This is a genomic window from Microlunatus ginsengisoli, from assembly GCF_039537205.1.
In the GTDB taxonomy this organism is placed as follows: Bacteria; Actinomycetota; Actinomycetes; order Propionibacteriales; family Propionibacteriaceae; genus Microlunatus; species Microlunatus ginsengisoli.
In genome coordinates, this window is record NZ_BAABAB010000007.1 from 124147 (window position 1) to 181817 (window position 57671).

Below are 57671 nucleotides of genomic sequence, written 5' to 3' on the forward strand. Positions count from 1 at the left end.
CGCTCGGCGCCGCCGTCGTGGAGCAGAACAGCTATGGGCCGCCGCTGGGCACCGCCAAGATCGCCATCAGCAGTCCGGTCGAGCCGGTCGGCACCAATCCGCTCAGCGTCTCCGGCGTTCAGCTCGACCCCGCCGGTACGGACCGTCCGGTCTACCGGATCGACGTCGCGGCCAGCACCTGGGCGCTGCCCGTCTCGAACCCGAAGCGGATCGCCACCGTGCTGGCCCCGATCACGGTCACCGGGACGACCGACGCCGGTGGCGTGATCCCGCTCGGCTACCTCGTCCCGCAGGGCCTGCCGAACCGGGCCACCAGCTCGGGGACCATCACCCTGGCGCCGGTGAGCTTCTACTGGCAGAACCCCGCGCCCGGCTCCGGACCGCAGATCAGGGACTTCCTGATCGGCAACGGTCGCGCGTCCGGGATCGTCCAGCTCAGCCGGTTGACGCCGGTCGCCGGTGGTGCCCAGGTCAGCGGGGTCACCATCTGCCCGATCAGTGGCTCGGACGCGTGCGACGGTACCGCGACCCCGTACGCGAACGGCCTCGACCAGTCGCCGCTGACGGTGAAGATCTACTCACCCACCAGCTCCGCGCCGCTGCCGCTGTCCGACCCGGCGTACCAGAAGCTGTACTACCGCGACGCCGACGGCGACCTGATCACCGGCCTGATCCCCGAGGACGGCTCGGGCTACACCCGGGTAAGCCCGTACCGCGGCGCGTACCCCAACGACGGTTCCGACGCGGCCCCGAGGAAAGCCGGAACCCCGGTCGGTGGCCGGTACGGCTACCTGTCGACCACCGAGACCGGTGTCCAGAAGATCCACGGCTTCGTGGGTGGCTACGCCGGGGGCAACGGCGGCGACATCGACGTCGACGGAAAGGTCCTGCTGACCCAGGTCACCGCGGCTCCCAGTACGAAGCTCTCGGTCACGAACGGCTTCTACCTCACCGGCTGCACCGGCGACTACACCAACACGAACGTCTGCCGGCTGGCCGACCCCGTCGGCACGAGCACGACGTCGAACCCGGCCACGTACCTGACCACGGACCCGGTGACCCACGATCTCCGGATCGGACTGCAGTTCAGCTACACCGCCCAGACCGCCACCAACAGCCTCCCGCTGGAACAGAAGCAGGGTCAGGACGAGCACACCGTCGCCGCAGCTCCGCTCTCGGTCAACAACGGCGAGGTGACGTTCGCCGACGCCGCCACCAACTTCCAGCCCGCCGACAACATCGACACCTTCGTCGTCACCCACGGTCAACAGATCCCGGTCAGCAACATCAACGTGGGCGAGGCCAACTGAACCCATCGAATCCACTGCCGGCCGCGGGCCACCGCACCCGCTCGCCCCGGCGGCATCCCTCACTTAGGCTGTATGGCGAAAGATCGATGCGATCGGACGCAGTGGGCCCGAGTGAGAGGTGGGGGTGGCTGACCTCGCGACGTTCCGGGCACGCGTTCGCACCGCCAGACGCTCGGCCGGCCGAACGCAGCAGCAGCTCGCTCGCGACATCGGTCTGCATCCGCACGTCCTGAGCCACAAGCTGAACGGGTCGCCGGGCTCGATCCTCAACAGCCGCGACGCGGTGGCGATCGTCGCCACCTTGGCGGAGTGGGGCGGGATCGCCAGCCGTCGGGAGGCGGAGGACCTGCTGCGGCTCGCCAGCGTGCCGCCGCAGATCGTCGCGCGAGCTGCGCAGCAGCCACCGCTGAGTGACCTCGAGCCCGGACCGCCCGCCGCCCCGCCGCCGCAGATTGCACCGCCGACTCCGCTGTGGTGGACCGACGACAGCGTGCCCGCACTGCGTCCGGCGCCGCTGCCCGAACCGATCACCTCGCTGGTCGGCCGGTCCGAGGACGTCGAGACCGTTCTCGGCCTGCTCCGGCACTCGCGCCTGGTCACCCTGCTCGGTGCCGGCGGCACCGGCAAGACCAGGCTTGCGCTCCGAGTCGGCCAGCTGTCCACGGGCGACTTTGCCGACGGTGTCGCCTTCGCGGATCTGTCCCCGCTGACCAATCCGGAGCTGATCGCCGACGCCGTGCTCCGCTCGCTCGGGCTCGCCCCGGACGCCGGCGGTGCTACCGAGGCCCAGCTGATCCGCGCCCTCCGGCCGGCCACGATGCTGGTGGTGCTCGACAACCTGGAGCACCTGGCCGCCGGCGCTGACCTGTTGAGCCGGCTGCTGGCGGCGGCCCCCGGAGTGACCCTGCTCGTGACCAGCCGTGTCGTGCTCCGGTTGTACGGCGAGCAGCAGTACCGGGTACGTCCCCTGCCGCTGCCGGAGGACTCGGTGATCGCCACCCCGATGTCGATCCGGTCCAGCGACGCGGTGGTCCTGTTCTGCCAGCGGGCGCGCGCCGTCCGGCCCGAGTTCGACCCGGCCGGTGCCGAGCTGACCGCGGTCGCGGAGATCTGCCGGGTGCTCGGCGGGCTGCCGCTGGCCATCGAGCTCGCCGCCGCCCAGATCCGCACCTTCTCCCCCTCCGCCGTACTGGAGCGCCTGACCGGCCAGCTCGGCTGGCTCGGGCCCGGCCCACGAGACCGCCCGCGCCGACAGCAGAGCCTGGCGGCGGCGCTGGCCTGGAGCGAGACCCTGCTGGACGCCGAGCAGCGACGGCTGTTCGCCCATCTCGGCGTGTTCGCCGGCTCGTTCGACGCGGCCGCCGCGGCGGCGGTGACCGGTCAGCCCGCCGAGCAGGTGCTCCAGCTGCTGGTCCAGCTCGAGGACCAGAGCCTGCTCGAGCCGGTCGACCGGGCGGCGGTCACCGGATCTCCGCGATTCCGGCTGCTCGAGCCCGTCCGCGAGTACGCGCTGGGCCGGCTCGGTGAGCTGGTCGAGGTGGACGGTATCCGCCGAGCACATTTCCGGTACTTCGCTCGTGCCGCCCAGCTGATGGGCCCGCCGCGGCCGGGCGCCGACTCCGACCCCGACCTGTACCGGCTGTACCTGGATCAGGCCAACATCAGGGCGGCACTGGACTGGGCGGTGGAGCGTGCCGCGGACGATCCCGACTGCCTAGTGGACGCGCTCCGGCTGGTCACCGCCTCCGGGCGGATGTGGAGCCGGCGCTCGCTGCTGGCCGAGGGAATGGCATACCTGCAGCGCCTGCTCGCGATCGAGGCCGACACTCGCGTGGCGCCTCCGGAGCTGCGAATGGTGGCTCTGCTGCAGGCCGCGTCATTCGGCTGTATGCGGAACGACCTGGACCAGACCCGCCAGCTGGCCGGCGCTGCGCTGGCGATGGCCGGTGAGCTGGACGACCCGCGGGTGGCGAGCAAGGCGCACCGGCTGCTGGGCGAGGCGGCGCTCGCGGCGGGCAGCGTCGACGAGGCGATGGCCCATTTCGAGCGGCAGCTCGAGCTCGGCCGCCGCGCCGAGGATCCGGCGCTGACCGGCGACGGGCTCAACATGATGGGCCAGGGCTATGCCCGGATGGGTCGCTTGGCCGAGGCACGCACGACCCTGCTGACGGCGCTGCCCGTGATGGAGTCCACGGGCGATCTCGACCTCGTGGGTGCGGTGATCGGCAGTCTGGCCGATGTCGCGTTCCGGACCGGCGACACCGACGAGGCGGCCGACTGCTGGGTCGCCATGCTGGAGATCCATCGCGAAGTCCGTACCTACCGCGGGATGGCGTACGGCCTCGAGGGGTGCGCCTCGGTCGAGGCCCGACGGGGCCGTGCCCGGAAGGCCCTGGAGTTCGCCTCGGCCGCCCAGCGGATCCGCGACGCCGGTGGCTGGACGCTGCCCGAGCCCGAACGGCAGGTGCTGCTCGCGGCGCTGGCCGAGCCGGTCGGGCGGCTGGACGAGACCGACCGACGACAGGCGATCGCCGACGGCCGGCACCGTGGCCTCGATGCGATCATCGACGAGGCGCTCGCCATCGCCCGTCCCAAGACCGTGCTGCAGGAACTGGGCTAGCGCCGGCCGGCCGTCAGTAGCCGGCGGGCCGCGCGGGGACGTACAGCCAGGTGTGGAAGAACGAACCCAGGTTCTGCCCCGACACTCGCTCGGCCAGCGCGACGAACTGGCTGGTCCGGACGCCGCCGTAGCGGTGGCGACTCGCCCAGGTGGTCAGGATCCGCGCGAAGGCACGGTCGCCGACCTTCTGCCGTAGCGCCTCCAGGGTGAGCCCGCCGCGGGTGTAGACCGGGTCGGAGAACAGGTCGGCCGGATCGGTCAGCGCCGCCGGCGCCGGCTTCCACAGGTCGGAGGAGGCCGGGTTGTCGGCCATCGTCTGGGTGAACTGCGCGGCCGTGCTCGGGCCGCCGTGGGCCGCGGTCCACAGCGACTCGGCATAGGTGGCGAAGCCCTCGTTCAGCCAGATGTCGCCCCAGTCCTTCGGCGTCAGCGAGTCGCCGAACCACTGGTGGGCCAGCTCGTGCACCATCAGCAGGTCGCTCGGCGCCTCGTCGAAGACCGGCCGGTTCTGGGTCTCCAGCGAGTAGCCGACCCCGGTGTCCTTCACCACCAGGCCGACGCTGGTCTGCGGGTAGGGACCGAACCGGCGCTCCTCGAACCGGATGATCCCCGGCAGCGCGGCCCGCTGCGTCGCCAGCGTGCCCAGCTTCGGGTCGACGAAGGTCCAGATCGGCAGCTTCTTGCCGGTGATCGAGCGCATCGTGGAGTGGTACACGTCGTACTGCGCGATCGAGATCATCGCCAGGTACGTCGCCATCGGCCGCCGCTGCTGCCAGTGCCAGGTGGTCGTCTTCCCGTGTCGCTTGCGCGCGGTCAGGTCGCCGCTACCGGCGACCTCGAGGTCCTTGGGCACGTTCACCGCGACGTCGAAGGTGGCCTTGTCCCGCGGTGTGTTGTTGTTCGGGAACCAGGTCATCGCGCCCACCGGCTCGCTCAGCACCGTCGCGCCGTCGCTGGTGGGGATCCAGCCGTCCAGCGCGCCGTCCGGATCGACGTGGGTGGTCGGCTTGCCCCGGTAATCGACCGTGGTGGTGAACGACCCGCGCAGGGCTCGCTTCGGCGTGATCTTCAACTTGTGCCCGCTGCGCGACCAGTTCGCGTTGTGCCCGTTCACCTTCACCCGGGTGACGGTCAGTCCTTCCAGGTCGAGGGTGTAGGAGGTCAGCGGCTTGGTCGCCCGGGCCCGGATCGTGGTCGACGCGGTGATCGTCTTGGTGCTGCGGTGATAGCTGAGCCGGATGCCGTAGTGGGCCACGTCGTAGCCGCCGTTGCCGATGTCGGGGAACAGCGAGTCGCCGGCCGTCGGCGCACCCGGCCCGGGCCGGGCGGTTGCCGCCTCGGCCGGCAGCACCGGACCCAGCAGTCCCAGACTCAGCAGCGCACCCGCAAGCGGGAGCCCCAGTACCCGGCGTGCCGGCATCCGACATCCCCACACCCGACGTATCGATCGTCCGGTCACGACCCACCTCCCGATTCGCCCCCGGGACGATAACCTGCCACCCATTTGTGACGCACGCCACCCCTGACGCGCGCGCGAAGCGTGCCGATAGGTTGTCAATCGTGACGGCAATCAACGAAGGCACTGCCGCCGGCGCGGCGAGCGATACCCCCGTCGTGATCGAGAGCGACGCGAACCTCGGCGCCCCGATCGGACGGATCCCGGTAGCCAACGTGTCGCCGGTGATCGAAGGCGGCGCCTGTGCCGCGAAGGCGGTCCCCGGCGAGCGGATCCCGGTCCGCGCAACGGTGTTCCGGGAGGGCCACGACGCGGTGAACGCGTCCATCGTGACGACCGACCCGGACGGCAACGAGAAGCTGTTCCCGATGGAACCCAGCACGCCGGTCGGCTTCGACTGGTGGGCGGGCGAGTTCACCTGCGACCACGAGGGACCGTGGACGTTCCGGGTCGAGGGCTGGTCGGATCCGTGGGAGACCTGGGTGCACACCGCCGAGATCAAGATCCCGGCCGGCATCGACACCCATCTCGTGGTCGCCGAGGGGCAGACCATCCTGGACGGCTCGGCCGCCCGGGCCGACGAGGCAGGCGATGCCGACGCGGCCCACGCCCTGCGCTACGCGTCCGGGCTGCTGGCCGGTGGCCAGAACCAGCTGGAGGATCGGCTGCACCAGGTGCTCGCCGACGAGATCCGCGACCTGATGACGCGCTACGGCCCGCGCGAGCTGATCTCCCCCAGCGCCGACTACCCGATCTTCGTGGACCGCCCGGCCGCCCTGTACGCGTCCTGGTACGAGTTCTTCCCGCGCTCGGAGGGCGCGCGCTACGACGAGGAGAACGGCCGCTGGATCTCCGGCACCTTCGACTCCTCCCACGACCGGCTCGAGGCGGCGGCGGCGATGGGCTTCGACGTCGTCTACCTGCCGCCGATCCACCCGATCGGCACCGCCTTCCGGAAGGGGCCGAACAACACGCTCGACCCGGGCCCGGGCGACCCGGGCTCGCCGTGGGCGATCGGCAACGTCGAGGGCGGGCACGACGCCATCCATCCCGAGCTGGGCGACATCGAGGCGTTCGACCGGTTCGTGGCGCGGGCGCACGAGCTCGGGCTGGAGATCGCGCTCGACTTCGCCCTGCAGGCATCTCCGGACCATCCGTGGGTGACCGAGCACCCGGAGTGGTTCTCCCAGCGCGCGGACGGCTCGATCGCGTACGCGGAGAACCCGCCCAAGAAGTATCAGGACATCTATCCGATCAACTTCGACCGCGACCGGGACGGCATCTACGCCGAGAGCCTGCGGATCCTGCGCTACTGGATGAGCCACGGCGTCCGCATCTTCCGGGTGGACAACCCGCACACGAAGCCGGTGAACTTCTGGGCCTGGCTGCTGGCCGAGGTGCGCAAGACCGATCCGGACGTGCTGTTCCTGGCCGAGGCGTTCACCAAGCCGGCGATGATGCACATGCTGGGCAAGGTCGGATACCACCAGAGCTACACCTACTTCACCTGGCGCAACGAGAAGTGGGAGATCGAGCAGTACATGGAGGAGCTGACCCACCAGACGGACAGCTTCTTCCGGCCGAACTTCTGGGTCAACACCCCCGACATCTTGCCCAGCTTCCTGCAGTGGGGCGGCCCGACGGCATTCACCATCCGGGCCGTACTGGCCGCGACCCTGTCGCCGCTGTGGGGGGTGTACACCGGCTACGAGTTGTTCGAGAACGCCGTGCTGTCCCCGGGCCGGGAGGAATACCTGGACTCGGAGAAGTACCAGTACCGGCCGCGGGACTGGGACGGCGCCTACCGCTCCGGTGCGAACCTGGGCATGCTGATCGGCCGGCTGAACCAGATCCGGCGCGAGCATCCGGCGCTGCAGCAGTTGCGTGACCTCACCTTCCACCACGCTCCGCACTCGAACGCGATCGTCTACTCCAAGCGGGCCCCGGATCCCGACGGCGGTCTCGACGACGTGGTGATCACCATCGCCAGCCTGGATCCGCACGGCGTGGTGGAGACCGAGGTCTTCCTGGACATGGGTGCGCTCGGGCTGAGCCCGCGCGACGTCTACCTGGTCCACGACGAGCTGACCGGGCAGACCTGGCGCTGGGGTCAGCACGCCTTCGTCCGGCTCACCCCCGAGGACCCGTGCCATGTGTTGACCCTGGTCCGCTACGGCGCGCCGAACCCCAGTCGCCGGGGCCGCTGACGTGGCAGACGACCAGAACGGTCAGCTGCTGAACGCGATCAGCCGTGCGCGCTGGTTCGCCGGCAAGGGCCGGCGCGCGGAGCTGACCGGGCACACCCGGCTCGGCTGGCTGACCGACCTCGACCAGTGGCCGGCGGTGCGGCTGGAGATCATCGAGATCAGCTACCCGCCGGACGAGGACCCCGAACCTGCGGAAGGGCAGGAGCCGGGCATGCGCGCTGAGCCTGTCGACGCACCGGGCAGCGCCCTTCGACAAGCTCAGGGCACATCCGGGGCGATTCCCTACGAGCTCTACCAGGTGCCGGTGTCCTATCACCGAGCCCCGGTGCCGGAGCTCGCCCACGCCGAGCTGGCGCGGCTCGACGACGCCGACCTCGGATCCGTGGTCGGCTACGACGCGACCCAGGACCCGGCCGCTTGCCGCATCCTGCTCACCGCCCTGCTGGACGCCCGGCGGGTCCGCGAGCCCGACAGCGAGGTCCGGTTCACCCCGACCGACACCGAGGGGCTGAGCGCCGACGACGACCCCCAGCCGTTCCGCGGCCAGCAGTCGAACACCTCGATCATGTTCGGCGAGACCGCCATGCTGAAGGTGTTCCGCCGGCTCGAGCTCGGCCGCAACCTGGACATCGAGACCCACGAGGCGCTGAACAAGGCCGGCGTTGCCGACGTCGCCCGGCTCTACGGCTGGATCGATGCCGGTTGGCGGCATCACGGGCACGACGTGCGGGCCGATCTGGGCATGCTGGTGGAGAAGCTGATCGGGGCCGAGGACGGTTGGGGCCTGGCCCTGGACGTCTTGGCGCAGGGTCGCTCCTTCGCCGAGGAGTCCGCCCGGCTCGGCCGGGCGTTGGCCGAGATCCATGCGGCGCTGCGTGACGCGTTCCCGGTCGCCACGACGTCGGGCGAGCGGACCGCGCAGACGATGACGGAACGGTTCGAGGTCGCCAGGGCGATCGCGCCGGCGCTGGACGCGTATGCCGACGGCGTGCTGGCCACCTTCGGGCGGCTCGGCGCCGGCACGCTGGACGTCCAGCGGGTGCACGGTGACTTCCACCTGGGTCAGACCCTGCGCACGCCCGCCGGCTGGAAGATCATCGACTTCGAGGGCGAGCCGGCCAAGACCTTGGCCGAACGGCTCGAACCCGACAGTGTCTGGCGCGACATCGCCGGCATGCTGCGCTCGTTCGACTATGCGGGCGCCAGCGTGCCGGGACCTGGTTCGGCGGCCTGGGTGGCAGACTGCCGGACGGCCTTCCTCGACGCGTACGCCGGCGGCGGCCTCGACGCGGACGACGCGGCGGTCCTGCGGGCGTACGAGACGGACAAGGCGGTCTACGAGGTCGTGTACGAGGTGCGCAATCGACCCGACTGGGTCCACATTCCCGTGGGCGCGGTCGCCGCTCTCTCCGAGCAGACCCCGTCCGGAACACAGGCTGTCCGATCCGACCCCACCGGTGACAAGGAGTAGATGATCATGGCATTCGATCCGAGCGGTGGGCTGACCGGCTGGGACCTGCAGGGCTTCCACGAGGGGCACGACACCGAGGTGTGGAAGCGGCTCGGGGCGATGGAGATCAGCGTCGAGGACTCCGACCGGGGCACGCTGTTCGGCACTCGGTTCGCGGTCTGGGCCCCCAACGCGAAGGCCGTCCGGGTGGTCGGTGACTTCAACTGGTGGAACGGCGAGGGGCACTACATGCACCTGGTGCCGGGATCGGGCGTCTGGTCGCTGTTCGTCGAGGGGGTCAGCACCGGCAACCTGTACAAGTTCGAGGTGGAGGGCGCCGACGGCGTCTGGCGCACCAAGGCCGACCCGATGGCCCGGTTCGCCGAGGCCGCGCCGCACACCGCCTCGATCGTGTACGAGAGCCAGTACACCTGGAGCGACGAGCAGTGGATGTGGTACCGCGGCCAGAAGAAGCAGTACGAGGAGCCGGTCAGCATCTACGAGGTGCACATCGGTTCCTGGCGCAAGGGCCTGACCTACCTCGAGCTGGCCGATCAGCTGGTGGAGTACGTGTCCTGGCAGGGCTACACCCACGTGGAGTTCATGCCGGTCGCGCAGCACCCGTTCGAGGGCTCCTGGGGCTACCACGTCACCGGCTACTTCGCGCCGATGAGCAAGTTCGGCTCCCCCGACGAGTTCCGCTATCTCGTGGACAAGCTGCATCAGGCCGGCATCGGCGTGATCGTCGACTGGGTGCCGGGCCACTTCGCCACCGACCCGTGGGCCCTGGAGCGGTTCGACGGGACCGCGCTGTACGAGCACGACGACCCGCGGAAGGGCTGGCACCCCGACTGGGGCTCCTACATCTTCAACTTCGGTCGCAACGAGGTGAAGAGCTTCCTGATCAGCAACGCGTACTACTGGCTGCACGACTTCCACATCGACGGCCTCCGGGTCGACGGCGTGGCCTCGATGCTCTACCTGGACTACTCCCGCGAGGCCGGGCAGTGGATCCCCAACCAGTTCGGCGGCAACGAGAACCTCGAGGCGGTCGAGCTACTGCAGCAGACCAACGCCCACAGCTACCGGCGCGAGCCGGGGATCATGATGATCGCCGAGGAGTCCACCTCCTGGCCCGGCGTCACCCGGGGCACCGAGTACGGCGGGCTCGGCTTCGGCTTCAAGTGGAACATGGGCTGGATGAACGACTCGCTGCGCTACATGGGCCGCGAACCGATCTACCGCCAGTTCCACCACCACGAGATGACGTTCGCCATGGCGTACGCATATTCGGAGAACTTCATCCTGCCGATCAGCCACGACGAGGTGGTGCACGGCAAGGGCTCGATGTTCGAGCGGGCTCCGCAGGATGAGTGGCGCAAGTTCGCCACCCTGCGCGCGTTCTATGCGTTCATGTGGTGCTTCCCCGGCAAGAAGCTGCTGTTCATGGGCACCGAGTTCGCCCAGCGGCGCGAGTTCAGCGAGGCCCGCAGCATCGACTGGGACCAGAGTGCCCACTGGGGCCACCAAGGCGTCCAGCGGCTGATCAAGGACATGAACGAGATCTACAAGAACAACCCCGCGTTCTTCAAGCTGGACACCGATCCGGCCGGGTTCTCCTGGATCGACGCCGACGACAACGGCAGCAACGTGTTCTCCTTCGTCCGCTACGACGGTCAGGGCCAGATGGTCGCGTGCGTGATCAACTTCTCCTCCGAGCCGCGCAACGACTATCGGATCGGGCTGCCCACCGACGGCGTCTGGCGGGAGATCTTGAACACCGACGCGCCGGTCTATCACGGCACCGGGCAGATCGGGAATCTCGGCCAGGTGGTCGCCTCCACCGTGCCGTCGCACGGCTACCCGGCGTCGGCGCACGTGACCGTACCGCCGCTCGGCGCGGTCTGGCTGGAGCTCCAGGTGGAACCGGATTCCGATCAGCCGGAGCCGGAGAAGGTGGCCGCCGGCAGCAAGGCCCGGGCCCGGGTCAGCTCGCCGGCCCGCAAGGGCGGCGACGACGCCGCGTCCAGCGAGGTCCCCGGCGAGGCCGCGGCGAAGCCGGGTGGCCACACCTGGACGTCGGCGGACGCCTCGACCGGCGCGGCCGGCCCGGCCTCGGCGATGAGTCCGACCGCCGCGCCCGCCGATGCCGGCAAGGGCCCCGCAGCGGGCAAGACCCCCGCGGCCGGCAAGATTCCTGCAGGGCGCAAGACCCCAGCGGCCGGGAAGGCCACCGGGGCTGCGGACTCGCCGGAGTCACCGGAGTCTCCGGACTCACCGGACTCGGCCGACTCCCCCAACTGAGTCCGGCGGGATCGGCCGGCCGCGCAGATCGGTGGCCGGCATCCCGGCGATGTCGATCAGTTCGGCCACGCCACGGGCCCGGTGACCTTCGAGCAACGGCTGATCGGTCAGGTGCGCGTCGATCAACTCGGCGATGAGCTCGGGCGAGCTGTAGTTCAGTGCATGCGCGCCGGGCACGGTGACGGCGGTGACGTGCGCGATGTCGGCGAGCACGAACGCCCGGGACACCCGCACGAGCGGATCCCGCAGCCCGCCGATCACCAGGGTCGGCGCGGTCAGGTAGTGCAGCCGCTCCAACGTCGGGAACTCGGTCATCGCCTTGAACAGCGACAGACTCTGCAGCACACCGAAGCGCAGGTAGTCGCGTCCGGCGATCGGCAGCATCGACGGCGGCTCTCGCAGGCCGTCGAGCGCCATCTGGCGGAACGCCCGGGCCATCGGCTGGTTGTTCGGACCGCCGGCCGGAGAGACGAGCACCGCCCGGTCGATCCGGTCGGGAAAGGTCGAGGCGAACTCGAGGATGATCGGGCACCCCAGCGAGTTGCCGACCAGCACCGGCCGTTCGACGCCGATGGTGTCGCAGTAGGCGATCAGGGCGCGGGCCAGCCCCGGCAGGTCAAGGCCCCGCCGGGGTCGCATGCTGCGGCCCATGCCGGGAAGGTCCGGGACATAGGTCCGGTAGCGCGGTGCGAGCACCGCGGCCGTCGGCTCCAGGTAGGTCCCGGAGATGCCGAAGCCGTGCACGTGCACGATCGTCGGCGCCTCCGGGCCGGCCTCCACACAGAACCGGTGATACATCGGCAGCCGGTCGACGACCAGCCACTCCGGCTGGAGCGGCGGCACCGGCATCCGGCCCGGTATCCGGTAGACGCCCGCACTCCCCTCCCCACCGACGAGCCCGCCGGCGCTCCGCGCGGCGGGTCGGTCGGTGGTCGAGGGATCGAACTCCGTCGTCACGTCCGCCCCCCGGCCGCCGCTAGCCGGCCGCGAGGATCTTGGCCTTCTGGGCCTCGAACTCCTGCTCGGTCAGCACCCCGGCGGCCTTGAGCTGGCCCAGCTGCTCCAGCTGGTCGAGCATGCTGGATGCCGGCGCGGACGCCGCCGGGGCCGCCGGGGCCGCCGGAGCCGGCGGTGGCGGCGGTGCCGCGTAGACGGGCTGCTCGTAGACCGGCTGCTGCTGGGGTGGCGGCGCCTGCTGATAGGCCTGTTCCTGCTCCTTGGCCGCCCAACGGTTCGCCTGCCGGCGTGACACCCGGTTCGACACCGCGGTCGCGGTGCCCGCCACAACGGCCGTCCGGGCCATTCCACCGATGAGTCCCATGACTGTTTCCTCCGTGCTCTTCGACGTAACTGGGGTATGCGAACGCGCCGGCTAGGCGCCAACCGTCTCGCCGGCCTCGGCCTCCGCCTCCGCCTCGAGCGCTTCGAGCGCGGCGATGACGTTCGCGGCGGGGATCCGGCCGCTGGAGATGACCTCGGCACCCGCCCGGCGCATCGCCGACACGAACGGTCCGGCCCAGGTGTTCTCCCAGACCAGCACCGCGACAGCGGTGCCGGGCTCGATCAGGTCCGCGGCATCCTGCATGTCGTCGTCGCCCAACAGGCCCGACTCGATCCCGCTGAAGACAGCGAGGTCGAGCACCCCGTCGCCGTCGAAGTCGGCGACCGTCGCGGCCGTCAGCGTTCCGTCCAGCTCCTTGCGGACGACCCGCAGATCCAGCACCCGGACGATCCCCCGATCGACCAGGTCGATGATCGCGGCCAGGCCCTCGCCCTTCAGCTGGCCGTCCGGGAACTCGACGGCCAGGTAGTCGATGGGTCCGACATCCAACTCGCTCATCTCTCGCCTTCCACTGTCGCCGTGCCGCACCGTGCGACAGGGCATGGTTCATGGTCTCGGCTCCGATGCTTACACCACGCACGGCCGGCGTGATCACCCGGGATGGGTGACCGGTGCTCCGCCGACGCCGCTCACCCGGTCGGGGTGAAGCCGGGCCGCGGGCCGTTCTGCGACCGTTGGGCGGTCGCGAGACACCAGTGGACCCGGACGAACGGCAGCAGCCTGCATGGTCAGTTATGAGATCCGCATCGGCGGAACGGTGCCACCCGGGCTGGTCGAGGGGCTGGCGGAAAAGGTGTCGGCCATCCAGCCGGCGGGCACGACCCTGGAGGTCGTCGTGCCCGACGACGCCGCCCTGTGGGGACTGATCGACGCGCTCCGCGACGCGGGCGCCGACCTGCTCGAGATCCGGCGGCACAACGAGGATCCGCCGGAAAGCTGAGCCTGGTCCGTTCTCGCGTGTCATGATGCTGCCGAGTCACGCGAGTTCAGCGGGAGCCCGTGCGATCCTGCTGTCGGCTCGACGATACGTGTCAGATGCGGTGAGCGACAGCGTCAGCAGGTGCCTATTCGATGTTCGACCCGGTGGACGAGAGCAAGCTGCACCCACCCCCCGCCCGCCCGGCCTGGATCCCGCGCGTCCGGCTCGTCGACGCGATGACGAGTGCGGCCCAGCTGCCGGTGACGCTGATCGCGGCACCGGCGGGCTACGGCAAGAGCACCGTCGCCACCCAGTGGTTCGACTCAGGGGCGGCCCCGCGGCTGCGCGGCTGGCTCCGGCTGGACGCCGGCGACAACGACCCGACCCGGCTGTGGACCCATCTGGTCGCCGTGATCGACCGGCTCGGCGGCGACGTGGACCCGATCGCGGCGGAATACGTCGCGATGAGCGGGCCGGCGATGATCGGCCGGGTCGTGCCACGCTTCGCCGATGCCCTGGCGACACTGGCCGAGCCGCTGGCGCTGGTCCTCGACGACGTCCACCTGCTGCGGTCGGCCGAATGCACCGCTCAGCTGGACGCGTTGATCGACCGGTTACCGCCCAACACCCATCTGATCTTGGTCTCCCGGTCCGACCCGAGCCTGCGACTGGGCCGGCTGCGGGTCGCGGGCAGGCTCGCCGAGATCCGCAGCCGCACCCTCTCCTTCACTGCGGCCGAGACCCATCAGGTGCTTGCCAGCGAAGGGCTCGAACTGTCGGCCGACGCGATCGAGGAGCTCCGCGTGCGGACCGAGGGCTGGCCGGCGGCGGTTTATCTCGCCGCGCTGTCCCTGCGCGGTCGGGACGATCCGGAGAACTTCATCGCCGAGCTCAGCGGCAGCAACCGGTTCATCGCCGACTACCTGAGCGAGGAGGTGCTGGCCCGTCAGGAGCCCGACCTGCGCGACTTCATCGTGGACATGTCATTGTTCGAGCAGTTCAGCGCACCGCTCGGCGATGTCGCCACCGGTCGAGGTGGATCGGCGGGACTGATCCGCCGGCTGGAACGGACCAACCTGTTCCTGACCCCGTTGGACGCAGCCGGGGTCTGGTTCCGGTTCCACCACCTGTTCGGCTCCTTCGCCCGCGGCGCGCTCGAGGCCGAGCGCCCCGAACGCGTCCGTGACCTCCACCTGCGGGGGGCCGACTGGTTCGGCACGCACGGCTATGTGGACGAGGCGGTCCGGCACGCGATGGCCGGGGGTGCCGACGCCGCGGCAGCGGCGCTGGTGCAGCGCAGCTGGACCAGGTATTTCGACGTGGGCCGGGCGGCGACCGTCCGGGGGTGGATCCAGGCCCTCGACGCGTCGTCGGCCGCCGGTGAGGCGCCGCTGACGGTGACGGCCGCCTGGGTGGCCGCGCTGGCGGGCCAGCGGGCCGAGCTCGAGCGGCGGCTCGCCGTTCTCGAGAACCTGCCGGACGACGGGCCGCTGCCGGACGGTACGGCCTCGATCCGCGCCGCGCTCGCGATGCTTCGTGGCATGTTCGGGTTCGACGGGCCCGATCGGATGATCGCCGAGAGCGCGGTGGCGGTGGACCTGCAGCCGGACCCGGGGAGCGCGTGGTTCGCGATCGCCCGGGCGGCGCGCGGTCACGCCGAGTACGTGTCGGGTCGTCCGGATCAAGCGCGGACCTGGTTCGCCGAGGCGGCCGGCGCGCCGGGCGCGGCCAACTCGGTCCGGATCCTCGCCCTCGGCCTGACGGCCCTGTGCGAGCTGGAGCTCGACGATCCCGGGTCCGCCCGGGCTACCGCGACGGAGACGATGCGGCTGGTCACCGAGCACGCGATGGAGGCGATGCCGTCGAGCCTGTGGGCGTATACGGTCGTCGGTGCCGTCCGGTTGAGCGACGGCGATGTCGGCGGCGCGCTGCACATTCTGGACGAGGGACTGCAGATCCGGCGGCGGCTTCCCGGCCTCACCCCGTGGCCGCTGATCTACCACCTGATCGTGATGGTGAAGGCGGCCGCGCGGGCGCGCCAGGAGACCCGGGCCACCGATTTGCTGACCGAGCTCGAGGGTCTCGCCACCTGGCCGGACGCGACCATGCGGGCCACCCTGGCACGGATCGCCTCGGCGCGAGCCGAGGTCGAGGTCGGGCGCCGGGTCGAGCCCCGGCTCGAGCGCGCGGCCGGTGCCGAGCTGGGCGAACCGCTGACTCCCCGGGAGGCGCAGGTGCTGCGCCGGCTCCGTGGGTCGCAGAGCCTGCGCGAGATCGCCGGCGACCTCTACGTGTCGCTGAACACGGTGAAGACGATCACCTCGTCGGTCTATCGCAAGCTCGGCGCCCACTCCCGGGCCGAGGCCGTGTCGATCGGGCGCGTGCGCCGGTTGCTCTGAGTCATTTCACCCGGGTGATAACCCGCCACGGGGGGTGAAACATCACCCGCCCGAGCGGATGAATGCGAGGCGGACACAACGGGTGCTGAGGGAGTGTGGGATGACCGACCTGCTGGACACCGACCTGCGGAACATCGACGGACCTGAGATCGCCGGTTGGCCGGCTGTCCCACCGCGGCTGGTCGCGCGGCTGGACGAGTCGGTCGCGGCATCGCGGCTGACGGTGATCGGCGCTCCCGCCGGGACCGGCAAGGCCGCGCTCGTGTCGTGCTGGCTCGCCGGATCGGGCGCGGAGCCGATCGCGTGGATCGACGTAGCGTCGGTGGGTGGCCCGGCGGGGGTGCCGGATGCCCTTCGCCGCTCCCCCGCCGCCGACGTCCCGCTCGGCGGCGGGATGCGGGTGGTGGTGCTCGACGACCTCCCGGCCGGTCCGCCGGCCGAGCTGGACGACATGCTGCGTGCTCTGCTGGCCGAGACGGCCGCCGACGTCCGGCTGATCGTCCTCGGGAACCGGCGGCCGTCGTTCGACCTGCACGGCCTGGGACTCGCCGGGGGTACCCTGCCGATCACCGCGGCCGAGCTCGCGCTGGCCGAGGACGAGATCGCCGACCTCCTCGCCCGGAGCGGCGTGGACGCCGAGCCGGGCACGGTACGCCGGGTGGCGGAGGTCAGCGCTGGCTGGGCCGGCGGGGTCCGGCTGGCAGTTCGGGAGCTGCGGTGCGCCGGCTCGACGCAGGCCGCGCTGTCCGAGACCGAGCGCACGATTGCCGACCAACTAGACGCGGCGGTGCTGCGCCGGCTCACTGCCGAAGCGCTCCGGCTGCTGACCGCGACCAGCATGGTGGCGGCGGTGACTCCGGAGCTCGCCGACGCCGTGCTCGGCGACGGACACCCGGGCGATCCCGGCCCGCATGAACCCTCCCTGACCGGCGGAACGGCCGCCGCGACGATGGCGTCGATCGACGACACGCGGGGATTCGTCGAGCGCAGCGCGGACGGCTCGCTCCGCTGCCACCCGCTACTGCGCCGGCTGCTGGCTCGCCGACTGGCCGCCGACCCGGAGCGGGCCCGCCAGGCCGCCCGTCGTGCAGCCCGGTTCTGCGCCGCTCGCGACGATCACGACGCGGCCCTGGAGATCCTGGTCCAGGCGCGGGACTGGGCCGGTGCGGGCCACCAGCTGATCGAGACGCTCGCGGTCCCCCGGCTGATCGCCACCGGTCATCACCCGTTGCTGGACCGCCCGGACGTCGCCGACGGGATCGGCGCGGCCGAACCGTTGGTGCTGGCCGCTGTGGCGCTGGGCCGCTCCTGGCCGGAGACCGCCCTGCGCGCGATCGAGATCGCCGAGCGCGAGCCGCACCGGAGCCACGCAACGGTCGCCGAGCGGGTCAGCCTGGCCCTGCTCAAGACGGTCGCCGCCCGGTCTCGAGCCAGCGTCGGCTCGGGGATCCGGCACGCCCGTCAGGTCCTGGAGCTGCTGCCGGCGCTGACCGTGTCCCAGCGCGACCGGGCGCCCGAGCTGGTGCCGCTGGTGCAGTCCCATCTCGGCGCGTTCGCCCTCTGGAGCGGTGCTCCGGAGCGGTCGGCGGCTGCGTTCCAGCGGGGTGCCCGCGGCTTCGGGTCGCGGTCGGCGGCGGTCACCGGACCCGCGTGGCCGATCGCCGCGGCCGACTGCCTCGGCCAGCTGGCATTCGTCGAGGCGATCGCCGGCGAGCTGACCACTGCCACCCGGCATGCCTCTGACGTGCTCACCGCCCGGCCCGCCGACGGTGTGGAGCGCGGCGTGGTGCACGCCCAGCTGGCGACGGTATGGACCCACGCCGCCCGGGGCGAGCTGGCGCAAGCCGTGCAGCGGTTCGAGAGCGTGTCGGTGCGGATGTCCGGGCTCGCCGACGGGGAGCTGCACCCCGGCCGGGCCGCTGCGCTGGGCCTGGTCGGCGCCCGGCTGGCCGCCGTCACCGGTGACAGCCGGTTGAGCGCCCATCTGGGCCGGCTCTTCCGGTCGGCGGCCGGCGCCGGATTCTTCGGCGACCAGTTGCGGCTGGCCCGAGCCGAGGCCGAGCTCGACGCCGGCCAGCCCACCCGCGCGATCCAGCTCCTCGCCGACGCGCCGCGGGTCAGCGCCGAGATCCGCGCCCTGCGCTGCCGGGCATGGCTGCTGCTCGGCGATCTGTCGGCTGCCGGCACGGCGCTGCGGGTCCGGCCGGGCGAGCCGGCGGCGCTGCTCACCCAGCTCCAGCTGGAGCTGCTGGAGGCCAGGCTGGCCCACGCCACCGGCGACTGGGATCTTCGGACGGCCCTGGTCGAGCGGGCGCTGCGGACCGCCGCGCGCGAGCAGCTGCGCACACCGCTGCGCTGGGCGAAGGACTGGTTGCACACCGTCGTCGCATCCGACCGGGTGCTGATGAACCGGTACGGGTCGTTCGTGGCCTCGATCGGGACGGGGTCGGTGGGCGCGACCAGTGATGCCGAGCCGGCGACCCGGCAGGCCGGTTCGGCCGCTGCACCCGCGACTCCGCTCACCCGGCGGGAGGCCGACATCCTCGCCCGGCTCGGCACGATGAGCACCAACGAGGAGATCGCCGCCCAGCTCTATCTGTCCACGAACACGATCAAGACGCACCTGAAGTCGCTGTATCGCAAGCTCGACGTCGCCCGCCGATCCGACGCCGTCCGCCGCGGCCGGGCGCTGGGCCTGTGCTGAGTCGGTCAGCAGGCCAGGAGATAGTCCAGCCGGCCCACGTCGGCCAGTTGCCGCAGCGTGGTGCGGAGGGCGTCGTGGGAGAGCCGGACGCGGACGACGGTGGTCTGCACCAAGCGGTGCGACCAGCGCAGGTGATGCAGGATGGCCGTGCCGAGGCAGCCGTCGATCCGCACCTCGCAGTAGTCGGCGGACTCGTACAGCTCACGCGGTGCGATGCCGAGACTGGACAGCGCCTGCAGCAAGGTGTCGACCTCGTCGGGGCGCCGGGGGTGCCGCCAGAACACGGTCAGCGGGTCGGTCGAGTGCACCTCGGCACCGGGTGCCAGCGACCGGACCCGATCGGCGACGTCGCCGACCAGGCCGATCTCGTACGTCCGCAGCGGCGCGGTCCCCGCCTCCGCCGCCACCTCGCTCATGACCCAAGACTGCCGAGTGCACGCCCGCACGGCGTCACCCGAGCCGGGTGAACGTGTCCGGCTGCTGCGCTCGGCGCGTCCGGCGGCATTGGACCCGCCGCCGTGACCCGTGGTAGTCCGATCATCAGCAAGGGTCAGAGGAGGCTGGTACGCATGTCCGTGAGCTCGTCGCCGGTGGTCGACAAGGCTGCGGGTGGATTCTCGATCGTCCTGCTCACGCTGGCTTCCGGCCAGTTCCTGATGACCCTCGACAGCTCGGTGATGAACGTTTCGATCGCCCAGGTCGCCGAGGACGTCGGCACGACGGTGACCGGGATCCAGACCGCGATCACGCTGTACACCCTGGTGATGGCCACCCTGATGATCACCGGCGGCAAGATCGGCAGCATGATCGGGCGGCGACGCGCGTTCGCGATCGGCTGCGTGATCTATGGCTGCGGGTCGCTGACCACCGCACTGGCCCCGTCGCTGCCGGTGCTGATCATCGGCTGGTCCTTCCTGGAAGGCGTCGGGGCCGCGTTGATCATGCCCGCCATCGTCGCCCTGGTCGCGTCCAACTTCGCCGCCGAGCAGCGACCACGGGCCTACGGTCTGGTCGCCTCTGCCGGCGCCATCGCGGTCGCGGCCGGTCCGCTGATCGGTGGCGCGATGACGACGTACCTGACCTGGCGGCTGGTCTTCGCCGGCGAGGTCGTGATCGTCCTGGTGATCTTGCTGCTCACCCGGCGGATCCAGGACCTGCCCGCCGAGGCCGGACACCGGATCGACCTGGTCGGGGTGGTGCTGTCCGCCGTCGGGCTGGGCATCGCGGTGTTCGGAGTGCTGCGCTCCGCGGAGTGGGGCTGGGTCCGGCCGAAGGCGGGGGCCCCGTCGGTGCTCGGCCTCTCGCTGACGGTCTGCCTGATCGTGGCCGGCCTGGTCATCGTCCGGGTGTTCTTGTGGTGGGAGGCGCGGGTCGGTGCCCGTGGCGGCGATCCCCTGGTGTCGGTCGGGATGCTGAAGAACTCCCAGCTGGTCGGCGGGCTGACCATGTTCTTCTTCCAGTTCCTGCTGCAGGCCGGGCTGTTCTTCACCATCCCGCTGTATCTGTCGGTCGCACTCGGGTTGAGCGCGGTGCAGACCGGTGTCCGGCTCCTTCCGCTGTCGATCACGCTGCTGTTGGCCGCGGTCGGGGTGCCGAGGCTGTGGCCCACGGCATCGCCGCGCCGGGTCGTCGGCCGCGGCCTGATCGCCCTGCTCGCCGGCATCGTGTCGCTGATCCTCGCGCTCGAGGTCGGCGCCGGCCCCGAGATCGTCACCGTGCCGCTGCTGCTGGCCGGATTGGGGGTCGGCGCGCTCGCCTCGCAGCTGGGCGCGGTCACCGTCTCGGCCGTGCCGGACGAGCTGAGCGGCGAGGTCGGCGGGCTGCAGAACACCTGCACCAACCTCGGCGCCTCGCTCGGCACCGCCCTCGCCGGGTCGGTGCTGATCTCGGTTCTCACCGCCAGCGTGCTGGCCGGGATCGCCGAGAACCCGTCGCTGTCCGAGCAGGTCTCGGGCGCGGCCGAGATCCAGCTCGCCGCCGGCGTGCCGTTCGTCTCCGACAGCCAGCTCGATACGGCCCTGGAACAGGCGGGAGTGCCGGCCGACCAGGCGCAGGCGATCGTCGAGGTCAACACGCAGGCGCGAATCCAGGGCCTGCGGACCAGTCTCGCCGTGTTGGCCGTGCTGGCCGTGCTGGCCACCTTCCTGACCCGGTTGCTGCCGATCGAGCCGGCCTCCTCCACCGGCCGGGCGAGCACCGACCCGCCGCCGGCGGAGTCCTAGAAGGACTGGAGCCCGGCACCGACCACCACCAGGCCGAGCACGATCAGCACGACCGCGCTGACGATCGGGCCGTCGGTGGCGAGCATTTTCGATGCCGTCCCGAGCCGTGGCTCCATCCGTGCCGGGGCGAGCAGGGTCGCCAGGATCGGGATGGTCACCGTCGAGGTGGCCAGCACGACGTAGCAGATGCCGAGGGCCAGGCTGGCGGTGGCCTTCAGCGAACTGACGTGGAGCTGCAGGCCGATGACCGCGGCCAACAGCAGGTTCTTCGGCCGAAACGCCATGATCAGCCCGACCCCGAACGCCTTGATCGGGCCCAGATGATCCACCGCGGCGGCCCAGCTCGGCAGCCGGGGCTCCTCGGTGGCGTGCAGATGCCGGCGCCAGCTGCGCACACCGAAGACGATCAGGGCGAGCCCCACCGTCACCTCGATCACCGCCAGGGTCCGGTCCGCGCGGTGCGCTCTGGCCGGCGGCAGAGCCTGGGACGCGATCGTGGCCGCCACGACCACGATCAGCATCCCGAGCACGCACCCGATCATGAAGGGCAGGGCGGCCGACCGGCGGCGAGGTGAGAGCAGGATCAGCAGCATGATCGTGATCGGCACCGAGCTCAGGGCAGCCGCCAGCGCAACCGGCAGCAATTGGCCGACGGCACCGATCACGAACTGCTCACCTCTCTGGTCGCTCCTGCAGGCGTCGCCTCAGTGACCGGGGCCGGTCACCATCTGCGCGCGTTCTGACTCGTGCGCGCCACCCTTGCGGTCCAGAGTCTGACAGGCGTCGGCGATGTCGCGCGCCAGCGTGTCCACATGCTCGCGGCTGAGCGTCTGCTTGACCAGGGCGCGCATGATCGTCACGTCCTGCGCGTCCGGCGGCAGGGTGTACGCCGGCACCATCCAGCCGCGCTCGGCCGACAGCTGCCAGGCCAGATCGAACTCGTCGAAGGCGTTGTCGCCGCTCAGCTGGAACGCCACCAGCGGCAGCTGCTCCTGGTCCGCTCCGATCAGATCGAAGCGGCCGAGGTCGCGAAGTCGCTCGGCCAGCACCTGTGCGTTCTTCTGCATGTTGCGCATGATGTAGCCGTAACCGGCGCGGCCGTACCGGACGAAGTTGTAGTACTGCGCCAGCACCATCGACGACCCGGTGGAGAAGTTCAGCGTGAACGTCGCGTCGGTCTTGCCGAGGTAGTTCTCCTCGAACACCAGGTCCTTGGCGAGGTCCGCGGTCTCCCGGAAGACCAGCCAGCCGATGCCCGGATAGACCAGGCCGAACTTGTGCCCGGAGACGTTGATCGAACGGACCTGCTCGAGCCGGAAGTCCCACTCCGAGTGCGGATACAGGAACGGCCAGACGAAGCCGCCGCTCGCCCCGTCGACGTGCATCGGGATGTCCAGGCCGCGCGTGCTCTTGATCGTCAGCAGCAGGTCGTTGATCCCGACGATGTCGTCCTTGTGCCCGGTGAACGTGGTGCCGAGCACGGCGGCGACCCCGATCGTGTTCTCGTCCAGATGCGGTTCGACGTCCTCGGGACCGATCGTGTACTTGCCCGGCTGCAGCGGGACGATCCGCGGCTCCACGTCGAAGTAGCGGCAGAACTTGTCCCAGACCACATGGACGTCGGCGCCGAAGACCAGGTTCGGCCGGTCGATCGGCCGCCCGGCCGCCTGCTGGCGCTCCTTCCACTTCCACTTCAGCGACAAGGCGCCGAGCATGATCGCCTCGGACGAGCCCTGGGTGCGCGCGCCCGTCGTCTCTCCGGGGGCGTGGAACAGGTCGGCCAGCATCCGGATGCAGCGCTGCTCGATCTCCGCGGTCCGCGGATACTCCGCGTGGTCGATGAAGTTGCGGTGCAGGTTGTCGGCGATCACCCGCTGCGCCTGCGGCTCCATCCAGGTGGTGACGAAAGTCGCCAGGTTCCGGCCCGGATCACCCTCGATGGCGAGATCCTCCGCGACCAGACGCATCGCGTCCGTCGCACTCATCCCGTCGTCCGGGAACGTCCGGCTCGGGACCTCCTCGATCGCGAAGCTGTTGCCGAACAGCGCCGCGGCCGCTTGGTCGTCCATGGTCATGAGTTCCTCTCGATCGGCCGGCCGGTACTCGGCCGGCTGGACTGTGTCTGGTGCAGGGCGGCCCGCCAGGCCGGAAACATCAAGGCGGCTCCGACCAGGAAGCAGACCGCCCCGCCGAACGTGCCCGCCACGCTGATCCGGGTGCTCACCAGCTCCCCGCTGGGCAGGATGAAACTGGCCAGGGCGGACGCCATGAACAGGATCGACCCGGCCATGTTCCACCAGCCGATCCGCCAGCCGGACGTGTGCCGGCGACTGCCGTTCACCACGGCGACGGCGAGCAGCGCGAAGAAGCTGGAGACCAGGAACAGGATCGATCCGTAGATGTCGGGACGCCAGACATAGCGTTGCTCCTCGGCCACGGTCGCGTTGTGGATCAGGGCGGCGCCCGTGCTGATGTTGAAAAACAGCGTTCCCGGGAACTGGGTGATCGCCGCCAGCCAGGCTCGGTCGTGCGGCAGCCAGGCCCACCAGCGCAGCGGCGTCGGCCGGGTGGCGCTGGCCGCGTCGACCTCGGTTGCCGCCGGGGTCTGGGACTGCACCAGCTGCAGGAAGGACGCCGAGGTGAAGAAGATCGATCCGACGAAGTAGGTGATGCCGTCGATCGGGCCTCCGACGGCGTTCACGTACGCCGGGATCGAGCCCAGCGCGAAGCAACTGGAGCCGATCATGAACAGTCCGGCGATCGCACTGTTCAGGTGCACCGGCGTGACCCGCATGCTGCTCTCCTGTCGTCGCGCGCCGGGACAAAGTATCGCGGGCCGCCCGGCCGCTCGCCTCACCCGCGAGGGGCGAACCGGCGGGCATCTCCGACGTCTCGCTCGCAGCCCGATCGCACCGTGCCGAACGGGAGATCGGTCAGGCCTTGCTGAGGGAGATCGGTCAGGCCTTGCTGAGGGAGAACAGGGCAGCGGTGCCGGCGAGCGCGAGCCGGTCGCCGGAGCAGGCTGCGGCGAGGTCCCCGTTCAGGCCGATCACGCTGGCCACCTGGGCGAAGTCGAGGGCGCTGCGCTCGCCGGCGGCATTGCTCAGATAGGCGGTGCCCTTGGCCGTGCCGACCTTGAAGTGCCGGGTGGTCCCGCTGGTGGTGTAGGTGCCCTTCACGGTGCCGTCCACGAACAGGTCCGCCTGCCCCTTGCCGGCCACGGTCAGCGCGAACGGCTTGTCGCCCTTCGACGTGAGCACGTAGTCGCCGTCGGTGAAGTCGATCGTGGCGTCGCCGCCCTTGCCGACGCCGATCCCGGACTGGCCCTGTCCGGCGAACTGCTCCAGCCGGTACGTCCCCGCCGGCTGGCCCTTCGGGCAGGGCTGGCCCGACGCGCTCGCCTGCCCGGCCGCGGGCGTGGACGAGCCCGGCGTCAGCGCCGCGCTCGCCGCTGCGGTCGGCGACGTCCCGCTCGACGCGGCCGGTGACGGCTGCTCCGACGATCCGGAGCAGGCCGACAGCGCCAGCACGGCGCCGACCGCGATCATGGTCCAGCGTTTCATCGTCGGCGGTCTCCAGCTGTCTCGTCCGGTCGGGGCCGACCCAGGATAATCGGGTCGTGATCGAGACGCTCGAGGCCTACCTGGCCGAGCTGGACGAGCCGGCCCGGACCTGGGTAGCGGAGTTCACCGACTACGTCGGGGCGGCGTACCCGTCGCTGCAGCTGACCATGTTCCGGCAACGACCGATGTTCAAGTTCGGCCGGACCTACACCGACGGCTATGTCATGTTCACCGCGGCGAAGAGTCACTTCACCCTGCACGCGATCGAGTTCGACCTGATCGAGGCGTTCCGGCTGCGGTTGCCGCGGGCGAGCTTCGGCAAGGGCAGCATCAAGGTGAAGTTCGGCGACGTGGACGCCAAACCGGTGCTGCGCGAGTTCGTCGACCAGGTGATGGCCCGGCACGGCGTCGCCCGGGCCGGCTGAGGATCACCAGCTCGCGACGATCTCCTCCAGCTCGCGCCGCCGGCCGGTGTAGAACGGGATCTCCTCGCGGGTGTGTCGGCGGGCCGCCGCGCCGCGCAGCTCACGCATCAGGTCGACGATCCGGTGCAGCTCGTCGGCCTCGAAGGCGAGCATCCACTCGTAGTCGCCGAGGGCGAAGGACGCCACGGTGTTCGCCCGCACGTCGGGGAACGGCCGGGCCAGCATGCCGTGCTCGACCAGCATCGAGCGGCGCTCCTCCTCGGGCAGCAGGTACCACTCGTAGGACCGGACGAAGGGATAGACGCAGAGGTGCTTCTTCGGCGCCTCGCCGGACATGAACGCCGGCACGTGGCCCTTGTTGAACTCGGCCGGCCGGTGCAGCGCGAGCTGGGACCAGACCGGCCGCAGGCTGCTGCCGAGCGACGACCGGCGCAGCGCGTGGTACGCGTCCTGCAGCGTTTCCGAGGCCGGCGCGTGCCACCAGACCATCAGGTCGGCGTCGGCGCGCAACCCGGCGACGTCGTACCAGCCGCGGACGGCCAGGTCCTGACCGTCGGTCGCCGCGGCGATCGCCTCCAGCGCGGTCGCCGCCGCCTTCGCCGGCTCGTCTTCCAGCCCCCGCTCGAAGCGGAAGACCGACCACATCGTGTAGCGGATCGTCTCGTTGATCTCGCGCGCCTTCATCCCGCCCGCCTCGCTCATTCCGTTCCCTCCGGCCAGCCGGCCAGCTCCGACTCGATCTTCTCCGCGGCCCGGTTCGCCGACGCCACGCAGGCGGCGATGCCGACGCCGTCCAGTGCGGCTCCGCAGATCGCGATCCCCGGCTCGGCCGCCAGCGTCGCGCGCAGCCGCGCGACCCGCTGGCGGTGGCCGACCAGGTACTGCGGCAGCCCGCCGCCCCAGCGGCTGACGTGACCGGTGACCAGGTGTGAGCGCGACCAGCCCGGCAGCTCCTGGGCCTCCGCGTACGTCCGCTGCAGCAGCGCCTCGTCCGGCAGCTGGAGCAGCGCCTCCTCGCCTACCCGGCCGACGCTGGCCCGGACCACGGACACGCCGGGGCCCCAGCGCCGCTGCGCCGCCTCCGCGACCCACGCCCACTTGGCCGAGCTGTGGGTGACCGCCTTGATCGTCGGCAACACCCCCGGCGGTACCAGCAGCCCGGATCCCTCGGTCCGGACGTCGCGGACGACCAGGGTCACCACGGCGACCGACGCGTACGGCACGTCGGCCCACTCGGCGGCGGCCGGCACGGCCTCGGACAGCAGCCGGGCGAACGCGTGTGCCGGAGTCGCCAGCACCACCGCGTCGACCTCGACGGCGGCCGCGGTGCCGGACGCGCCCTCGCCCGCCGCGCCGACTGCCAGCTCGAACCCGCCGCCGGTCCGGCGTCGCAGCGAGCGCACGGTCGCGCCGCTGCGCAGCGTCGCTCCGTGCCGTCGCAGTTCCTGGACCAGCGCGTCGACCAGCCGGGAGACGCCGCCGGCGAGTCCGGCGAAGACCGGCCCGTCCTGGTCGGAGCGCGCGGCGGCGCGGGCGTGGTGCAGCAGCGACCCGCCGGCCCGCGCCCGCTCGAACAGGTCGGGCGCGACGGCGGCGAAGGACAGCTCGCGGGACCGGCCCGCGTACACCCCGCCGAGCATCGGCTCGAGCACCCGGTCGGTCACCTCGGCACCGAAGTGGTCGTCGACGACCGCTCCGATCGCGATGTCGTCGGGCAGCGGTCCCCACTCGCGGCGTGGCTCGTCGGCGGCGCGGGCATAGCCCTCGTCGCTCAGCACGACGGCCAGCGCGGCCAGATCCGTCGGGACGCCGAGCAGGCTCGGCGGCACCCGCACCGGCCGGCCGCCGATCAGCACGCGCGGCTTCTCCGCCGTCGGGTGCACCACCATCACGCCGAACCCGAGCTCGTGGACGAGATCGACCGCCTCCGGGCGGCGGGCCAGGAACGACTCCGCCCCGGCGTCCAGCCGGACCCCTTCCAGCGACAACGGCGCCAGCTTCCCGCCGAACCGGGGTGAGCTCTCCAGCACTGTCACCCGGCAGCCGGCGGCGAGACGTCGAGCGGCCGCCAAGCCCGCGACGCCCCCGCCGATGACCGCGACGTGCGGCTGGGGGCTCACCGCGCGACTCCGGCCGGGGCCGCCACCGCCGGTCGGCGGAGCCGGGCCTCCCGCCGGATCGCGGCGCCCTCGGCATGGACGAGTTCGACGATCCGGCCGAGGACGTCCGGATCGGCGTCCGGCGGCACCCCGTGACCGAGGTTGAACACGTGCCCGGGCGACTCGGCACCCGAGCGCAGCACCGCGGTGACCCGGTCGGCGAGCACCGGCCAGGGCGCGCCGAGCAGGGCGGGATCGAGATTGCCCTGGACCGCGTACGACGGCCCCACCCGGGCCGAGGCCTCCGCCAGCTGAACCCGCCAGTCGACGCCGATCACGTCGGCGCCGGCCGCGGCCATCGGGACCAGCAGCTCTCCGGTGCCCACCCCGAAGTGGATCGCCGGCACGCCGAGCCGGCGGACCCGGTGCAGCACCGCAGCCGAGTGCGGCTGGACGTAGCGGACGTAGTCGGCGACCGCCAGCGCGCCGGCCCAGGAGTCGAACAACTGGACGGCTCGCGCGCCGCCGGCGACCTGGGCGGCCAGGAACGCGGCCGACACGTCGGCCAGCCGCCGGCACAGGTCGTGCCACAGCTCCGGCCGGCCGACCATCAGCGCCTTGGTCCGGGCGTAGTCCCGGCTCGGGCCGCCCTCGACCAGATAGCTGGCCAGCGTGAACGGCGCGCCGGCGAAGCCGATCAGCGGGGTGTCGCCGAGTTCAGCCACGATCAGCCGGGCCGCCTCCTCGACGAAGCCGAGGTCGTCCGGGTCCAGTGGGCGGATCCGTTCCAGATCGGCGGCGGTGCGGACCGGCTGCGCGATCACCGGCCCGGTGCCGGCGACGATGTCGACACCTACCCCGGCGACGGCGAGCGGCACCATGATGTCGGAATAGAAGATGGCGGCGTCCACGCCGTACCGGCGGACCGGCTGCAGGGTGATCTCGGCCACCAGGTCGGGTCGGCGACAACTGTCCAGCATGCCGATCCCGGCGCGGACGGCCCGATACTCCGGCAGCGAGCGGCCGGCCTGCCGCATGAACCAGACCGGCACCTCGTCGTCGTGATGGGCGCGCCGGCAAGCCGCCAGGAACACCGAGGACTCGCCGCCGGGTGCGCGTGACGACACGTCGGGCGTCCTCCTCTGGTCGGTTTCGTCGGCGCGTCGAGCCACGTACGCCGGGCAGGTGAAGACTACCCTCGACGCGTGGGAGCGAAATCGGACGCTACACCGGCACCGGCCGCCTTCCGACGCGCGCTGAAGGAGTTGCTGGCCGCGAGCTGGCGCCCCGAGCTGGTGGTCACCGAGATGCCGGCGCCGCAGCGCATCGCCCCCTTCTCCGCCGCTATCACCGCCGACGTGATGGTCGGCGACGAGGAGGTCGGCAGCGGCCGGCTCGTGCTGCTGCACGACCCGGCGGGCAATGCCGCGTGGCAGGGCACCTTCCGCTGCGTCACCTTCGCCCGCGCCGACGTGGACCCGGAGATGGTCACCGATCCGCTGCTGGCCAGCGTCGGCTGGTCCTGGCTGCTGGACGCGCTGGCTGGGCACGACGCCTCGTTCGTGGCGCCCAGCGGGACGGTCACGTCGGTGTCCAGCGAGTCCTTCGGGACGATGGCCGACGAGCCGGCCCGGGCCGAGGTCGAGGTCCGGGCGTCCTGGACCCCCCAGCTGACCGACGGCGCCGGACTGGGCGCCCATCTCAGCGCCTGGGGCGAGCTGTTGTGTACGACCGCCGGGCTGCCGCCGCTGCCGGCGGGCGTGGTGCCGATGCCGTCTCGACGCGGCCGGTGAGCGACCCGGAGATCGATACCGCCGGCGAGCCCCTGGAACAGGACGTGCCCGAGCCGGACGTCCCCGTGCTGACCGCTCCGCGGGACGGCCTGCCCGTGGTGGACGAGACCGGCGACGAGCTGGCCCGGACCATCGCCGCGCTGGCCGGCGGGCACGGACCGGTCGCGGTCGACGCCGAGCGGGCCCACGGCTTCCGCTACAGCCAGCGGGCCTATCTGCTGCAGCTGCGGCGCGCCGGTGCCGGCACCCACCTGATCGACCCGGTCGCCTACGGTCAGCCCGCCGATCTCGGCACGCTGCGCGACGCGATCGCCGACGCGGAGTGGGTGATCCACGCCGCCAACCAGGACCTCCCCTGCCTGGCCGAGGTCAACCTGGTGCCCCGAACGCTGTTCGACACCGAGCTGGCCGCCCGGCTGCTCAACTATCCGCGGGTCGCGCTCGGCACCATGCTGGAGGAGCTGCTCGGCGTCCGGCTGCTGAAGGAGCACTCGGCGGCCGACTGGTCCACCCGTCCCATCCCGCACGACTGGCTGAACTACGCCGCGCTCGACGTGGAACTGCTGGTGGAGCTGCGCGACGCGCTGACCGCGCGGCTGGCCGAGGCCGGCAAGGACGAGTGGGCCCGGCAGGAGTTCGCCGCCCTGGTCGCCGGCGCCGGCACCAGGCCGCCGGTCCGCGAGGATCCGTGGCGGCGTACGTCGGGGATGCACAAGGTCCGCACCCGCCGGCAGCTGGCGTACGTGGCCGAGCTCTGGTCCACCCGGGACGAGATCGCGCGCGAGCAGGACCGGGCGCCGGGTCGGGTGCTGGCCGACGTCGCGATCACCGAACTGGCCACCGCGGCTGACCCCGGCGCCGCCGCGCTCCGCCGTGTTCCCGGGTTCACCCGGCGGCAGGCGCGGCGCTTCGACGCGGAGTGGCTGGCGGCGCTGCGCCGGGCGGCCCGGCTGCCGGAGTCGCAGCTGCCGCCGATGCATCGACCGAGCGAGGGTCCCCCGCCGCCGCGGATGTGGCAGAGCAAGGACCCGGCGGCGGCGGCGCGGCTGGCGGCCGCCCGGGAGGCGCTGGCCCAGCGGGCCGCCGAGGTGGAGCTGCCGGCGGAGAACCTGCTCACCCCGGACTACCTGCGCCGGCTCGCCTGGCGGCCGCCGGTGCCGGCGACCGCGGCGAGTATCGACGCGACCCTCGAGGGCTTCGGTGCCCGGGCGTGGCAGCGCGAGCTCACCGTTCCGCTGCTCGTCGACGCGCTCGCCGGCTGAACCCCACCAGCAGCACAATGCTGCGCATGCCGCGCAGCAGAGGTCCCTGGAACTCCGGCCGGACGATCGGCGTGGACCGGATCGAGTTCGTGCCGGACCCCGAACTGAGCCTGCCGCCGACGCGACCGCTCGCGCCGCCCGGCCCGGACTGGGAGGCGCGGGTCGTGCCGAGCACCGGGGTCGGGATCTGGACGTACACGGCGCCGGACACCGACACGCCGCTCGACGTATGGCAGACCTGGTGGGAGGCCTATCCCGAAACCGGCTGGTGGCCGCTGCTGTTCGACCTGGAATGGGCCTGGCCCTCGGTCAGCGAGCCGGCGGTCGGTGGCGGCGAACCCGCGGCCAGTGGCGCCGAGTGGCTGACCCGCCGGCTGTGGGGCGGCTCGTACCCGCTGGCCGACCAGATCCCGTGCACCGGATCGCTGGGGTGGCCGATCTTCGGCAAGCCGAAGCGCACCCAGCCGTTCAACCAGATCAGCGCCGTCGACGTCATTCTGGTCCCGGCGCCCGCGCCCTGGCTGGTGCCGGAGGTGCTCGGCTGGAACGGTGGCCGGAAGCACCAGGTCTACGGCGCCCAGCACAGCCTGGTGCTGCGCCGCTGGGCCGGCCTGTACGGCGTCGAGCCGTTCGCGATGAGCCTCGACAGCCTGATCCTGCGGTCCACCCGGCCGCCGCAGACGAGGGAAACCGCCTGGGCCGCCACCCTCGAACTGGTCGGCTACTGCCCCGAGCTGGTGGATCCGACCGACGGCGAGCCGCTGGAGCAGTGGGTCAGCCACGTCACCGGCGGCCAATGGGACTGCTGGTTCAACTGGGCCTCCCTGGACGGCGACGGGTCGGAGGACGAGGAGGTCTGACGCAAATCTGCCGCTCGAACGCCCCCAGGGCCCGTTTTGGCCCCAAATCGGTGATCGAGCGGTGAAAACGCGTCAAAGCCGGCTGGCACGCACCGATGTTACTGGCGAGTAATATGTGTCCGTGCCTCGTGAACTCAGAGACGTCGTCTTCGTCGACGGCGTGCGTACTCCCTTCGGCAAGGCCGGCTCGCTGTATGCCGAGACCCGCGCCGACGATCTTGTGGTCAACTGCATCCGTGAGCTGATGCGCCGCCACCCCGAGCTGCCGCCGGAGCAGGTGGACGAGGTGGCGATCGCGGCCACCACCCAGATCGGCGACCAGGGCCTGACCATCGGCCGGACGGCGGCGCTGCTGTCCGGTCTGCCCCGCTCGGTGCCGGGCTACGCGATCGACCGGATGTGCGCCGGCGCGATGACCGCGGTGACCACGGTCGCCTCCGGAATCGCGTTCGGCGCCTACGACGTGGCGATCGCCGGCGGGGTCGAGCACATGGGCCGGCACCCGATGGGCGAGGGCGTCGATCCGAACCCGCGGATCGTGGCGGAGAAGTTGGTCGACCCGTCGGCGCTGATCATGGGCAGCACCGCGGAGAACCTGCACGACCGCTACCCCACGATCACCCGAGACCGTGCCGACGCCTTCGCCGTGCTGAGCCAGGACCGGGTCCAGACCGCGTACGCCGACGGCGTGATCCAGGAGTCGTTGGTCACCGTCGCCACCCCGAGCGAGGAGCTGGGCTGGGGGCTGGCCACCGCGGACGAGCCGCCTCGGGCCGGCACCACGGTCGAGGGGCTGGCCGGCCTGCGGACCCCGTTCCGGGCGCACGGCCGGGTGACCGCCGGCAATGCGGCCGGTCTCAACGACGGCGCTACCGCCTGCCTGGTCGCGGCCGAGTCCGTGGCCACCGAGCTGGGGCTGCCGATCGCCATGCGGCTGGTGTCGTACGCCTTCGCCGGCGTCGATCCCGAGGTGATGGGAGTCGGGCCGATCCCGGCGACCGAGAAGGCGCTGGCCAAGGCCGGGCTGAGCATCGACGACATCGGCGCGTTCGAGATCAACGAGGCGTTCGCGGTCCAGGTGCTGGCCTTCCTCGACCACTTCGAGATCGCTGCGGACGACGCTCGGGTGAACCCGTACGGCGGCGCGATCGCGCTCGGTCACCCGCTGGCCAGCTCGGGTGTCCGGCTGATGATCCACCTGGCTCGCGCCTTCCGCGAGCACCCGGAGGTCCGCTACGGCCTCACCACGATGTGCATCGGTCTCGGCATGGGCGGGACCGTGATCTGGGAGAACCCCGCCTACCGCGAGCTCGAGCTCGGTGCCGAAGAGGAAGAGGCCGATCTGTGAACCCCGAAGACCTGTCCGCGCTGATCGATCAGGCGTCGGCCGTGGCCGGCGACGAGGTGGTCACCCGGGCCATCAGCCGCGACGTCGCGCTCCCCCACAATCCGGGCGCGACCGCGGTGGTGATCACGCTGTACAACGGGTTCGACCACAGCCGGCCGAACACCCTGGGCCCGCGCAGTCTCGGTGCACTGAACGCCGCGATCGACGCCGCTCTGGCCCGCGACGACGTGGCCGCGCTGATCGTCACCGGCAAGCCGTTCATCCTGGCGGCCGGCGCGGACCTCTCCGGCGTGCCCAAGATCACCGGCATCGACCAGGCCAGGGCGATCGCCCGGATCGGGCACGCCGTGTTCGACAAGCTGCACACCGCGCCCGTCCCGACGTTCGCGTTCGTGAACGGCCTCGCGCTCGGCGGCGGGCTGGAGCTGGCCCTGCACTGCCGATACCGCACGATCAGCGCGGCCGCCGCCGGGATCGGCCTGCCGGAGTGCTTCCTCGGCATGTTCCCCGGCTGGGGCGGCGCCTACCTGCTGCCGAACCTGATCGGTGCCGACAAGGCCGTGACCGTGATCGTCGAGAACGCGTTGAACAACAACACGATGCTCACCGGCAAGGCCGCGTACGACCTCGGTATCGCCGACGCGATCTTCGACGGAGCCGACTTCCTGGAGCGGTCGTTCGACTGGGCCGGCGCGGTGGTGGCCGGCACCGTCAGCGTGGACCGGGCCGAACCGGACCGCGGCGAGGCCTGGGACGCCGCCGTCGCGCGCGGCCGGAAGATCGCCGACGCCAAGACCTCGGGCGCGGCACCGGGGCCGTACCAGGCGCTCGAGCTGATCGCCGCCGCCAAGACGGCGGACCGGCTGGCCGCGTACGCCGCCGAGGACGACGCGCTGGCCGAGCTGTTGATGAGCCCGCAGCTGCGAGCCGGGCTGTATGCGTTCGACCTGGTGCAGAAGCGGGCCAAGCGGCCGGCGGGCGCGCCGGACCGCAACCTGGCCCGGCCGGTGTCGGCGGTCGGCATCGTCGGCGCCGGGCTGATGGCCAGCCAGTTGGCCCTGCTGTTCGCCCGCCGGCTGGAGGTGCCGGTGATCATCTCCGACCTCGACCAGGAGCGGGTGGACCGCGGGCTCGGCTACGTCCGCGGCGAGATCGACAAGCTGCTGGCCAAGAAGCGGATCTCACCCGACAAGGCCAACCGGCTCCGGGCGCTGGTGACCGGCACGATCGACCGGGCCGCGTACGCCGAGTGCGACTTCGTGATCGAGGCCGTGTTCGAGGAGCTCGAGGTGAAGCGCGGCGTCTTCGCCGAGCTGGAGAAGCACGTCTCGCCCGAGTGCGTCCTCGCCACCAACACCTCCTCGCTGTCGGTGACCCAGATGGCCGCGGAGCTGGTCCATCCGGAACGCGTCGTCGGGTTCCACTTCTTCAACCCGGTCGCGGTGCTGCCGCTGCTGGAGGTGGTCCGCGGTGAGCGGACCGACGAGGCCACCCTCGCCACCGCCCTGTTCGTGGCCAAGGAACTGCGCAAGAACGCCGTGCTGGTCCACGACGCGCCGGCTTTCGTGGTGAACCGGCTGCTCACCCGGCTGATGGGCGAGGTGACCAGCGCGGTCGACGAGGGCACTCCGATCGAGGTGGCCGACACCGCGCTCCGACCGCTCGGCCTGCCGATGACCCCGTTCGCGCTGCTCCAGCTCGTTGGTCCGGCGGTCGCGCTGCACGTCGCCGAGACGCTGCACGACGCGTTCGGGGACCGGTTCGCGGTGTCGCCCAACTTGCAGGCGCTGGTGGCCGCGAAGCGACCGGGGATCTACGACCGGACGCCCGAGGGCCGGCCGTACGTGTCGGAGGAGACCCGCGCCCTGTTCACCGTCGGCGACGCGCCGAGCACGCCGGAGCAGGTCCGCGAGCGTGCGGTGACCGCGCTGGCCGAGGAGATCGGGCTGATGCTGCGCGAGGGCGTGGTCGCGGCCCCGATGGACATCGACCTGTGCATGATCCTCGGCGCCGGCTGGCCGTTCCACAACGGCGGCATCACGCCCTACCTGGACCGGGAGGGCATCTCCGAACGCGTCGTCGGCCAGCGCTTCCTGCCGCTCGGAATCGCCGAACCCGCACGACCTTGACCGACTTGTCAGGTTCTCAGCGAGCTATAGCGCGCTGAGAACCTGACAACTCCGGGGTTTACAGCTTGCTGCCCTCGGTGTGGCCCATCTGGGCGAGGGTCTCGCCGGTGGCCAGTCGCGCCTTCCGGTAGCCGTAGCTGAAGTAGATGATGAAGCCCAGCACCATCCAGATCACGAACCGCAGCCAGGTCTCCACCGACAGGTTGATGGTCAGGTAGAAGCAGATCACCGCGGACAGGATCGGCAGGAACGGCACCAACGGCACCTTGAACGCCCGCGGCAGGTCCGGTCGCGTCCGGCGCAGCACGATGATCCCGATCGAGACCAGGATGAACGCGGTCAGGGTGCCGATGTTGACCATTTCCTCGAGCTTGCCGATCGGGGTCAGGCCGGCGACCAGCGCGGCGAGGATGCCGATCCCGATGGTGATCACGTACGGCGTCTTGAACTTGCTGTGCACCTTCGACAGTCCCGGCGGCATCAGGTGGTCGCGCGACATCGCGAACATCACCCGGCTCGCGCCGATCAGCAAGGTGAGCACGACAGTGGTCAGACCGGCCACGGCGCCGGCCGCGATGAGGGTCGCGAACCCGGGTTTGCCGACCGCGGTGAACGCGCTCGCCAGGGCCGCCTTCGGATCGATCTGGTCGTACTTGACCATGCCGGTGATCACGAGCGCGACCGCGCAGTAGAGGATCGTGCAGATGATCAGCGAGGCGATGATGCCGATCGGCAGGTCGCGCTGCGGGTTCTTCGCCTCCTCCGCGGTGGTGGCTACCACGTCGAAGCCGATGTAGGCGAAGAAGACCAGCGCCGCCCCGGCGAAGATGCCGCCGACGCCGTACGCGGTCGGTTCGAGCCCGAACGCGAACTGGATCAACGGCTGCGTCAGCCAGCTCGAGGCGGCCTCGCCGCCGCCGGTGGCCGGCGGGATGAAGGGCGAGTAGTTGGCCGGGTTGATGTAGAACAGGCCCGCGAAGATGACGAACAAGACGATGAACAGCTTGATCCCGACCAGCACCAGGTTCACCCGCATCGACTCCTTGATCCCGACCGTGATCAGGAGGGTCAGCACGGCGATCAGCAAGATCGCGAGCAGGTCGACCCCGCCGCCGGGACCGATGGCACTGGGCCAGTTGATGCCGAGTGCGTTCATGAACACCACCGCGTACTGGCTCCAGCCCTGGGCGACCACGCTCGCACCGAGCAGCAGTTCGAGCAGCAGGTCCCAGCCGATGATCCAGGCGATGATCTCGCCGAGGCTGGCGTAGGAGAACGTGTACGCCGACCCCGACACCGGCACCGTGGAGGCGAACTCCGCGTAGCACAGCGCGGCGAGGGCGCAGCAGACCGCCGAGACGACGAAGCTGATCGCGATCGACGGGCCGGCCAGGGTGGCCGCCGCGCGACCGGTCAGGGTGAAGATGCCGGCGCCGATGATGACACCGATGCCGAACACCGTCAGGTCCAGCGCCGTCAGGCTCTTCTTCAGCTGGTATTCGGGCTCGTCGGTGTCGGCAATCGACTGTTCGACACTCTTGGTCCGCAGAACTCCCCGTTTGACCTCGGGTTTCGCCGTGCTCATCGCCCCTGCGCCTCCGATCGACCGTGCTGGCGGTTGATCAGCAACATATGACGCTACGGAGGGGTTTGAACAGACCCCGGGTGTAACGGATGGGACGGGAGTTACAGCCGGCGGGCGGGGTCGAGCGGGTCGTCACCCGCGACTCGCGGCGCGTCGGACCCGTCGTGATCGCGGACCATCGTCTCCACCGCATAGCGCGCGATCTGTTGCGGGGTCAGCCCCAGCTCGGCCAGCAGCTCCGCCCGGGTGCCGTGGTCGAGGAACTGCTGGGCGATGCCGAACTCCCGCACGGGGGTGGCGATGTCGGCCAGCCGCAGCTCCTGAGCCAGCCTCGAGCCGCAGCCACCGACGATGCCGTTGTCCTCGATGGTAATCACCCGCTCGTGGGCCGACGCGAGCCGGAGCAGCGCCGGGTTCACCGGCAGCGCCCAGACCGGGTCCACCACGGTCACCCCGATCCCCTGGTCGGCCAGCCGCTGGCCGACCGCGATCCCGGTGGCGGCCAGCTGGCCCCAGGCGACCACGAGCACCCGCGGCTGCTCGGTCCGCAGCAACACATCGACCCCGTCGACGCAGTCCAGGGCGGGCAGGTCGGCCGGCACCGGCTCCTTGGAGTAGCGGATCACGCTGGGCGCGTCGTCGATCGCCACCGCGGCCAGCAGCGCCTCCCGGAGCCGGGTCGCGTCCCGCGGCGCCGCCAGGTGCAGCCCCGGGACGAGTTGCAGCAGGGACATGTCCCACATGCCGTGGTGGCTGGCGCCGTCCGGCCCGGTCACCCCGGCCCGGTCGAGCACGAACGTCACCCCGCAGCGGTGCATCGCCACGTCGAGCAGAAGCTGGTCGAACGCGCGGTTGAGGAAGGTGGAGTAGACCGCCACGACGGGGTGCAGGCCGCCCATCGCCATCCCGGCCGCGGCGGTGACGGCATGCTGCTCGGCGATGCCGACGTCGAAGCAGCGATCGGGGAACGCGGCCGCGAACGCGTGCAAACCGGTCGGATAGGTCATCGCCGCGGTGATCGCCACGACCTTCCGGTTCAGCCGGCCGAGCTGGACCATCTCGTCGGCGAAGACGTCGGTCCAGGTCGGCGCGGAGGTGCTCGCCAGGGACTCGCCGGTCCGGGCGTCGATCTTGCCGACGGCGTGGAACCGGTCCTCCTCGTGGTCCTCCGCGGCCTTGAAGCCGTTGCCCTTGCGGGTCAGGCAGTGCACCAGCACGGGGCCGCCGAACGACTTGGCCTGGACCAGCGCCCGCTCGACCGCCAGCACGTCGTGGCCGTCGATCGGACCGACGTACTTCAGGCCGAGGTCGGCGAACATGCCCTGCGGCGCGAGCATGTCCTTCAGGCCGCTCTTGATGCCGTGCAGCAGGTCGTACGCGGCGGTGCCGATCAGCGGCGCCCGGCTGACGTTGCGCTTGACGACGTCGAGCACCTGCTCGTAGCGCGGGTTGGTGCGCAGCCCGGACAGCTGCCGGGCCAGCCCGCCGACGGTCGGGGTGTAGGACCGCCCGTTGTCGTTGACCAGCACCACCAGCGGCAGGTCGTCGTCGGCGGCGATGTTGTTCAGCGCCTCCCAGGCCATCCCGCCGGTCAGGGAGCCGTCGCCGACCACGGCGAGCACGGTGGCATCCCGCCGCTGCTGCCGGACAGCCTGAGCCAGGCCGTACGCGTAGGACAAGGCGGTCGACGCGTGCGAGTTCTCCACCCAGTCGTGCTCGGACTCCGCCCGGCTCGGGTAGCCGGACAGCCCGTGCCGCTGGCGCAGGGTGGGAAAGAGGTCGCGGCGCCCCGTGACGATCTTGTGGACATAGCTCTGGTGCCCGGTGTCGAACACGATCGGCTCGCGGGGCGAGTCGAAGGCACGATGGGCCGCCAGCGTCAGCTCGACCACGCCCAGATTCGGGCCGAGGTGGCCACCGGTCTGCGACACCTGCTCGATCAGGAAGGTCCGGATCTCCGCGGACAGCTGGGTCAGCTGCTCACCGTCGAGGCCGCGGAGGTCGGCCGGGTCGTCGATCGACTCCAGCAGCCGGGGTGGAGCAGGGCGCATGGGCCCGAGTTTACGTGCCGGTCACCCCGCCATGCTGTGAGCGCGCTGGGGACGGTCCGCGAGGCGGGGCGCGAAGACACGTCCGAGCAGCGCCTCCTCGACCAGCCCGACCGCCCGCCGGGTGCGGGTCAGCCGGGCCGCCTGCTCCGACCACGCCTCGACCGCCTGGCCGATCACGTAGGGCTCGACCCGCCCCTTGAGGATCGTGCGCACCTCGGCGAGCCCGCGTTCGGCGGCCTCCTGCTGCGCTCGGACGAAGATGTCGGCGAAGCGGACCAGCACCAGCGGCTGCCGGCGGAGCACCTGAAAGCCCCGCAGGTCGGGCGGGCAGCAGTCGAACAGGAACGCCGTCGCGGTCGCTTCCCAGTCCGGCGCGCCGGGCGGCCGGACCTGGTCGGGCCATCCCGGTGGTGCGTACGCTCGATTGGACATGTTCTGAGATTATCAAACAAATGTTCTATTAGCAAGTCTTTGACGACGAGTCCGACCATGAATCCGGCCTCGGCTGCGGAAGGAGTGCTCATGACCTATACGACGGCCACGCTCGACCCGTCGACCTGGGACGCGTTCGCCGATCTGGTCGAGCGCAACAACGGCGTCTACGGTGGCTGCTGGTGCATCGGCTACCACCCGGAGTGCCGGCAGCGGATCGACTATCGGCAGGCGAAGCGCGACCGGGTGCTCGCGGACGCGGCCCACGCTGCCCTCGTGCTGGACGAGACCGGATCGGCACAGGGGTGGTGCCAATACGGCGACCCCGAGGAACTATCCGCGATCAAGCACCGGCGCGAATACGACAAGGAGCCGCCGCCGCTGCCGGACTGGCGGATCACGTGCGTCTTCGTGGACAAGAGACACCGCGGGCAAGGCGTCGCGCGGACGGCGGTGGCCGCCGCGCTGGACCAGATCGCCGAGCGCGGCGGCGGGCTGGTCGAGGCGATCTCGGAGACGACCGCGGGGCGACAGGCGGTGGGCCGGTTCCTGTTCAGCGGCACGGTCGAACTGCTGGAGGACCTCGGCTTCGAGCGGATCCGCCAGGTCGGCAAGCACGCCTGGATCGTCAGTCGTCGGATCGAGCCCCGAGGAGGCCGTCCGTGACCGAGCCGGCCGTAGAACCCGTCCAGCACGACGACGTCGTCTGCCGGATCCTCCGCGGCGAGCTCGCGGCGGCGGTGGTCTGGCGGGACGAGCAGCTGCTCGCCTTCCTCGACCACCGGCCCGTGTTCAAGGGCCACGTGCTGGTCTCCCCCACCCGGCACGTGTCGAACCTGCTCGACCTCCCCGCGGAGCTGTTCGCGCCCGTGCTGGGGCTGGCGCAGCGGGTGGCGGCCGCGCTGCCGGCGGCGCTGGGCGCCCAGGGCAGCTTCGTCGCGATCAACAACGTGGTCAGCCAGTCCGTCCCCCACCTGCACGTCCATGTCGTGCCGCGGACGAAGGGCGACGGACTGCGCGGCTTCTTCTGGCCACGAACGACATACGCCGACGGCGAGATCGAGGCATACGCGCAACTGATCCGTGAGGCGTTGCGGGATCCTCGGTAGACGTTGGTCTTGTGCCGACCATCGGCGTGTGTCACATTTCTTCTCGTAGGGAAATTCCTCACCCGAGGAATCCCGTCCGAGGATGTGGACGACCATGCAGGTGCGGCGCGGACCGTCCGCTCGGGCAGCGGGAACCGCCGCCGGGCAGCGGCAGCTGAACGGACGACAGACGTCGGGTCGCGGCTACCGGAACCTCAGCGAGGTCGAGTTCGGCATGGCGCGTACCAACCGGGTCGACATCCCGATGCGCGACGGCACCCGACTCCGGGCGGACGTCTTCCTGCCGACGACAGGGTCGCCGCAGACCGCGGTCAGCCCGGACGGCGGGGTTCGCCTCGACCCCACCGTGCGGGTCGCGCCCGCCCTGGTGTCGTTCTCCTGCTACGCCCGCCAGGTCCAAGATCTCGGCGCCCCGTTCGGCTTTCTCGAAGCCGGGGCCAGCGACTACTTCGTGCCGCGCGGCTACGCGCACGTGATCGTCAACTCCCGAGGAACCGGCGGCTCGGAGGGCACCTTCGGCCTGATGGACACCGTCGAGGTCGCCGACACCGCCGACGTGGTCGAGTGGGTCGCGGCACAGCCCTGGTGCGACGGAAACGTCGGGGGAATGGGCATCAGCTACTTCGCAGTCGCCCAACTGGCGGCGGCCGTTCAGCGACCGCCACACCTGAAGGCCATCTTCCCCTTCGCCACCCTGGACGACCTGTACGACGCGGTCTGGCACCGCGGTGTCCTCAACTCCGGCTTCTTCTCCGCGTGGCTGTCGGCCATCGGCATCATGGCCGGCGTCTCGGACGAGTTCTGGCAGTCCGCCGGGCTCGACCTGATCCGCCGCGCGCTGAACACCTCGGGGGTGCACGCACGCATGGAGCACGTGAACGGTCAGGTCGCCGTGTCGGCGATGAAGACGCTGCTGCGCAGCCACTATGCGGAGGAACCCTTCGGTCGTCTCTGGCAAGAGGCCGCGGTCGAGCACCCGACCCACGACGACTGGTGGGACGAGCGCAACCTCCGGCCGCGACTCGGCAACATCGACATCCCCGTGTATCTGGGCTGCCAGTGGGACAACGTCCCCATGCACCTGCCCAGCAGCTTTCCGGTCTGGGAGGCGCTGGCCCACAATCCGAACGTACGGCTGACCTTGATCGACAAGGACGCCCTGATCTGGCCGTGGGAGACGATGCACGAGGAGGCCCTGGCCTGGAACGACCAGTGGTTGAAGGGTCGCGACACCGGCATCATGGACGGACCGCCGATCCGCTACGTGATTCCCGGCACGGACCACTGGCGCACCGCCGACCGCTGGCCGCCGCCGGAGAGCCGGCACGTGGCGTACAGCCTCCGGACGGACGGGACGCTGGCCCCCGACGAGGATGTCGACGGCGTGGGCAAACGCAGCTACCTCCACCTCGCGAGAGAATCCGGTCGACCACGAAACGCCAATCCACCCGGGCTTCCGGATCACCTCAGCTGGCAGACGGAACCGGCGAGGCAACCGTTGGACGTCGTGGGCGACATCGAGCTCGAGCTGGACGCCACGATAACGGCTCTCGACACTGACTGGATCGTGCTGCTCGACGACCTTGCACCCGAGGGCAGGGCGGTCAACGTGACGGCCGGCTGGCTTCGGGCTCAACTCCGTACCGTCGACGAGGAGTCGAGCCGGATCGGTCGGCCGGTCCTCCCCTGTCGCGAACCACTCACCGTGCCGGTGGGCCGGCGCGTGCGGTATCGCATTCCCCTGACCCCGAACGCCTGCCGGCTCCGTGTCGGGCATCGTTTGCGGCTCATGATCACCAGCGGGGACGAGCGGCAACCAGCAGCTAGGGTGTTGGGCTTCACGCACAGCTCTGTCGGCCAGTCCAGCCTGAACACCGTCTACGCCACGTCCCGACTCCTGCTGCCGGTGCTGCCCGCGGAGGGTCGGATCGGGCAGACTCAGCGGGAGCCGGCGTCGTCGGAAGGAAGCACGTGCGGCAACCACGAAGAGGGCCCAGCGACGACCGCGGCGTCGTGATGGAACGGATCCTCGACGTCGCACGCCAGTCGTTCGCGACGCACGGAGCAGCCGGGACGACGCTGCGCGGCGTCGCCAAGGCGGCCGAGGTCGATCCGCGGCTGGTCGCGTACTACTTCGACAACAAGGAGACCCTGCTCGACGCCTGCCTCGTGCCACCCGCCGACTATCTCGAGCAGGTCGAGGCGGTCACCCACCAGCCGCTGCGCGGCCGCGGCAAGGCGATGGTTGCCAACATGGTCCACTTCTGGGAACAGCCCGACACGGGCACGGTGCTCCGGGCGATTCTGCTCACTGCGGTCCACGAACCGGTCGCCATGGCTCGGCTGCAGGGGATCTATCGCACCAACATGGTCGGCGCGGTTGCCGATGCGCTGGATGACGATCAACGACAGCTCCGCGCCAATCTCGCCGCAAGTCAGATCATCGGAATCTGCATGACTCGCTACATCTACCAGCTCGAACCGGTCGCCTCGCTTCCCGGCGGCGACGTGGTGGAACTGGTCGGGCCCACCGTGCAGCGCTTCCTGACCGGTCGACTGCCGATCAACGCGATGGATCGAGTGCCCGACGAGCCCAGTAACCCAGGTGAGCCTCGTGCAGCCAGAAGTCGACCCACGCACGGTCGGGCTGCGGTGGCACGGCCCGTGACTCGCTGAGGGCGACGAGCCGGCTCTCGGCATCGCGGATCTCCTCCACGACCTCGCCCAGCGGAACCTCTCCCCGCCGGATCGAGCGGAGACGTTCACGCTGCGGCTCGGGCACCGGCAGGGTGATCCGTCCGGTGGTCAGCAGTTCGACGCCCTGATAGCCCAGGCGGAGCGCGTGCATGGCGAACTTCGTGTCGTAGCCGTGCCGCGCCACCAGTTCGGGCCGGTTGGTGTGCGTGCCGCTCAGCCCGAGCATGGCTTTCTGCTGCGCGCGCAGATAGCCCAGGAACCGCATCCCCGCGAGCCGGGAGACGAAGCGATGGCCGTTGGTGACCAGCTCGGCGCCGACCGGATCCCGGAACACGACCTCCTCCTCCGGCACGAACAGGACCAGCAGCACCGTCGGGTTCCCGTCCAGCGCGAGTCGCGCCCACTTGCGCGCGGTGTAGACGATCACGTCGAGATCGCCGGCACCCGAGCGGTTGGCCAGCCCGCCGGAACGGTCCCACGCGGTGTGCCGCTCGTACTGCTCGAACGGGATCATCCGATCCCGGTTCACTCCCGAGGGCACCCGGGCGAGCCCGGTGACGAAGGCCGCCGGTTCCAGGCAGACACCCATCTCGTCGCGATCGTCCTGGCCGTCGATCGCCGTGCCGTGCACGCCCGAGCCGACCTGGACCCGAAGGACAAGCCCTCGCTCGGCGAGCGCGCGGGCCTCCTCCGAGGCATGCGGATGGTCGAACCCGGCGGGCAGCGCGCGCGGGCCCTCGACGATCGCGGCAGTCATGCCGGTCACCCTGCGCGCTGTCGGTTCGCGTCGCAAGTGGGTATTGGACCCTTGACACTTTCTCAGTGCCGTCTTAGGAAGTCCGAGGGGCGCGATCACGCGCCGTCGAGCTGTCGAGGAGGACAGATGCAGCATGCCCGTCGCCGGTTGCTCCGGCGAAGTGCGCTCGTGTCGACCGTCGCGCTGACGGTCGGACTGAGCCTGGGTGCCACCGGGGCCGGCGCACAGCCCGGCACCGGTGCCGGCCCGGCCGCCGTCACCGCACAGTCGACGTCCGCGCCCAAGCTGAGCTCCCCCGACCCGGGGGTGATGGCCAACCTGTTCGAGTGGAACTGGACGTCGGTCGCCAAGGAGTGCACCGACGTGCTCGGCCCGGCCGGCTACGGCGGGGTCCAGGTCGCTCCGCCGCAGGACTCGGTCAAGCGCACCAAGCTGGGCGACGGGAGCGACACGATCCTGCACCCGTGGTGGGAGGTCTACCAGCCGGTCGACTACCGGCTGACCAGCCGGATGGGCTCCGAGGCCGAGTTCAAGTCGATGGTCAAGACCTGCCGGCAGGCCGGTGTCAAGGTCTACGTCGACGCGGTGATCAACCATATGACCGGCCAGGGCGACACCTCCTACGGTGGTCGCACCTTCGAGCGCTACGCGTACAGCGATCTGGGCGTGAATCACAACGCCAGCTACGCCAACAGCGACTTCCACAAGTACTCCGGTGACTGCCCGTCGGCCAGCGGCGGGATCGAGGACTTCAACAACCTGGCCCAGGTCCGCTACTGCGAGCTGGTCGGCCTGTCCGACCTGCGAACCGACACGACCAAGGTCCGCAAGACCCTGGCCGCCTATCTGAACAAGCTGCTGGGCTACGGCGTGTCCGGCTTCCGGGTGGACGCCGCCAAGCACATCGGGCAGCCCGACCTGGACGCGATCTATGCCCGGCTGCACAACACGGTCGACGGCACCCGGCCGCTGTGGGCCCTCGAGGTCTTCGGCGGTGGACCCGGGATCTTGTCCCCGCAGGCGTTCACCAGCAGCGGCACGGTGCTCGGTCTGGACGGGGTCAAGCAGATCCGGGACGCGTTCAAGAGCTATCCCGACGCCCACGTCGGCAGCATCGCGACGCTGAAAGTGTTCGGCGCCGACTCCGGGCTGACCCCCGGTGGCAAGACGCTGAGCTTCGTCCAGAACCACGACACCGAACGCAACGGTGACGCGCTCAACTACAAGGACGGTGCCCGCAACATCTTGGCCACCCAGTGGCTGCTGGCGTCCGGCTACGGCACCCCGCAGGTGTACTCGGCGTTCACCTTCAGCACCAACGACGACTCCCCGCCGGCCACGGCCGACGGCATGGTCACCAACACCGACTGCAGCGGCGGCGCGTGGACCTGCATCGACCGCAACGCGGGGATCCTCGGCATGGTGGGCTGGCACAACTACGTCGGCAAGGCACAGCGCCAGAACTGGTGGGACGACGGCGCGAACGTGATCGCCTTCGGCCGCGGCGCCAAGGGCTGGGTGGCGTTCAACAACGGTCCGGAGCCGAAGAAGATCACCGTCCAGACCGGCTTGTCGGCGGGGACGTACTGCGATGTCGTCCACGGCAAGAAGTCTGGCGGCAGCTGCACCGGCCCGACGATCACGGTCCGCGGCAACGGCAAGGCGACGGTGACCGTCGGCGCGACCGACGCCGTGGCGATCCAGGCCAACCGGCGGGTCTGATCACCAACAGGACGTGCCCTGAGCCTGTCGAAGGGCGCACTCAACCGGTCGCCAGCTCGAGCTTCGCGTAGAGGTCCTCGAGCATGAGCCGGACGTCCAGGCCGGAATAGACCCGCACCGGGTGGCCGTCCGGGTTCGACTCGTACGCCCCGTTCTCGCCGATGCGAGGGCGGGGCACGAGGTCGTACGCGCTGGAGGCCGGGTCGGCCTCGAACCCGGTCTGCAGCGCGGTCAGCAGGACCAGCGGGCTGTCGCCGAGGACGTAGGTCTCGCCCATGTTCAGCCCGTGCGACGCGACGGTCTCGTGGATGTCCACCAGGGTCTGGAACAGGTGAGCGCCGATCGCCCCGCGTGGTTTCACCCGCAGGATGAGGTCGCTCATCGATGCGACGCACTCGCGGTAGGCGTTGCGCGGCACCTGCCACAGCGGGATCGGTGAGTCGAAGACCACCTGACCGGCGATCAGGTCGATGTTCAGGTTGTATTCGACCGGCATCGCGTTCGGCGGGGCGGCCGCGCCCAGCGAGGCGTGCTCCGGACCGCCGATCCAGACCGCGGTGAGCCTGTCCGCGATCGCCGGTTCGATCAGGTACGCACTGGCCAGCTCGGTCAGCCCTGCGCCCAGCACCACATACAGCGGGAGGTCGGTGTCCGTTCGCATCGCCTCCGCGACGATCGCCTCGGCGGCCGCCGACCGCCGCGGCTCGGTCGGCTCCTCCAGCGGCAGCTCGCTGCCCGCGATCACTCCGACGTCCGCGCGTTCCACCAGCTCCAACACGCGGCGGGCGGCGGCGGCACCGTTCCCGGCGCTGCATCCGCTGGCGTCGAACGGGTCGTCCACCGCCAGGTGCGAACCGATCACCACCCGCAGGTCGACCGACGTCGACAGGGCATGATGCGCCAGCTGGTAGAGCCCGTCCGGGTCGCCCGCGTAGTCGTTGTCGCTGATCACCCGGAAGCGCGCACCTACTGGCGGCCGGAACGCTTCGCTCATCGCAGCGCCAGCCGCCGGGCGGACTCGGCGATGCCCTCCGGAGACATCCCGTAGCGATCCAGCAGGAAGCCGGCGGACCCGGTCGGCGCGAACTCGGGAACGCCGAGGATCCTCACCCGGGTGGGCTGGTGCTGGACAACCGTCTCGGCGACGGCACCGCCCAGTCCCCCGGCGGTCGTCGCCTCCTCGGCGGTGACGATACCCCGCGTCTCCCGGGCCGCCGCCACCACGGTGTCCACGTCCAGCGGCTTGACCGTCGGCATCGAGACGACCCGGGCCGAGATCCCCTCGGCGGCCAGCTGCTCGGCCGCGACGAGCGCGCGCCACAGCACCGTGCCGTTGCTGATGATCGTCACGTCGTCGCCGTCACGCAGTGTCACGGCGCGACCCGGCACGAAGCGGTAGTCGTCCGCGTTGACGGCCGGCACCGCCATCCGGCTGACCCGGATGAAGACCGGGCCGGTGGTCTCGGCTGCCCAGCGCAGCGCAGCCGCGGTCTCGATCGGGTCCGCGGGGACCACGATGGTGATCTTGTCGATCGCTCGCAGCCAGGCGATGTCCTCGATCGAGTGGTGGGTCGGACCCAGCTCCCCGTAGGCCATTCCAGGACTCATCCCGCACAGCTTCACGTTGTGGTTGCTGTAGGCGACGTCTGCCTTGATCTGCTCCAGTGCCCGGCCGGTGAGGAAGCAGGACGCCGCGGAGACGAACGGGATCCGGCCACCGGCGGCCAGCCCGGCCGCGACCCCGACCATGTCCTGCTCGGCGATCCCGACGTTGATCAACCGGTCCGGGAACGCCTTCTTGAACGCGTCCAGCTTCGACGACCCGACCGAGTCGTTCACCACGCCGACGATCCGGTGGTCGGCCTTGGCCAGCTCTGCCAGCGTCGTGACGTACGCGTCGCGGCAGTCGAACCGCGGGCGGTCCGCCACCGACGAGGCCCGTTCGGCGAGTGTGTCAGGCATCGGATCCTTCTTCCTGCGGCTGGTCGAGGGACAGTTCCTCGAGAGCGAGCGTCAGCTGATCGGCGTTGGGGACCTTGTGGTGCCAGGCCACGTTGTTGCTCATGAACGAGATCGGATGGCCCTTGTGGGTATGGGCGATCACGAAGGTCGGCTTGCCCGGCCGGAACGGCACGGCCGACAAGACGTCGAGCAGCTCGCCGTGGTCGTGGCCGTTCACCTCCACCACCGCGAAGCCGAACGCTGCCGCCTTCTGATCGAGCGGGTCGAGGTCGTTCGTCTCGCGGGTGGTGGCACCCTGCTGCAGCCGGTTGCGGTCGACGATCACGGTCAGTGAGTCCAGCTCGTGCTGGGAGGCGGCCATCATGGCCTCCCAGTTGCTGCCCTCCTGCAGCTCGCCGTCGCCGACCAGGACGTACGTCCGCCGCCGGGAGACGTCCAGCTTCGCCGACAGCGCGTGGCCGACGGCGATCGGCAGTCCATGGCCGAGCGGGCCGGTGTTGGCCTCGACGCCGGGCACATAGTTCCGGTTCGGGTGTCCGTTCAGCTTCGACAGCGGCTTCAGGAAGGTCGCCAGTTGCTCCACCGGGAGGAACCCGAACGCGGCGAGCGTGGTGTAGAGCGCGCCGGCGACGTGGCCCTTGGACAGAAAGAACCGGTCGCGCTCGGGGTCGTCGACGGTCTCCGGGGTGACGTTCAGCACCGCGCCGTAGAGCGTGGCCAGCACGTCGATGGCGGAGAAGTCACCGCCGATGTGGCCGGCTCCGGCGTGGTGGACCAGCTTCAGGTCCTGGATCCGGATCTGCCGGGCCGCCTCGGCGACGTGAGCGACCAACTCGTCCCGGGTGGCGTACGGCGATAGCCGGCCCAGCACCGGCATCGTGGTGTGCTGTATCGATGTGGGGGGACGACCCCCCACGCCCCCCGCTGGCCGGTCCTCGCTAGCGCTCGTCGCGCCCGTCAGCGCGGTCATCAATTGTCCTCGTCGATCATCGAGCTGAGCAGCACCTTCTGCACCAGCTTCTGTGCGGCCAGCGCATCGTGCTTGGCCTGGGCGGCGGCCAGCGCGTCGTCGTCCAGCGCGTCCAACGCGCGGTGGATCGCCTTCAGGAACGTGATGGCCTGCTTGGCCGCCTGCACCGAGTCCTCCCGAAACGGGAACTGGTCCAGCTGCCAGACACCGTCCCAGTTGTTCTTGCGCAGGGTGTGGAAGAACTCGAAGGTCTCCACCAGATGCACCGAGCCGACGACCATGTCGTCGTCCCAGCCGCGGAAGTTGTCGTTGACGTCGATCGCGAACAGCTTGCCGTGGTCGATGCACAGCTGCGCCGCGTCCGCGGGGGTCTCCAGGCCGTACAGCGAGTGCCCGAAGTCGAGCAGGATGCCGAGGTTGTCGCAACCGACCTTCTGGATCGCCAGTAGGGTCCGGGCCGCGTTCGGGAAGATGATCTTGTTGCGGGGCTCCCGTGGCTTGTACTCGATCACGAACTTGATCTCCGGGTGCGCGCTGCACAGCTCGCGCAGCCCGCCGGTGGCGAGCTCCCACGCGTTGTGGTAGTTCACCTGGAACGGATAGTCCCAGCCGTCCTGGCCGAACCAGAGCTTCACGTAGTCGCAGCCGAGCTCCTTGGCGAGCTCGGTCGCCTCGTTCAGCAGCTTCAGCGCCTGCGCCCGGACACCTGGGTCGGGGTTCGTGATCGAGCCCTTGATGTAGTCCTTGTTGTAGATCTCGGGGGTGATCGCGACCGCCCGGAGGTTGTTCCGGGCCAGCGCCGCCTTGACGTCGTCCAGGGTGCCGTCGAAGCCGGCGAACGGCCAGTTCAGGTCGACCACCGACAGGTCGCCGACGGCGCCGGCCTTGTCGATCTGCTCGATCAGGCCGACCGGCTCCCCGTAGCCCTCGGTCGCATAGCGGTCCAGATAGGTGGCGAAGTGCCAGATGCCTGCGCCGAAGACTGGCAGGTCACTCATGGTGTTGCTCTCCGTTCTTGGTATGTGTAGCGAATCAGCCCTTGGTGGCGCCGGCGGTCAGGCCGCCGACGATCCAGCGCTGCAGGAAGATGTATGCAATGAGGATCGGTACGACCGCGATGAAGATGCCGGCGGCCAGGCCGGTGTTGTTGTTGGCGAATTGTCCGGTGAAGTTCAGTAGCCCGACCGGGATGGTCTTGTGGGCATCGGAGTTCAGCAGGATCAGAGCGAACAGGAACTCGTTCCAGGTCGCCACCGCGTCCAGGATGAAGACGGTGACCAACGCCGGGGTGGACAGCGGGATGACCAGGGTGAAGAAGATCCGCCACGGTCCGGCGCCGTCGATCTTGGCGGCCTCGATGATCTCGTCCGGCAGCTGCCGGAAGAAGGACTGGAGGACGAGCACCTCGAACGGGATGCCGAAGGCGAGATACGGGCCGACCAGCCCGATCAGGCTGTCGGTCGCGCCGATGCTGCGCATCATCACGAACACCGGCACGATCGTGATGTAGATCGGGATGGTGAGCCCGAGGAACACCGTATACATGATCGCGGTGCCGAACCGGATCCGCAGCTTCGCCAGGGCGAAGGCCAGCATGGCCGAGATCAGCACGCCGACCGGCACCTTCATGATCAGCAGCAGCGCGCTGTTGCGGTACGTGGTGGCGAAGTTGCCGATGCCCCACGCCTGCACGAAGTTCTGCAGCGTCCAGGTCTGCGGCCACGACAGCGGGCCGTTGGCGACGAAGTCCGACAGCGGCCGCAGTGCGGTGACGACGAGCAGCACCAGCGGGGAGATCCAGAAGACCGCCACGACGGCGAGCACCAAGGTCAGCACGACGCCGCCCTTGCGCTTCGGCTTGTTGGCCAGCGCGTCGTCGGTCGCCACGACGGCATCGGGCAACGCTGCGGCGGGGGCCACCTCGGCCGCACTACTCATGACTGGGCCTCCTTGGTCTGCGAGCGGACGTAGGGGATGCTGACGGCGATGGCGATCACGGTGATCACGACGGCGATCGCGGTGCCGTAGCCGGCCTGGTAGTACTGGAACACGTTGAAGTACATCCAGGTGCCCATCACCTGGGTAGCGGTGCCCGGCCCGCCGTAGGTCATGGCGTAGATCAGGTCGAACACCTTGAACGAGTCGATCAGTGACAACGCGATGACGATGTAGTGCGCCGGCTTCAGGCTCGGCATGGTGATGAACCAGAACTGCTGCCACTTGGTAGCGCCGTCGACGGTCGCCGCCTCGTACATGTCGGTGTTGATCCCCTGCAGCGCGGCTAGATAGAGCAGCATCGGAAACCCGACGCGGAGCCAGATCGCCGGCACCATCACCGCGGCCAGCGCGGTCGAGTTCTGGCCCAGCCAGGGCTGGGCCAAGGCGCCCAGGCCGATCGCGCGGAGGAACTCGTTGATCGCGCCGTACTGGGGGTTGTAGAGCCAGCCCCAGATGGAGGCGACCGCCACCAGCGGCATCACCGCCGGGGTGTAGAAGATCAGCCGCAGCACCGGCTTGCCGCGGACCTTGCCGTTCAGCAGGATCGCCAGCAGCAACCCGATGATCACCGGCACCGTGATGGTGACGATCGTCCAGATGGCGTTGTTGATCAGCGCCTGGATGACGACCGGGTCCTTCGGCATCTTCGCGTAGTTGTCCAGCCCGACGAAGTCGTAGGTGGCGCTGAGCCCGTCCCAGTCGGTGAAGCTGAACCACAGCGACTGCAGTGCCGGGTAGACGAGGAAGACGACGTAGACGACCAGGGCCGGCAGGGCGAACGCCCAAGCGACCAGACCACCACCCTTCGGTTTCCTGCGGCGCGGGCGCGCCGTGTCCCGGGCGCTCGCCGGGAGAGTTGCCGTCGTCATCGCAGGCGTCAGTTCTTCGCCCAGGCCGAGATGGCCTGCTGCATCTGCTTGGCGGCCTCAGCCGGGGTGACCGAGCCCTGCAGCACGTTGCTCTGGATCGCGAAGTACTGGTCGGCCTGCTGCTTGGGGAACGCCTGGTCCTGGATGGTGTAGAACGGCTGCTTGCCCGGACCCTGCGTCCATTCGTACGACAGCGGCAGCGTCGCCTTCTCGGGCTCGGCACCGATCACCGCCGACTGGCCGTACTTCATCGCTTTCTGGCTGTCCGGGGTGACCAGGAAGTCGATCAGGGCGGCGGCCATGTCCGGGTTGCCGGACTTGGCGTTCATCATGTAGCCCTCGACGAAGCCGGAGTGCCGGACCGTGCTCTGGTCGGTCGGGAACGCGAAGACGCCGAAGTCGGACGACTTCTTGTTGGCGGCGTGAATAGCGCCGGTCTCGGTCCACTGGCCGGTGATGGTGTAGGCAGACTTGCCCTGGACGTACCACGGTTCGACGTCGGACGGGTCCAGCCCGAGCGCGCCGTCGGGGATCCACTTCTTGTCCTGCCACTTCTTGAAGTTGGTGAACGCGGTCACCACCTCGGGACGATCCCAGGTCTCCGCTCCGGTCAGCAGCTTGTCGTGCAGATCCGGCCCGGTACTGGTTTCCAGCAGGTACTCGAACAGGCGCATCATGTGCCAGCCGTACTTGCCGGCGGTGGCCAGCGGGGTGACGCCGGCGGCGAGCAGCTTGTCGTTCATCTCCTCCAGCTCGGCATAGCTGGAGGGCGGAGCGGAGATGCCGGCCTTGGCGAAGATCGCCTTGTTGTACCAGCCACCGATGCCGGCCGCCAGGAACGGGACGCCGCCCTTCACACCGTCGAACGTCATCCCGTTGATGGCCTGAGGGTTGATCTTGGAGTCCCAGCCGTACTTCTGGTAGTACGACGTGAGGTCCGCCGCCTGCTTCGCCTTGACGAACGGGTGGCCGAGCTCGCCGCCCCAGATCCGCCAGATGTCCGGGCCGCTGCCGCCCAACAACTCGGTCTTCAGCTTGTCCGGATAGACGGCGGCACCCGAGCCCGGCAGCGAGTCGACCGTCGTGGTCGTGCCGTTCTTCTCGTCGAACGCCTTGGTCAGGTTCTTCAGCAGCGGCAGCGTCGTGTTGTCCTCGTAGGTGAAGACGCGCAGCGTCTTCGACCCGGTCCCGCTGCCGGACGCGCCACCTCCGGCGCTACCGCCGGGTGCCGCGCCGGTACAGGCGGTCAGGCCGGCACCGACCGCGGCCGCCGCGGTCAGGCCGAGGAAGCCTCGGCGGGTGAAGCGCTGTGCGGTCATTCCAGTCTCCTTTGTCTGAAGGAATTGCTGTGTGGTGAGACATGTGCCCTGAGCTCGTCGAAGGGCACCGTGCGGGTCAGGCCTGGTCTCGGCCGAACTTGCGGATCTTGGCGAACATGTCCTCGAGCAGGTAGCGGACGTCGACGGTCTCGAACACCTTGAGCGGGTGGCCGGAACCCGGCAGGTAGCCGCCCTCTCGACCGAAGCGCGGCGCCGGGATCGTCCGGGACACGCCGCCGCGCGGGTTGAGGATGAGCGAGATCGCCGGCGAGTCGCCGAGCGATCGGTGCTCGATCGGCTCGCCGTTGTGTTCGGCGTTCCACTCGACGAGCTGGGTGATCAGGTAGTCGGCCAGCTTGCTGGTGCCGCCGATCTTCTCCTCCAGCTCGGCGTAGCCGACCGAGACCATCGAGTAGATGCTGGCCGGCACCTGCCAGACCGCGATGCCGGAGTCGAACACGACGTTCGCGGCCGGGATGTCGTTGCGCAGGTTGAACTCGACGGCCGGGTAGGACCAGTCGACGCCATAGCCCATGCCGCCGATCCAGACGACGACGACCGGACGGTCGACGATCTCGGGATCGAGCAGGATCGCGCTCGCCATGTCGGTGAGCGGGCCCAGGAAGGCGACGAACAGCGGGTCGCCCGCACTCGCCAGCTTGCTCTCGGCGATGATCAGCTCGGCGCCGGCCGACGGGGCCGGCGTTGCCTCGTCGGGGATCGCGGCCTCGGCCCCGTCGGCCACCGTCACCCGGCCGTCGAGGTCCATCAGCTCCAGCAACAGGTCCACCTCGGCGCGCGACTCCGCCATGCTCCGATCACTGCGCTCGGTGCCGAAGTGCGCCGGGATCAGTCCCCGCACGTCCAGGGTCGGCGAGAGCAGCGCATGAACGATCGCGTACTGGTCGTCGGCCTCGTTCTTGGCGTCGGTGTCGATGATCACCCGCCGGCGGGAGGGATGGCTCACGAATTCTCCTTCGCATCCGAGTCGGACTTGCATAGCCATTCACTGGCGCATAACGTATCACACACAGGTGGGCCGTCAAGCCGGGCAGATCACGACTGGCAGATGATGAGATCCCGCGGAGCAGCGAGAAGGAGTCCGGTGCAGACCACACGCGCAGTCCTGGCCATCGACCAGGGAACGACGAACTCCAAGGCCGTGCTGGTGAGCGCGGACGGCTCGGTGCTGGGCGTCGGTTCCGCCGGGGTTCGCGTCGATAACCCGGCTCCGGGGTGGGTGCAGCAGGACGCCGAGCAGATCTGGGCCAGCGTCCTTGCCGCGGTGGCCGATGCCGGGACGGCGGCCGGTGGATCGGTCGCGGCCGTGGCGTTGTCCACCCAGCGCGAGTCCGTGCTGGCCTGGCGGCGCAGCAGCGGCGATCCGATCGGTCCGCTGCTGGGCTGGCAGGACCGGCGGACCGCCGACTGGTGCACCGAGGTGCTCGGCGCCGAACCCGACGCGGAACGGGTGGTCGCGGCCGGCACCGGCCTGCGCATCGACCCGATGTTCTCCGCCCCGAAGCTGCGCTGGTTGCTCGATCACCGGCCGGCGGACGTTCCGCTGGACGACGTCTGCGTCGGCACCGTGGACGCCTGGCTGATCTGGCGGCTGACCGGCGGCCACGTGCACGCCACGGATGCCGGCAATGCCTCACGCACCTTGCTCTACGACGTCGGCGCGCTCGCCTGGTCGGGCGAGCTGTGCCGGATCTTCGGCGTGCCGGGCAGCGTGCTGCCGCGTGCATGTCGCTCCGACGCCGGTTTCGGGACCACCCTCGGCGTTCCCGGCGTGGCCGACGGCACGCCGGTGGCAGCGGTGCTGGCCGACTCCCATGCGGCGTTACTGGGCCAGGGTGGCGAGTCTCCCGGCCTGGTCAAGGCGACCTACGGCACGGGTACGTCGGTGATGACCCCGGTGGCCGGCTACCGGCCGGCAAGAACCGACGTCCCGCTGACGCTCGCCTGGCTCACCGACGCCCCGTGCTACGCCCTCGAGGGCAACATCCTCTCCTCCGGTGCCGCGCTGGACTGGACCGCCAGACTGCTCGGGCAGGACTCGGTCGGCGACCTGCTGGAACTCGCGCAGAGCGTGCCGGACGCCGGCGGTGTCCAGCTGCTACCCGCGTTCACCGGCCTGGGCGCGCCGCACTGGGACCGCGCGGTCCGCGCGAGCCTGACCGGGATCACCCAGGCGACCGCGCCGGCCCACGTCGCCCGCGCCGCCGTCGACGCGGTCGCCCAGCAGATCTGCGACATCGTCGACGTGATCGCCGCCGACGGCACCCCGGTCCGGGTGCTCCGTGCCGATGGCGGGGCCACCCGGTCGAGCCTGCTGATGCAGACCCAGGCCGACCTGCTCGGGGTCACCGTCGAGGTCGCGGACGTCGCGGAGGTATCCGCGGTCGGCGCGGCGAAGCTGGCCTGGCGTTCGCTGGGCGCGGGCGCGTCGTGGCGGCAGGCGCCGCCGGCACGGACGTACACGCCGGGGATCGGCCCGGATGTCCGGGCAGAACGCCGGCAGGAATGGAGAATGAACCTCGACGCCGCCCGGCGCAGCGCCGATCGGCCCTGATCGGCACCGGGGGCGCGAGGAGGTGTCGTCGTCGATCATGGTTGCCCAGCCCACCGGATTCGGCCGCTCGACCGGCGATCCGCAGGTGCGGCTGATGACCAAGGTCGCGCACATGTACCACGAGCAGGGCATCCGGCAGACCGAGATCGCCGACGCACTGCACATCTCCCAGGCCAAGGTCTCGCGGTTGCTGAAGCGGGCCGGCGAGGTCGGCATCGTCAAGACGATCGTCGTCGTCTCCCCCGGTCTGCAGACCGAGCTGGAGACGCAGCTGGAGCAGCGGTTCGGGCTGCTCGAGGCGGTGGTCGTCGACGTGGTGGGCGAGGAGGCCGAGATCATCGCCGGACTCGGTTCGGCCGGTGCGGGCTATCTGGAGAACACCCTCACCGGTGGGGAGCGGATCGGCATCTCACCCTGGAGCCAGACCCTGCTGGCCGTGGTCGACCGGCTCCGCCCGCTGCGGACGGCCGGCGCGGAGAGCGTGATCCAGCTGCTCGGCGGCGTCGGCAACTCCTCGGTCCAGGTGCAGGCCAACCGGCTGCTGGACGAGCTGGCGACCCGGATCGGCGCCCGGCCGCGCTTCGTCCCGGCCCCCGGCCTGGTCGGCACCGCGGCCATGCGCCGGGGCCTGCTGAAAGACTCGACGATGGAGGACGTGACGAGTGAGTGGGCGTCGTTGACGATGGCCCTGGTCGGCATCGGCAGCCTCCATCCGTCGCCGCTGCTGCGGCAGAGCGGCAACGCCGTCGAGCCTGTCGACGAGTCGTCGCTGCTGTCTCTCGGCGCGGTCGGTGACGTCTGTCACCGGTTCTTCGACGCCGACGGCAATCTGGTCCGGGGCCAGCTCGACGACCGGGTGGTCGGCATCAGCCCGGCTGACTACCGCGGGATCCCGCGCCGGGTGGGACTCGCGGGTGGCGCCCGCAAGCACGCCGCGGTCCGGGCCGCACTGCGAGGTGGCTGGGTGAATGTGCTGCTCACGGACGTGGAGACCGCCCGCACGCTGCTGAGCTGAGCCGCCCACCGCATAACCCGCCGGGTTCCGGCGGTGGTGCTGGGGGTACGTCCCGCCCACCTCGCTCCGCTCCGCAGGCTCCGCTCCGCTCGGAACGCCCGACCACGCCCTGACGTACCCCCAGCACCACCGCCGCCGCGAAACGTGCCGCGAGCTCACAGGGTCGGCAGGCACCATGGACCGCATGCTCTCCCGACGGACCCTGCTCGCCGGCACCGCGGCGCTGGCGGCCGGCACGCTGTCTGCCTGCACATCGGCCGGGTCGGGCGCCGGGACGACGCCGTCGACCGGGTCCGCGACGCCGACCCCGAGCACCACCGCGGCCGTGAGCACAACCGCCCCGAGCACTGCCACCCCCAGGGCCACGAGCTCGCCTAGTCCCGCCGGCAAGCCCAGCCCCAAGGTCGCGGAGACCATCGCCGACGATCTGAACGTGCCGTGGAGCATCGTCTTCCTGGCCTCCGGCGACGCCCTGGTGTCCGAGCGGGATACGGCCCGGATCCTGCGGATCACCGCGAAGGGCAAGATCAGCACGCTCGGCGAGGTCTCCGGTGTCCAGGCCCCCTCGGGTCTGGGCGAGGGCGGGCTGTTGGGACTGGCGCTGGACCCCGACGACCAGGAGACGCTGTACGCGTACTGCACGACGAGCTCGGACAACCGGGTGGTCCGGCTCAGCCTGGCCGGCGGCACGGTCGGCCGGCCGCGCGCAGTTCTCACCGGCATCCCGACCAGCACGCACCATCACGGCGGTCGGCTGCTGTTCGCTCCCGACGGGAACCTGTTCGTCTCGACCGGCGACGCCGAGGTGCCCGCGCGGGCGCAGAACAAGAAGTCGCTGGCGGGCAAGATCCTGCGGATCCGCCGGGACGGGTCAGCGGCGTCGGGAAACCCGTTCGGGAACCGCACCTGGACGTACGGCCACCGCAACATCGAAGGTCTCGCGTTCGACGCCGACGGCCGGCTGTGGGCGACCGAGTTCGGGGACAAGAAGGCCGATGAGTTGAACCTGATCCTCAAGGGTCGCAACTACGGCTGGCCGAACGTCGAGGGTAGATCGAACGACGATCGCTACCAGAACCCAGAGGTGGTCTGGTCGCCGACCAGCACCTGCTCCCCCGCCGGGCTGGCGATCACCCGCTCGACGGCATTCGTGGGCGCGCTGCGCGGCCGGTCGCTGTTCGCGGTTCCGCTGGACGGCCCGCACGCCGGAACCCCGAAGGAGCACTTCGCCGGCGACTACGGCCGGATCCGCAGTGTCGCCGCCGCGCCCGACGGTTCGCTGTGGGTGACCACCAGCAACACCGACGGCCGCGCCACCCCGGGCCGGCACGACGACAAGATCCTGCGGGTCACCCTTTAGCTTGCCTGGCAACGGCCGTCGTGGCCCCGCTCGGGAGCTCAGCCGTTCCCGACGGGCGCAACGTCGCCAGCTTGAGGTCGAGCTGTGCACGACCGGTCCAGGTCCTCGAGCCGCCGTGCACGGCGCCGCCGGGATCGAGGGCGAGGTAGTCCACCCGGCACCCGCCGACGAATGTCGCGTACCGAGGCCGGCGCAGTGCGCTCTGCCGGGTGATCGTCTCACCGCCCGCAGACGTCACCTCGGCGTAGACGATCCAGCCGGTATCCGACCATGCCTCGCGGAGGGCTGCCCGGATGATCGGCGGGCGGTCAGCGGCCGGTGCCGTGGTCGCTGCCTGGACGAAGGTCGCGCACCCGTCGAGTGCCTCCTGGGTATTGCGCAGGACGGCCCTGACCGGCGCGATCTGGGTGAGCTTGGTCGTCCGAGCGCCGGCCAGCCGGGTGATCTCGGCATCGATCGCCGCGGTGACCGCGCCGGCCACGACGAGCTTGCGGCGTTCGGCCTGGTAGGCCGCCAGCTCCGCGGTCAGCTCGGTCAGCTCGGCCTCGGCCGGCGCAAGCAGTGTCTCGCGCAGCGCCATCGCTCGACCGCTCACCGCGTCGAGCTGGTCGGAGACTGCGACCAACCGCCCGAGAACCGTTCCGTCACCTCTGGGCACGCGTCCGAAGCCGTCGATCGCCACCTGTCGTCCGGTCAGCGCCGATGCCATCGCGGCGAGGACAGCAGTCCGGCCGACCGAGGTCTCCCGGCCCTTCACGACGTAGTTCGTCTGCAACAGCCCCGACAGGCCGGTGGCGAGCGACACCAGCGCCGGCACGGCGAGCAGCGCACCGGCTGC

General features: G+C 70.5%; 48 protein-coding genes (2 of these 48 only partly in view). 23 read left to right on the forward strand and 25 right to left on the reverse strand.

Translation table 11 applies throughout. The features are described from left to right. Both ABD747_RS05630 and ABD747_RS05635 read left to right on the forward strand, forming a co-directional pair. Positions 1-1310, forward strand: partial view of a WD40 repeat domain-containing protein gene (locus ABD747_RS05630; protein WP_344802239.1) — the 3' portion only. Its footprint begins 1840 nt before the window's first position; the window shows 1310 of its 3150 coding nt (coding positions 1841-3150); the start codon falls outside the window, past its left edge; the stop codon is at positions 1308-1310. Between the two features lie 124 nt (positions 1311-1434). Then, positions 1435-3930, forward strand: a complete 2496-nt coding sequence (locus tag ABD747_RS05635) for an ATP-binding protein (protein ID WP_344802241.1) — start codon at positions 1435-1437, stop codon at positions 3928-3930. A 13-nt stretch (positions 3931-3943) separates the two neighbouring features. Here ABD747_RS05635 and ABD747_RS05640 read toward each other — a convergent pair whose 3' ends face one another. Next, positions 3944-5350, reverse strand: a complete 1407-nt coding sequence (locus tag ABD747_RS05640; protein WP_344802243.1) for a M1 family metallopeptidase — start codon at positions 5348-5350, stop codon at positions 3944-3946. A gap of 194 nt (positions 5351-5544) precedes the next feature. Here ABD747_RS05640 and ABD747_RS05645 point away from each other — a divergent pair, with 194 nt between their 5' ends. The 3 genes from ABD747_RS05645 to glgB are packed head-to-tail and all read left to right on the forward strand — an operon-like array spanning position 5545 to position 11347. Next, the gene (locus tag ABD747_RS05645; protein ID WP_344802504.1) at positions 5545-7593 is read left to right on the forward strand and encodes an alpha-1,4-glucan--maltose-1-phosphate maltosyltransferase; all 2049 of its coding nucleotides are present in this window, start codon (positions 5545-5547) and stop codon (positions 7591-7593) included. 1 nt (position 7594) lies between these two features. Continuing rightward, entirely contained in the window at positions 7595-9064 is a 1470-nt protein-coding gene (locus tag ABD747_RS05650; RefSeq protein ID WP_344802245.1) for a maltokinase N-terminal cap-like domain-containing protein, read from the forward strand. Between the two features lie 6 nt (positions 9065-9070). Beyond that, positions 9071-11347, forward strand: a complete 2277-nt coding sequence (gene glgB / locus ABD747_RS05655) for a 1,4-alpha-glucan branching protein GlgB (RefSeq protein ID WP_344802247.1) — start codon at positions 9071-9073, stop codon at positions 11345-11347. On the opposite strand, the gene ABD747_RS05660 is transcribed toward glgB, so the two are convergent. The 3 genes from ABD747_RS05660 to ABD747_RS05670 are packed head-to-tail and all read right to left on the reverse strand — an operon-like array spanning position 11318 to position 13187. Further along, positions 11318-12304 carry an alpha/beta fold hydrolase gene (locus tag ABD747_RS05660; protein WP_344802249.1) on the reverse strand — a complete coding sequence of 329 codons (987 nt, stop codon included), beginning with the start codon at positions 12302-12304 and terminating at the stop codon, positions 11318-11320. The two genes, glgB and ABD747_RS05660, sit on opposite strands and share 30 nt — an antisense overlap. A gap of 19 nt (positions 12305-12323) precedes the next feature. Beyond that, the gene (locus tag ABD747_RS05665; protein WP_344802251.1) at positions 12324-12668 is read right to left on the reverse strand and encodes an SHOCT domain-containing protein; all 345 of its coding nucleotides are present in this window, start codon (positions 12666-12668) and stop codon (positions 12324-12326) included. Positions 12669-12719: 51 nt separating this feature from the next. Further along, positions 12720-13187, reverse strand: a complete 468-nt coding sequence (locus ABD747_RS05670) for a DUF6325 family protein (RefSeq protein WP_344802253.1) — start codon at positions 13185-13187, stop codon at positions 12720-12722. A gap of 226 nt (positions 13188-13413) precedes the next feature. On the opposite strand from ABD747_RS05670, the gene ABD747_RS05675 reads away from it, so the two are divergent. From ABD747_RS05675 to ABD747_RS05685, 3 genes are all read left to right on the forward strand, one after another. Continuing rightward, complete coding sequence (locus ABD747_RS05675) at positions 13414-13629, forward strand: hypothetical protein (RefSeq protein ID WP_344802255.1); 216 nt, start codon at positions 13414-13416, stop codon at positions 13627-13629. Between the two features lie 131 nt (positions 13630-13760). Beyond that, complete coding sequence (locus ABD747_RS05680) at positions 13761-16007, forward strand: LuxR C-terminal-related transcriptional regulator (protein WP_344802257.1); 2247 nt, start codon at positions 13761-13763, stop codon at positions 16005-16007. A gap of 100 nt (positions 16008-16107) precedes the next feature. Beyond that, positions 16108-18711, forward strand: coding sequence for a LuxR C-terminal-related transcriptional regulator (locus ABD747_RS05685; RefSeq protein ID WP_344802259.1), 2604 nt, complete (start codon positions 16108-16110; stop codon positions 18709-18711). A 5-nt stretch (positions 18712-18716) separates the two neighbouring features. On the opposite strand, the gene ABD747_RS05690 is transcribed toward ABD747_RS05685, so the two are convergent. After that, positions 18717-19127: a hypothetical protein gene (locus tag ABD747_RS05690; protein WP_344802261.1), complete on the reverse strand. Its 411-nt coding sequence runs from the start codon at positions 19125-19127 to the stop codon at positions 18717-18719. 153 nt (positions 19128-19280) lie between these two features. Here ABD747_RS05690 and ABD747_RS05695 point away from each other — a divergent pair, with 153 nt between their 5' ends. After that, positions 19281-20933: an MFS transporter gene (locus ABD747_RS05695; RefSeq protein ID WP_344802263.1), complete on the forward strand. Its 1653-nt coding sequence runs from the start codon at positions 19281-19283 to the stop codon at positions 20931-20933. Here the strand turns inward: ABD747_RS05695 and ABD747_RS05700 are convergent. The 4 genes from ABD747_RS05700 to ABD747_RS05715 all read right to left on the reverse strand — a co-directional run bounded on the left by ABD747_RS05700 (position 20930) and on the right by ABD747_RS05715 (position 24496). After that, a complete protein-coding gene (locus tag ABD747_RS05700; protein ID WP_344802265.1) occupies positions 20930-21598 on the reverse strand; it encodes a GAP family protein in 669 nt (222 codons plus the stop codon). The two genes, ABD747_RS05695 and ABD747_RS05700, sit on opposite strands and share 4 nt — an antisense overlap. 39 nt (positions 21599-21637) lie before the next feature. Further along, positions 21638-23002, reverse strand: coding sequence for a glutamate decarboxylase (locus tag ABD747_RS05705; protein ID WP_344802267.1), 1365 nt, complete (start codon positions 23000-23002; stop codon positions 21638-21640). A 2-nt stretch (positions 23003-23004) separates the two neighbouring features. Continuing rightward, positions 23005-23727 carry a hypothetical protein gene (locus ABD747_RS05710; protein ID WP_344802269.1) on the reverse strand — a complete coding sequence of 241 codons (723 nt, stop codon included), beginning with the start codon at positions 23725-23727 and terminating at the stop codon, positions 23005-23007. Between the two features lie 163 nt (positions 23728-23890). Then, a complete protein-coding gene (locus ABD747_RS05715) occupies positions 23891-24496 on the reverse strand; it encodes a hypothetical protein (RefSeq protein ID WP_344802271.1) in 606 nt (201 codons plus the stop codon). A 56-nt stretch (positions 24497-24552) separates the two neighbouring features. Between ABD747_RS05715 and ABD747_RS05720 the strand changes: the two genes are divergently transcribed. Next, positions 24553-24921: a hypothetical protein gene (locus tag ABD747_RS05720; RefSeq protein ID WP_344802273.1), complete on the forward strand. Its 369-nt coding sequence runs from the start codon at positions 24553-24555 to the stop codon at positions 24919-24921. Between the two features lie 3 nt (positions 24922-24924). On the opposite strand, the gene hemQ is transcribed toward ABD747_RS05720, so the two are convergent. Genes hemQ through hemE form a run of 3 tightly spaced genes read right to left on the reverse strand, consistent with a single transcriptional unit; the run spans position 24925 to position 28147 of the window. After that, entirely contained in the window at positions 24925-25623 is a 699-nt protein-coding gene (gene hemQ / locus ABD747_RS05725) for a hydrogen peroxide-dependent heme synthase (protein WP_344802275.1), read from the reverse strand. Further along, entirely contained in the window at positions 25620-27041 is a 1422-nt protein-coding gene (hemG, locus tag ABD747_RS05730; protein ID WP_344802277.1) for a protoporphyrinogen oxidase, read from the reverse strand. The genes hemQ and hemG overlap by 4 nt, the downstream gene beginning before the upstream one ends. Continuing rightward, positions 27038-28147, reverse strand: coding sequence for a uroporphyrinogen decarboxylase (gene hemE / locus ABD747_RS05735; protein ID WP_344802279.1), 1110 nt, complete (start codon positions 28145-28147; stop codon positions 27038-27040). The genes hemG and hemE overlap by 4 nt, the downstream gene beginning before the upstream one ends. Before the next feature lie 78 nt (positions 28148-28225). On the opposite strand from hemE, the gene ABD747_RS05740 reads away from it, so the two are divergent. From ABD747_RS05740 to ABD747_RS05760, 5 genes are all read left to right on the forward strand, one after another. Further along, positions 28226-28813, forward strand: a complete 588-nt coding sequence (locus ABD747_RS05740; protein WP_344802281.1) for a DUF3000 domain-containing protein — start codon at positions 28226-28228, stop codon at positions 28811-28813. Then, positions 28810-30075, forward strand: a complete 1266-nt coding sequence (locus ABD747_RS05745; RefSeq protein ID WP_344802283.1) for an HRDC domain-containing protein — start codon at positions 28810-28812, stop codon at positions 30073-30075. The genes ABD747_RS05740 and ABD747_RS05745 overlap by 4 nt, the downstream gene beginning before the upstream one ends. 26 nt (positions 30076-30101) lie before the next feature. Continuing rightward, positions 30102-30935 (forward strand): DUF4253 domain-containing protein, encoded by an 834-nt coding sequence (locus ABD747_RS05750; protein WP_344802285.1) that lies wholly within the window; start codon positions 30102-30104, stop codon positions 30933-30935. 121 nt (positions 30936-31056) lie between these two features. Continuing rightward, entirely contained in the window at positions 31057-32283 is a 1227-nt protein-coding gene (locus tag ABD747_RS05755; RefSeq protein WP_344802287.1) for a thiolase family protein, read from the forward strand. Then, a complete protein-coding gene (locus tag ABD747_RS05760) occupies positions 32280-34412 on the forward strand; it encodes a 3-hydroxyacyl-CoA dehydrogenase NAD-binding domain-containing protein (protein ID WP_344802289.1) in 2133 nt (710 codons plus the stop codon). Before ABD747_RS05755 ends, ABD747_RS05760 begins: the two co-directional genes overlap by 4 nt. Before the next feature lie 58 nt (positions 34413-34470). Here ABD747_RS05760 and ABD747_RS05765 read toward each other — a convergent pair whose 3' ends face one another. The 3 genes from ABD747_RS05765 to ABD747_RS05775 all read right to left on the reverse strand — a co-directional run bounded on the left by ABD747_RS05765 (position 34471) and on the right by ABD747_RS05775 (position 38480). Continuing rightward, positions 34471-35997 carry an amino acid permease gene (locus ABD747_RS05765; RefSeq protein ID WP_344802291.1) on the reverse strand — a complete coding sequence of 509 codons (1527 nt, stop codon included), beginning with the start codon at positions 35995-35997 and terminating at the stop codon, positions 34471-34473. A gap of 101 nt (positions 35998-36098) precedes the next feature. Beyond that, positions 36099-38048, reverse strand: coding sequence for a 1-deoxy-D-xylulose-5-phosphate synthase (dxs, locus tag ABD747_RS05770; RefSeq protein WP_344802293.1), 1950 nt, complete (start codon positions 38046-38048; stop codon positions 36099-36101). Positions 38049-38069: 21 nt separating this feature from the next. Next, positions 38070-38480: a hypothetical protein gene (locus ABD747_RS05775; protein WP_344802295.1), complete on the reverse strand. Its 411-nt coding sequence runs from the start codon at positions 38478-38480 to the stop codon at positions 38070-38072. A 90-nt stretch (positions 38481-38570) separates the two neighbouring features. Here ABD747_RS05775 and ABD747_RS05780 point away from each other — a divergent pair, with 90 nt between their 5' ends. From ABD747_RS05780 to ABD747_RS05795, 4 genes are all read left to right on the forward strand, one after another. Then, positions 38571-39146, forward strand: coding sequence for a GNAT family N-acetyltransferase (locus tag ABD747_RS05780; protein ID WP_344802297.1), 576 nt, complete (start codon positions 38571-38573; stop codon positions 39144-39146). Beyond that, positions 39143-39589, forward strand: a complete 447-nt coding sequence (locus tag ABD747_RS05785) for an HIT family protein (RefSeq protein WP_344802299.1) — start codon at positions 39143-39145, stop codon at positions 39587-39589. Before ABD747_RS05780 ends, ABD747_RS05785 begins: the two co-directional genes overlap by 4 nt. A gap of 82 nt (positions 39590-39671) precedes the next feature. After that, positions 39672-41606, forward strand: coding sequence for a CocE/NonD family hydrolase (locus ABD747_RS05790; RefSeq protein WP_344802301.1), 1935 nt, complete (start codon positions 39672-39674; stop codon positions 41604-41606). Beyond that, entirely contained in the window at positions 41606-42265 is a 660-nt protein-coding gene (locus tag ABD747_RS05795; protein WP_344802506.1) for a TetR/AcrR family transcriptional regulator, read from the forward strand. The genes ABD747_RS05790 and ABD747_RS05795 overlap by 1 nt, the downstream gene beginning before the upstream one ends. Here the strand turns inward: ABD747_RS05795 and ABD747_RS05800 are convergent. Next, positions 42153-43043 carry a DNA polymerase beta superfamily protein gene (locus ABD747_RS05800; protein WP_344802303.1) on the reverse strand — a complete coding sequence of 297 codons (891 nt, stop codon included), beginning with the start codon at positions 43041-43043 and terminating at the stop codon, positions 42153-42155. The genes ABD747_RS05795 and ABD747_RS05800 overlap by 113 nt on opposite strands. Positions 43044-43169: 126 nt before the next feature. On the opposite strand from ABD747_RS05800, the gene ABD747_RS05805 reads away from it, so the two are divergent. After that, on the forward strand, positions 43170-44765 hold the full coding sequence (locus tag ABD747_RS05805; protein WP_344802305.1) for an alpha-amylase: 1596 nt from the start codon (positions 43170-43172) through the stop codon (positions 44763-44765). Positions 44766-44805: 40 nt separating this feature from the next. Here ABD747_RS05805 and ABD747_RS05810 read toward each other — a convergent pair whose 3' ends face one another. The 8 genes from ABD747_RS05810 to ABD747_RS05845 all read right to left on the reverse strand — a co-directional run bounded on the left by ABD747_RS05810 (position 44806) and on the right by ABD747_RS05845 (position 52850). Beyond that, the gene (locus tag ABD747_RS05810) at positions 44806-45759 is read right to left on the reverse strand and encodes a nucleoside hydrolase (RefSeq protein WP_344802307.1); all 954 of its coding nucleotides are present in this window, start codon (positions 45757-45759) and stop codon (positions 44806-44808) included. Beyond that, positions 45756-46727 (reverse strand): transketolase family protein, encoded by a 972-nt coding sequence (locus tag ABD747_RS05815; protein ID WP_344802309.1) that lies wholly within the window; start codon positions 46725-46727, stop codon positions 45756-45758. The genes ABD747_RS05810 and ABD747_RS05815 overlap by 4 nt, the downstream gene beginning before the upstream one ends. Beyond that, on the reverse strand, positions 46720-47604 hold the full coding sequence (locus ABD747_RS05820; protein WP_344802311.1) for a transketolase: 885 nt from the start codon (positions 47602-47604) through the stop codon (positions 46720-46722). Before ABD747_RS05820 ends, ABD747_RS05815 begins: the two co-directional genes overlap by 8 nt. 92 nt (positions 47605-47696) lie before the next feature. Next, positions 47697-48695 carry a sugar phosphate isomerase/epimerase family protein gene (locus ABD747_RS05825; protein WP_344802313.1) on the reverse strand — a complete coding sequence of 333 codons (999 nt, stop codon included), beginning with the start codon at positions 48693-48695 and terminating at the stop codon, positions 47697-47699. A 34-nt stretch (positions 48696-48729) separates the two neighbouring features. Further along, the gene (locus tag ABD747_RS05830; RefSeq protein ID WP_344802315.1) at positions 48730-49635 is read right to left on the reverse strand and encodes a carbohydrate ABC transporter permease; all 906 of its coding nucleotides are present in this window, start codon (positions 49633-49635) and stop codon (positions 48730-48732) included. Then, positions 49632-50564 (reverse strand): carbohydrate ABC transporter permease, encoded by a 933-nt coding sequence (locus ABD747_RS05835; protein WP_344802317.1) that lies wholly within the window; start codon positions 50562-50564, stop codon positions 49632-49634. Before ABD747_RS05835 ends, ABD747_RS05830 begins: the two co-directional genes overlap by 4 nt. Positions 50565-50572: 8 nt before the next feature. After that, positions 50573-51883, reverse strand: coding sequence for an ABC transporter substrate-binding protein (locus ABD747_RS05840; RefSeq protein ID WP_344802319.1), 1311 nt, complete (start codon positions 51881-51883; stop codon positions 50573-50575). 76 nt (positions 51884-51959) lie between these two features. After that, positions 51960-52850 carry a nucleoside hydrolase gene (locus ABD747_RS05845; RefSeq protein WP_344802321.1) on the reverse strand — a complete coding sequence of 297 codons (891 nt, stop codon included), beginning with the start codon at positions 52848-52850 and terminating at the stop codon, positions 51960-51962. Positions 52851-52988: 138 nt separating this feature from the next. Here ABD747_RS05845 and ABD747_RS05850 point away from each other — a divergent pair, with 138 nt between their 5' ends. The 3 genes from ABD747_RS05850 to ABD747_RS05860 all read left to right on the forward strand — a co-directional run bounded on the left by ABD747_RS05850 (position 52989) and on the right by ABD747_RS05860 (position 56833). Then, positions 52989-54458 carry an FGGY family carbohydrate kinase gene (locus ABD747_RS05850; protein ID WP_344802323.1) on the forward strand — a complete coding sequence of 490 codons (1470 nt, stop codon included), beginning with the start codon at positions 52989-52991 and terminating at the stop codon, positions 54456-54458. Between the two features lie 37 nt (positions 54459-54495). Next, on the forward strand, positions 54496-55473 hold the full coding sequence (locus tag ABD747_RS05855) for a sugar-binding transcriptional regulator (RefSeq protein WP_344802325.1): 978 nt from the start codon (positions 54496-54498) through the stop codon (positions 55471-55473). 184 nt (positions 55474-55657) lie between these two features. Next, on the forward strand, positions 55658-56833 hold the full coding sequence (locus ABD747_RS05860; RefSeq protein WP_344802327.1) for a PQQ-dependent sugar dehydrogenase: 1176 nt from the start codon (positions 55658-55660) through the stop codon (positions 56831-56833). On the opposite strand, the gene ABD747_RS05865 is transcribed toward ABD747_RS05860, so the two are convergent. Continuing rightward, positions 56823-57671 carry the 3' portion of a hypothetical protein gene (locus tag ABD747_RS05865; RefSeq protein ID WP_344802329.1) on the reverse strand. Its footprint extends 417 nt past the window's final position, so only the last 849 of its 1266 coding nucleotides appear in the window; the start codon falls outside the window, past its right edge; the stop codon is at positions 56823-56825. The two genes, ABD747_RS05860 and ABD747_RS05865, sit on opposite strands and share 11 nt — an antisense overlap.

Bases quoted from the DNA above. Each gene is read 5' to 3' on its own strand.
- ABD747_RS05640 (WP_344802243.1), bottom strand. From the start codon at position 5,350: ATGCCGGCACGCCGGGTACTGGGGCTCCCGCTTGCGGGTGCGCTGCTG.
- glgB (WP_344802247.1), top strand. From the start codon at position 9,071: ATGGCATTCGATCCGAGCGGTGGGCTGACCGGCTGGGACCTGCAGGGC.
- ABD747_RS05665 (WP_344802251.1), bottom strand. From the start codon at position 12,668: ATGGGACTCATCGGTGGAATGGCCCGGACGGCCGTTGTGGCGGGCACC.
- ABD747_RS05670 (WP_344802253.1), bottom strand. From the start codon at position 13,187: ATGAGCGAGTTGGATGTCGGACCCATCGACTACCTGGCCGTCGAGTTC.
- ABD747_RS05675 (WP_344802255.1), top strand. From the start codon at position 13,414: ATGGTCAGTTATGAGATCCGCATCGGCGGAACGGTGCCACCCGGGCTG.
- ABD747_RS05680 (WP_344802257.1), top strand. From the start codon at position 13,761: ATGTTCGACCCGGTGGACGAGAGCAAGCTGCACCCACCCCCCGCCCGC.
- ABD747_RS05685 (WP_344802259.1), top strand. From the start codon at position 16,108: ATGACCGACCTGCTGGACACCGACCTGCGGAACATCGACGGACCTGAG.
- ABD747_RS05690 (WP_344802261.1), bottom strand. From the start codon at position 19,127: ATGAGCGAGGTGGCGGCGGAGGCGGGGACCGCGCCGCTGCGGACGTAC.
- ABD747_RS05695 (WP_344802263.1), top strand. From the start codon at position 19,281: ATGTCCGTGAGCTCGTCGCCGGTGGTCGACAAGGCTGCGGGTGGATTC.
- ABD747_RS05705 (WP_344802267.1), bottom strand. From the start codon at position 23,002: ATGGACGACCAAGCGGCCGCGGCGCTGTTCGGCAACAGCTTCGCGATC.
- ABD747_RS05710 (WP_344802269.1), bottom strand. From the start codon at position 23,727: ATGCGGGTCACGCCGGTGCACCTGAACAGTGCGATCGCCGGACTGTTC.
- ABD747_RS05715 (WP_344802271.1), bottom strand. From the start codon at position 24,496: ATGAAACGCTGGACCATGATCGCGGTCGGCGCCGTGCTGGCGCTGTCG.
- hemQ (WP_344802275.1), bottom strand. From the start codon at position 25,623: ATGAGCGAGGCGGGCGGGATGAAGGCGCGCGAGATCAACGAGACGATC.
- ABD747_RS05750 (WP_344802285.1), top strand. From the start codon at position 30,102: ATGCCGCGCAGCAGAGGTCCCTGGAACTCCGGCCGGACGATCGGCGTG.
- ABD747_RS05765 (WP_344802291.1), bottom strand. From the start codon at position 35,997: ATGAGCACGGCGAAACCCGAGGTCAAACGGGGAGTTCTGCGGACCAAG.
- dxs (WP_344802293.1), bottom strand. From the start codon at position 38,048: ATGCGCCCTGCTCCACCCCGGCTGCTGGAGTCGATCGACGACCCGGCC.
- ABD747_RS05775 (WP_344802295.1), bottom strand. From the start codon at position 38,480: ATGTCCAATCGAGCGTACGCACCACCGGGATGGCCCGACCAGGTCCGG.
- ABD747_RS05780 (WP_344802297.1), top strand. From the start codon at position 38,571: ATGACCTATACGACGGCCACGCTCGACCCGTCGACCTGGGACGCGTTC.
- ABD747_RS05790 (WP_344802301.1), top strand. From the start codon at position 39,672: ATGTGGACGACCATGCAGGTGCGGCGCGGACCGTCCGCTCGGGCAGCG.
- ABD747_RS05795 (WP_344802506.1), top strand. From the start codon at position 41,606: ATGGAACGGATCCTCGACGTCGCACGCCAGTCGTTCGCGACGCACGGA.
- ABD747_RS05800 (WP_344802303.1), bottom strand. From the start codon at position 43,043: ATGACTGCCGCGATCGTCGAGGGCCCGCGCGCGCTGCCCGCCGGGTTC.
- ABD747_RS05805 (WP_344802305.1), top strand. From the start codon at position 43,170: ATGCAGCATGCCCGTCGCCGGTTGCTCCGGCGAAGTGCGCTCGTGTCG.
- ABD747_RS05810 (WP_344802307.1), bottom strand. From the start codon at position 45,759: ATGAGCGAAGCGTTCCGGCCGCCAGTAGGTGCGCGCTTCCGGGTGATC.
- ABD747_RS05815 (WP_344802309.1), bottom strand. From the start codon at position 46,727: ATGCCTGACACACTCGCCGAACGGGCCTCGTCGGTGGCGGACCGCCCG.
- ABD747_RS05820 (WP_344802311.1), bottom strand. From the start codon at position 47,604: ATGCCGGTGCTGGGCCGGCTATCGCCGTACGCCACCCGGGACGAGTTG.
- ABD747_RS05825 (WP_344802313.1), bottom strand. From the start codon at position 48,695: ATGAGTGACCTGCCAGTCTTCGGCGCAGGCATCTGGCACTTCGCCACC.
- ABD747_RS05830 (WP_344802315.1), bottom strand. From the start codon at position 49,635: ATGAGTAGTGCGGCCGAGGTGGCCCCCGCCGCAGCGTTGCCCGATGCC.
- ABD747_RS05835 (WP_344802317.1), bottom strand. From the start codon at position 50,564: ATGACGACGGCAACTCTCCCGGCGAGCGCCCGGGACACGGCGCGCCCG.
- ABD747_RS05840 (WP_344802319.1), bottom strand. From the start codon at position 51,883: ATGACCGCACAGCGCTTCACCCGCCGAGGCTTCCTCGGCCTGACCGCG.
- ABD747_RS05855 (WP_344802325.1), top strand. From the start codon at position 54,496: ATGGTTGCCCAGCCCACCGGATTCGGCCGCTCGACCGGCGATCCGCAG.
- ABD747_RS05860 (WP_344802327.1), top strand. From the start codon at position 55,658: ATGCTCTCCCGACGGACCCTGCTCGCCGGCACCGCGGCGCTGGCGGCC.